47 protein-coding genes (2 of these 47 running past the window's edge) are annotated in these 57,511 nt (G+C 62.7%); 30 read left to right on the top strand and 17 right to left on the bottom strand.

Going from position 1 to position 57,511, the window contains the following annotated elements:
• A protein-coding gene (locus tag HQR01_RS12145; protein ID WP_173215114.1) for a glycerol kinase crosses the window boundary here: on the bottom strand, positions 1-1,324 show its 5' portion. It extends 140 nt beyond the left edge of the window; only the first 1,324 of its 1,464 coding nucleotides appear in the window; its start codon is at positions 1,322-1,324; its stop codon lies off the left edge, out of view.
• A 62-nt stretch (positions 1,325-1,386) separates the two neighbouring features.
• Between HQR01_RS12145 and HQR01_RS12150 the strand changes: the two genes are divergently transcribed.
• The 5 genes from HQR01_RS12150 to HQR01_RS12170 all read left to right on the top strand — a co-directional run bounded on the left by HQR01_RS12150 (position 1,387) and on the right by HQR01_RS12170 (position 7,794).
• Positions 1,387-2,262 (top strand): MBL fold metallo-hydrolase, encoded by an 876-nt coding sequence (locus HQR01_RS12150; protein WP_173215115.1) that lies wholly within the window; start codon positions 1,387-1,389, stop codon positions 2,260-2,262.
• Between the two features lie 151 nt (positions 2,263-2,413).
• Positions 2,414-3,196: a hypothetical protein gene (locus tag HQR01_RS12155; protein WP_173215116.1), complete on the top strand. Its 783-nt coding sequence runs from the start codon at positions 2,414-2,416 to the stop codon at positions 3,194-3,196.
• 89 nt (positions 3,197-3,285) lie between these two features.
• Positions 3,286-4,272 carry a quinolinate synthase NadA gene (gene nadA, locus HQR01_RS12160; RefSeq protein ID WP_173215117.1) on the top strand — a complete coding sequence of 329 codons (987 nt, stop codon included), beginning with the start codon at positions 3,286-3,288 and terminating at the stop codon, positions 4,270-4,272.
• A gap of 28 nt (positions 4,273-4,300) precedes the next feature.
• Entirely contained in the window at positions 4,301-6,418 is a 2,118-nt protein-coding gene (locus HQR01_RS12165) for a prolyl oligopeptidase family serine peptidase (protein ID WP_173215118.1), read from the top strand.
• A 59-nt stretch (positions 6,419-6,477) separates the two neighbouring features.
• Positions 6,478-7,794: a DUF2254 domain-containing protein gene (locus HQR01_RS12170; protein ID WP_173215119.1), complete on the top strand. Its 1,317-nt coding sequence runs from the start codon at positions 6,478-6,480 to the stop codon at positions 7,792-7,794.
• On the opposite strand, the gene HQR01_RS12175 is transcribed toward HQR01_RS12170, so the two are convergent.
• A complete protein-coding gene (locus HQR01_RS12175) occupies positions 7,791-8,708 on the bottom strand; it encodes a DMT family transporter (protein ID WP_173215120.1) in 918 nt (305 codons plus the stop codon). The genes HQR01_RS12170 and HQR01_RS12175 overlap by 4 nt on opposite strands.
• 53 nt (positions 8,709-8,761) lie before the next feature.
• On the opposite strand from HQR01_RS12175, the gene HQR01_RS12180 reads away from it, so the two are divergent.
• Positions 8,762-9,868, top strand: a complete 1,107-nt coding sequence (locus HQR01_RS12180) for an alkene reductase (RefSeq protein ID WP_173215121.1) — start codon at positions 8,762-8,764, stop codon at positions 9,866-9,868.
• Here the strand turns inward: HQR01_RS12180 and HQR01_RS12185 are convergent.
• Together HQR01_RS12185 and lipB are read right to left on the bottom strand one after the other, a co-directional pair.
• Positions 9,865-10,170, bottom strand: a complete 306-nt coding sequence (locus tag HQR01_RS12185) for a hypothetical protein (RefSeq protein ID WP_173211769.1) — start codon at positions 10,168-10,170, stop codon at positions 9,865-9,867. The genes HQR01_RS12180 and HQR01_RS12185 overlap by 4 nt on opposite strands.
• Entirely contained in the window at positions 10,167-10,838 is a 672-nt protein-coding gene (gene lipB, locus HQR01_RS12190) for a lipoyl(octanoyl) transferase LipB (protein WP_173215122.1), read from the bottom strand. The genes HQR01_RS12185 and lipB overlap by 4 nt, the downstream gene beginning before the upstream one ends.
• A 56-nt stretch (positions 10,839-10,894) precedes the next feature.
• Here lipB and HQR01_RS12195 point away from each other — a divergent pair, with 56 nt between their 5' ends.
• Positions 10,895-11,728 (top strand): glycerophosphoryl diester phosphodiesterase membrane domain-containing protein, encoded by an 834-nt coding sequence (locus tag HQR01_RS12195; protein ID WP_173215123.1) that lies wholly within the window; start codon positions 10,895-10,897, stop codon positions 11,726-11,728.
• On the opposite strand, the gene HQR01_RS12200 is transcribed toward HQR01_RS12195, so the two are convergent.
• On the bottom strand, positions 11,725-12,333 hold the full coding sequence (locus HQR01_RS12200) for a class I SAM-dependent methyltransferase (RefSeq protein ID WP_234030319.1): 609 nt from the start codon (positions 12,331-12,333) through the stop codon (positions 11,725-11,727). The genes HQR01_RS12195 and HQR01_RS12200 overlap by 4 nt on opposite strands.
• Positions 12,334-12,457: 124 nt before the next feature.
• Between HQR01_RS12200 and HQR01_RS12205 the strand changes: the two genes are divergently transcribed.
• Positions 12,458-13,831: an MFS transporter gene (locus HQR01_RS12205; protein WP_173215125.1), complete on the top strand. Its 1,374-nt coding sequence runs from the start codon at positions 12,458-12,460 to the stop codon at positions 13,829-13,831.
• Between the two features lie 62 nt (positions 13,832-13,893).
• Here HQR01_RS12205 and HQR01_RS12210 read toward each other — a convergent pair whose 3' ends face one another.
• Positions 13,894-14,238, bottom strand: a complete 345-nt coding sequence (locus tag HQR01_RS12210) for an arsenate reductase family protein (RefSeq protein ID WP_173215126.1) — start codon at positions 14,236-14,238, stop codon at positions 13,894-13,896.
• A 169-nt stretch (positions 14,239-14,407) separates the two neighbouring features.
• Between HQR01_RS12210 and HQR01_RS12215 the strand changes: the two genes are divergently transcribed.
• Positions 14,408-16,531 carry a TonB-dependent receptor gene (locus HQR01_RS12215; RefSeq protein ID WP_173215127.1) on the top strand — a complete coding sequence of 708 codons (2,124 nt, stop codon included), beginning with the start codon at positions 14,408-14,410 and terminating at the stop codon, positions 16,529-16,531.
• Here the strand turns inward: HQR01_RS12215 and HQR01_RS12220 are convergent.
• Together HQR01_RS12220 and HQR01_RS12225 are read right to left on the bottom strand one after the other, a co-directional pair.
• Positions 16,528-17,079, bottom strand: a complete 552-nt coding sequence (locus HQR01_RS12220) for a (2Fe-2S)-binding protein (protein WP_173215128.1) — start codon at positions 17,077-17,079, stop codon at positions 16,528-16,530. The two genes, HQR01_RS12215 and HQR01_RS12220, sit on opposite strands and share 4 nt — an antisense overlap.
• A 23-nt stretch (positions 17,080-17,102) precedes the next feature.
• Positions 17,103-17,870, bottom strand: coding sequence for a class II aldolase/adducin family protein (locus tag HQR01_RS12225; protein WP_173215129.1), 768 nt, complete (start codon positions 17,868-17,870; stop codon positions 17,103-17,105).
• Between the two features lie 122 nt (positions 17,871-17,992).
• Here HQR01_RS12225 and HQR01_RS12230 point away from each other — a divergent pair, with 122 nt between their 5' ends.
• From HQR01_RS12230 to HQR01_RS12270, 9 genes are all read left to right on the top strand, one after another.
• A complete protein-coding gene (locus HQR01_RS12230) occupies positions 17,993-19,360 on the top strand; it encodes an MATE family efflux transporter (protein WP_173215130.1) in 1,368 nt (455 codons plus the stop codon).
• A 46-nt stretch (positions 19,361-19,406) separates the two neighbouring features.
• The gene (locus HQR01_RS12235; RefSeq protein ID WP_173215131.1) at positions 19,407-21,821 is read left to right on the top strand and encodes a chemotaxis protein CheA; all 2,415 of its coding nucleotides are present in this window, start codon (positions 19,407-19,409) and stop codon (positions 21,819-21,821) included.
• A complete protein-coding gene (locus tag HQR01_RS12240; RefSeq protein ID WP_173215132.1) occupies positions 21,818-22,252 on the top strand; it encodes a chemotaxis protein CheW in 435 nt (144 codons plus the stop codon). The genes HQR01_RS12235 and HQR01_RS12240 overlap by 4 nt, the downstream gene beginning before the upstream one ends.
• A gap of 55 nt (positions 22,253-22,307) precedes the next feature.
• Positions 22,308-22,673: a response regulator gene (locus HQR01_RS12245; RefSeq protein WP_173215133.1), complete on the top strand. Its 366-nt coding sequence runs from the start codon at positions 22,308-22,310 to the stop codon at positions 22,671-22,673.
• Between the two features lie 11 nt (positions 22,674-22,684).
• The gene (gene cheB, locus HQR01_RS12250; protein ID WP_173215134.1) at positions 22,685-23,773 is read left to right on the top strand and encodes a chemotaxis-specific protein-glutamate methyltransferase CheB; all 1,089 of its coding nucleotides are present in this window, start codon (positions 22,685-22,687) and stop codon (positions 23,771-23,773) included.
• A complete protein-coding gene (locus tag HQR01_RS12255; protein ID WP_173215135.1) occupies positions 23,764-24,627 on the top strand; it encodes a CheR family methyltransferase in 864 nt (287 codons plus the stop codon). Before cheB ends, HQR01_RS12255 begins: the two co-directional genes overlap by 10 nt.
• Positions 24,628-24,742: 115 nt before the next feature.
• The gene (locus HQR01_RS12260) at positions 24,743-26,275 is read left to right on the top strand and encodes a putative bifunctional diguanylate cyclase/phosphodiesterase (RefSeq protein ID WP_234030157.1); all 1,533 of its coding nucleotides are present in this window, start codon (positions 24,743-24,745) and stop codon (positions 26,273-26,275) included.
• The gene (locus HQR01_RS12265) at positions 26,272-28,074 is read left to right on the top strand and encodes a methyl-accepting chemotaxis protein (RefSeq protein WP_234030158.1); all 1,803 of its coding nucleotides are present in this window, start codon (positions 26,272-26,274) and stop codon (positions 28,072-28,074) included. Before HQR01_RS12260 ends, HQR01_RS12265 begins: the two co-directional genes overlap by 4 nt.
• A 76-nt stretch (positions 28,075-28,150) precedes the next feature.
• Positions 28,151-29,497 (top strand): methyl-accepting chemotaxis protein, encoded by a 1,347-nt coding sequence (locus tag HQR01_RS12270; protein ID WP_173215136.1) that lies wholly within the window; start codon positions 28,151-28,153, stop codon positions 29,495-29,497.
• Positions 29,498-29,555: 58 nt separating this feature from the next.
• Here the strand turns inward: HQR01_RS12270 and HQR01_RS12275 are convergent, their stop codons facing one another.
• Both HQR01_RS12275 and HQR01_RS12280 read right to left on the bottom strand, forming a co-directional pair.
• Positions 29,556-32,876, bottom strand: a complete 3,321-nt coding sequence (locus tag HQR01_RS12275) for an amidohydrolase family protein (protein ID WP_173215137.1) — start codon at positions 32,874-32,876, stop codon at positions 29,556-29,558.
• A gap of 85 nt (positions 32,877-32,961) precedes the next feature.
• Complete coding sequence (locus tag HQR01_RS12280) at positions 32,962-33,990, bottom strand: LacI family DNA-binding transcriptional regulator (RefSeq protein WP_173215138.1); 1,029 nt, start codon at positions 33,988-33,990, stop codon at positions 32,962-32,964.
• Positions 33,991-34,114: 124 nt separating this feature from the next.
• On the opposite strand from HQR01_RS12280, the gene HQR01_RS12285 reads away from it, so the two are divergent.
• The 6 genes from HQR01_RS12285 (at position 34,115) to HQR01_RS12310 (ending at position 42,973) form a co-directional block, all read left to right on the top strand.
• Positions 34,115-34,423, top strand: coding sequence for a hypothetical protein (locus tag HQR01_RS12285; protein WP_173215139.1), 309 nt, complete (start codon positions 34,115-34,117; stop codon positions 34,421-34,423).
• 52 nt (positions 34,424-34,475) lie between these two features.
• Positions 34,476-35,804 carry a polysaccharide biosynthesis protein gene (locus tag HQR01_RS12290; protein ID WP_173215140.1) on the top strand — a complete coding sequence of 443 codons (1,329 nt, stop codon included), beginning with the start codon at positions 34,476-34,478 and terminating at the stop codon, positions 35,802-35,804.
• 42 nt (positions 35,805-35,846) lie between these two features.
• Positions 35,847-37,232 (top strand): O-antigen polymerase, encoded by a 1,386-nt coding sequence (locus HQR01_RS12295; protein ID WP_173215141.1) that lies wholly within the window; start codon positions 35,847-35,849, stop codon positions 37,230-37,232.
• A gap of 467 nt (positions 37,233-37,699) precedes the next feature.
• Positions 37,700-39,202, top strand: a complete 1,503-nt coding sequence (locus HQR01_RS12300) for a flavin-containing monooxygenase (protein WP_173215142.1) — start codon at positions 37,700-37,702, stop codon at positions 39,200-39,202.
• A gap of 33 nt (positions 39,203-39,235) precedes the next feature.
• Complete coding sequence (locus HQR01_RS12305) at positions 39,236-39,994, top strand: competence/damage-inducible protein A (RefSeq protein ID WP_173215143.1); 759 nt, start codon at positions 39,236-39,238, stop codon at positions 39,992-39,994.
• A gap of 57 nt (positions 39,995-40,051) precedes the next feature.
• Entirely contained in the window at positions 40,052-42,973 is a 2,922-nt protein-coding gene (locus HQR01_RS12310; protein WP_173215144.1) for a DUF2339 domain-containing protein, read from the top strand.
• Positions 42,974-43,098: 125 nt separating this feature from the next.
• Here the strand turns inward: HQR01_RS12310 and rplA are convergent, their stop codons facing one another.
• A complete protein-coding gene (gene rplA / locus HQR01_RS12315; protein ID WP_173215145.1) occupies positions 43,099-43,791 on the bottom strand; it encodes a 50S ribosomal protein L1 in 693 nt (230 codons plus the stop codon).
• A 4-nt stretch (positions 43,792-43,795) separates the two neighbouring features.
• The gene (rplK, locus tag HQR01_RS12320) at positions 43,796-44,227 is read right to left on the bottom strand and encodes a 50S ribosomal protein L11 (RefSeq protein ID WP_173215146.1); all 432 of its coding nucleotides are present in this window, start codon (positions 44,225-44,227) and stop codon (positions 43,796-43,798) included.
• Between the two features lie 476 nt (positions 44,228-44,703).
• Between rplK and HQR01_RS12325 the strand changes: the two genes are divergently transcribed.
• From HQR01_RS12325 to HQR01_RS12340, 4 genes are all read left to right on the top strand, one after another.
• Positions 44,704-45,360: a PspA/IM30 family protein gene (locus tag HQR01_RS12325; protein ID WP_173215147.1), complete on the top strand. Its 657-nt coding sequence runs from the start codon at positions 44,704-44,706 to the stop codon at positions 45,358-45,360.
• Between the two features lie 52 nt (positions 45,361-45,412).
• Positions 45,413-45,787: a hypothetical protein gene (locus HQR01_RS12330; RefSeq protein ID WP_173215148.1), complete on the top strand. Its 375-nt coding sequence runs from the start codon at positions 45,413-45,415 to the stop codon at positions 45,785-45,787.
• A gap of 64 nt (positions 45,788-45,851) precedes the next feature.
• Positions 45,852-46,946 (top strand): transporter, encoded by a 1,095-nt coding sequence (locus HQR01_RS12335; RefSeq protein WP_173215149.1) that lies wholly within the window; start codon positions 45,852-45,854, stop codon positions 46,944-46,946.
• A gap of 123 nt (positions 46,947-47,069) precedes the next feature.
• Positions 47,070-48,107 carry a retroviral-like aspartic protease family protein gene (locus tag HQR01_RS12340; RefSeq protein ID WP_173215150.1) on the top strand — a complete coding sequence of 346 codons (1,038 nt, stop codon included), beginning with the start codon at positions 47,070-47,072 and terminating at the stop codon, positions 48,105-48,107.
• A gap of 24 nt (positions 48,108-48,131) precedes the next feature.
• Here the strand turns inward: HQR01_RS12340 and nusG are convergent, their stop codons facing one another.
• The 5 genes from nusG to HQR01_RS12365 all read right to left on the bottom strand — a co-directional run bounded on the left by nusG (position 48,132) and on the right by HQR01_RS12365 (position 54,223).
• On the bottom strand, positions 48,132-48,668 hold the full coding sequence (nusG, locus tag HQR01_RS12345; protein WP_173215151.1) for a transcription termination/antitermination protein NusG: 537 nt from the start codon (positions 48,666-48,668) through the stop codon (positions 48,132-48,134).
• A 40-nt stretch (positions 48,669-48,708) separates the two neighbouring features.
• Positions 48,709-48,918: a preprotein translocase subunit SecE gene (secE, locus tag HQR01_RS12350; protein WP_173215152.1), complete on the bottom strand. Its 210-nt coding sequence runs from the start codon at positions 48,916-48,918 to the stop codon at positions 48,709-48,711.
• A gap of 442 nt (positions 48,919-49,360) precedes the next feature.
• The gene (locus tag HQR01_RS12355) at positions 49,361-50,911 is read right to left on the bottom strand and encodes a flavin-containing monooxygenase (protein WP_173215153.1); all 1,551 of its coding nucleotides are present in this window, start codon (positions 50,909-50,911) and stop codon (positions 49,361-49,363) included.
• 107 nt (positions 50,912-51,018) lie between these two features.
• A complete protein-coding gene (locus tag HQR01_RS12360; protein WP_173215154.1) occupies positions 51,019-52,848 on the bottom strand; it encodes a DUF885 domain-containing protein in 1,830 nt (609 codons plus the stop codon).
• Positions 52,849-52,951: 103 nt separating this feature from the next.
• Complete coding sequence (locus HQR01_RS12365) at positions 52,952-54,223, bottom strand: metal-dependent hydrolase family protein (RefSeq protein WP_173215155.1); 1,272 nt, start codon at positions 54,221-54,223, stop codon at positions 52,952-52,954.
• A 119-nt stretch (positions 54,224-54,342) separates the two neighbouring features.
• On the opposite strand from HQR01_RS12365, the gene HQR01_RS12370 reads away from it, so the two are divergent.
• Together HQR01_RS12370 and crtY are read left to right on the top strand one after the other, a co-directional pair.
• Positions 54,343-56,433 carry a S9 family peptidase gene (locus HQR01_RS12370; RefSeq protein ID WP_173215156.1) on the top strand — a complete coding sequence of 697 codons (2,091 nt, stop codon included), beginning with the start codon at positions 54,343-54,345 and terminating at the stop codon, positions 56,431-56,433.
• A 12-nt stretch (positions 56,434-56,445) separates the two neighbouring features.
• Positions 56,446-57,511 carry the 5' portion of a lycopene beta-cyclase CrtY gene (gene crtY / locus HQR01_RS12375; RefSeq protein WP_173215157.1) on the top strand. Its footprint extends 122 nt past the window's final position, so 1,066 of the gene's 1,188 nt are visible here — the first part of the coding sequence; the start codon lies at positions 56,446-56,448; its stop codon lies beyond the right edge, outside the window.

A 57,511-nucleotide genomic window follows, 5' to 3' on the forward strand; every position in this document is an offset into this window, starting at 1 on the left:
CAGACGCCAGCATCGCGGCTCCCAGCGCGGTGGTCTCGACAAAATCGGGCCGTTCGACCTCGAGGTCGAGGATGTCGGCAAGATCCTGGGCCATCCAGTCATTGGCGCTCATCCCCCCATCGATCCTCAGACGGGACCATGGTGCGCCATCCGCGGCGAATGCCGTTGCGAGGTCGTGGGTCTGGTGCGCCATTGCCTCAAGCGCGGCCCGCGCAATCTGTGCCTTTCCGCTGGCGAAACTGAGCCCGGCGATGACACCGCGCGCTTCGGGCTGCCAATGCGGGGCTCCGAGGCCCGCCAGGGCAGGCACAATGATCACCTCCCCACTATCAGGGATCGAACGGGCAAGCTCTTCGGTTTCGGCAGCGGTCCCGATCAGGCCCAACTGGTCGCGGAGGTACTGGACGAGGCTTCCGGCAACGAAGCAGGAACCCTCGATCGCATAAGTCCGCACGCCATTTTCCTGGTAGAGCACCGTACCCAGCAGGCGATTGTCCGAATGCGGGATGTCCTGACCCTTGTTGGTCAGCACGAAGGATCCGGTCCCATATGTCGCCTTGGTCTCGCCGAAGGACAGGCAGCCCTGCCCGATGGTCGCCGACTGCTGGTCACCCACGAGCCCGCAGATCGGGACCTCCGCTCCAAACCAGTCCGCCTGGGCCACCGCCAGCATGCCGTGCGTGTCGACCACCTCGGGCAACACTGCGCGAGGAACGCCGATGAGTTCGCAGAGACCTTCGTCAAACTGCGCCCCGTCGAGCGCGAGCAGGAGCGTGCGGCTGGCGTTGCTCGCATCGGTGATGTGGGTCCCGCCAGAGAGCTTCCACACCAGCCAGCTTTCAACCGTGCCCATTGCCAGCGTACCCGCGTCGGCGGCGGCGCGAACATCCGCGCTTTTATCGAGCAACCAGCGCATCTTGGTCCCTGAAAAATAGGGATCAAGCAGCAGGCCGGTTTTGCGTTGCACCTCAGCTTCGTGGCCGAATTCCTTCAACCCGGCACAAAAATCCGCAGTGCGGCGATCCTGCCAAACGATCGCGCGAGCCAAGGGCCTGCCGGATTCGCGATTCCAGGCAACCACGGTCTCGCGCTGGTTGGTAATGCCGATCGCGGCAATGCTCTGTCCTGCAGCACCCACCGCCTGCCGAGCACAGGAGAGGGTCTTTTCCCAAATCTCCGAGGCGTCGTGTTCGACCCAGCCTGGCTCGGGATAATGCTGGGTGATCTCTTCCTGCGCGACTCGTTCAAGCGTTCCGTCGGGGGCAAAGATCATTGCCCTGGTGGAAGTAGTCCCTGCGTCCAGCACGAGGATACGGTTGGCCATGGTTTCTCCCTGTCATCCAGCGGCGCGTGACATGGGCCACTCGGTACCCCATATGCAAGTCTATGGCAGGCGCTCCCCCCAAACCTTGGCCTACCGGCCAGGCGATGCAACTCGAACCGCTGGTGCGGCGCGTACTCGCGCCCAACCCCTCCCCCTACACCTACACCGGGACGCAGACCTACATCGTCGGCCTGGGCGATGGTTGCGCGGTGATCGATCCCGGTCCCGACGATCCCGATCACTTGCTGGCTCTCGATGCAGCAATCGACGGAGAGCATGTCTGCGCCATCATGTGCACCCACACGCACCGCGACCATTCACCCGCGGCGAAGACGCTTGCCGCGCGGACCGGCGCACCGGTGGTCGGATGCGCGCGCCTGGTCCTCGACGACAGCGGCCCACGAGCCGATGCCGCGTTCGATCGCAGCTACGAACCCGACCGGGTGATGGAGGACGGCGAACAAATGACGGGTCCAGGCTGGACACTGACCGCGGTCGCGACGCCAGGCCATGTTTCGAACCACCTCTGCTTTGCGCTGGAGGAAAGTGGCGCACTGTTCACCGGCGATCACGTGATGGGCTGGTCGACCAGCGTGGTGATCCCGCCAGACGGAGACATGCGCGCCTATATGCAGAGCCTCGAGAAGCTCCAGGCGCGCGAGCAGGACCGCGTCTACTACCCCGCGCACGGCGAAGCGGTCGAGAAGCCGCACCAGCTCGTCCGCGGGATGATCGGCCACCGCCGCCAGCGCGAGAACCAAATCCTCCGCTTCCTCGGTGAAGGTCCGCATGCTGCCGCCGATTTCGTGCCGAAGATGTACAAGGGGCTCGACCCCAAGCTGCACAAGGCTGCGGAGATGTCGGTCACTGCGCATCTGATCGATCTCGAGCGACGCGGGTTGGCCCTGCAGTCGGACGATATCTGGCGAACGATCTGACAAAAGCAGCCAATCCTTCCGAATAAGTCGTTCGTCGTTTCGACAGGCAGGCGATTCCAGGCCGCCGAACGCCACTTCCCCTGATCCTCGCAGAGGCGTATTGGCACGACATTTCACGAATGACGTGGGTCGCGCACAACCGGAGGGATTTATGGCAACGTTAGCCGGCGCCCCCACGCGCCCTGCACACGATATCGCCGAGCGGCGGTTCTTCTTCATCATGGCACTGGTGATGGCGACAGTCATCGTCGCCGGGTTCTCGTTGAACCTCGCGATGGGTCGTTCGACCTTCGACGTGCCGATAATCTATCACGTCCATGCCGGCGTATTTTTCAGCTGGGTGGCCATCTACGTCGCACAGAACGGCCTGATCGCGTCCAACAACGTGGCATTGCACCGGCGGCTCGGCATCATCGCCTTTCTATGGGTCCCACTGATGGTCGTGCTTGGCTTTGCCATCATGATCACCAGCCTGCGCCGCACCGGCGGACCGTTCTTCTTCGACCAGAACGAATTCCTGATCAGCAACTCGCTGCAACTGGTGCTGTTCGCAACACTCGCATTCTCCGCCTTGCGCGCCCGTCGCTACACCGGCTGGCATCGCCGCCTGATGTTTTGCGCCATGGCAATCCTGACCGGTCCGGGCATCGGCCGGCTCCTGCCTATGCCATTGCTGATACCCAACGCCTGGCGAGCGGTTATCTTCATCCCGCTGATTTTCCCGATCATTACCATGGTGGTCGAAAAGCGGCGCACGGGCAGCATCCACCGCGCGTGGTATTGGGGCGTAGGCTCGGTGATCGTGGTACAGATCGTCTCAGACATCATTGCCTACAGCACACTGGGCGTTTCGCTGACCGAGCAGGTTCTGGCCGGATCGCCTGGCGCAGAGCGCCCGATGGAGGCCTTCCTGCCGCCCGGCTTTACCATGTGAGAAGTGCGCAACGGCGCTTGACCGGAACGCACTCGCCTTCGCATCCGTTGTGGCTATAAGCGCCGCAAACGCATTGCACGGGAAAGAGAATGACCGACCAGACCAAGCCGCTTACCGGGCAGGACCTGCTCGACGAGATCAATCGACTGCGGAAGGAAAAGAACGCGGTCATTCTCGCGCACTATTACCAGACAGCGGATATCCAGGACCTTGCGGATTTCGTCGGCGACAGCCTAGAACTGAGCCGCAAGGCAGCGGAAACCGATGCCGATGTGATCGTGTTCTGCGGGGTCAAGTTCATGGCCGATACCGCCAAGATCCTCTCGCCGGAGAAGATCGTGGTACTGCCCGATATGGACGCCGGGTGCAGCCTCGAGGATTCCTGCCCTCCGGAGAAGTTCAAGGCATTCCGCGAAGCCCACCCCGATCACATTGCGCTGACCTATATCAACTGTTCGACCGAGGTGAAGGCGCTGTCCGACGTGATCGTGACCAGTTCTTCAGCCGAGACGATCCTGAGCCAGATCCCCGAGGACCAGAAGATCATCTTCGGACCGGACCGGCACCTGGGTGGCTATCTGTCGCGCAAGTTCGGGCGTGAGATGCTGTTGTGGCCGGGCGTGTGCATCGTCCACGAGGCCTTTAGCGAGACCGAATTGATGAAGCTCAAGGAACAGTATCCGGACGCACCGGTTGCTGCCCACCCCGAATGCCCGCCGGTGATCATCGATCACGCCGATTACGTCGGCTCGACCAGCGGCATCCTGCAATTCGCCAAGACCTTCGAAGGCGACACACTGATCGTCGCGACCGAACCGCACATCATCCACCAGATGGAAAAGGCGCTGCCCGAAAAGACCTTCATCGGTGCGCCGGGCGCGGACGGGAATTGCAGCTGCAATATCTGCCCCTACATGGCGCTCAACACCATGGAGAAGATCTACGCCTGCCTGCGCGACCTCGAGCCACGCATCGAGATCGAGGAAGGCCTGCGCCTCAAGGCCAAGCAGAGCCTCGACCGCATGCTGGAAATGGCCAGCGGCACGATCGGCAAGGGTGATCTAGGTAGGGTCTGACAAATAGAAGTCCGGGAGAAAGAAAGAGATGGTCGCACGCCTGGCGCTCGCCGCCGCGCTCGTATTTGCTGCTAACCCAATCCTCGCGCAGGATACCGACGCAGAAGACCCGTACATCTGGCTCGAGGAGATCAAGGGCGAGCGGGCGCTCGAACAGGTCGATGCGTGGAATGCGGCAACCGAAGAGCTACTGACCAAGTCTCCCGAATATCCCGTCGCCCGCGCCTGGGCGAAACAGATCCTCGACGACGATCGCCAGATCGCCATGCCCACGGCGATCCTTGGCAATCAGGTCGTCAACCTGTGGCGCGACGCCGCCAACCCGCGCGGGCTGTGGCGGATCGCATCGCTCGACACCTACCTTGAAGGCAGTCCGCAATGGCGGGTGCTGATCGATGTCGATCAGCTGGGCAAGGAAGAAGGGCAAAGCTGGGTCTGGCACGGCGCAAACTGCCTCGCGCCGGAGTATCGCCGCTGTCTCGTCTCGCTGAGCCCGGGCGGGACCGACGCCGATGTTGTGCGCGAGTTCGACCTTGCGACAGGCCAGTTCATTGAAGGCGGTTTCACCCTCCCCGAGGCGAAGTCGAACGTCGACTGGTTCGACGAAGATACGCTGTTCGTCGGCACCGACGAGGGTGCGGGCAGCCTCACCGAATCGGGTTACCCTCGCCTCGTGAGGCTCTGGAAGCGTGGCACCGATTTCGCGCAGGCGGAGCTGGTCACCGAAGGGGAAGTGAGCGACATCAGCCTCAACGGTTTCTCGGTACTCGATGGCGATACGCGTTGGCGCTTCATTCGCCGGGGCGTGACCTTCTGGACCGACCGCTTCTCAATGGTACGCGATGACGGATCGACCACTGCCCTGCCGTTACCCGAAGATGCCGAATACGAGGCGGTGCTGGCTGGCCAGGTGATCGCCAAGCTCAATTCCCCGCTCGCACTGCCCGAAGGGCAAGTCGAAGCCGGAGCGCTGGTTGCATGGTCGCTGGGCGATATCGCCGCCGGTCGCGAGGCGACACCGGAGGTGGTCTTCCGACCAACCCCAGCGCAGGCAATCGAGGAAGTCGACAACTCGGAAAGCAAGCTGTGGGTCAAGGTGCTCGACGATGTCTCAGGCAAGCTGCTTGAGCTGACCCCCGGCCCCGATGGCTGGACCAGCCGCGCGAAGGACCTGCCAACCAACAGCACGATCCAGCTGGTCACAACCACCGGCAAGGGCGACACCACGTTCGTCACCGTCGAGAGCATGCTGACCCCGCCGACCCTCTACGCGGTCTCTTCCGAAGCAGAGGCGCGCGTCGTCGCCAGCCAGCCCGCACAGTTCGATGCCTCGAAGTTCGCGGTCGAGCAGCGTTTTGCCACCTCGAAAGATGGCACCCGCGTCCCCTATTACATCGTTCGGCCTGAGGGTGCGGAAGGTCCGTTGCCGACGCTGATCCACGCCTATGGCGGGTTCCGCAGCGCGCAGACGCCCAAGTACCTCACCGCCGAACCCTATCGCAGCGGTCCGTTGGCGCTATTCTGGTTGGAAAGTGGCAATGCCTACGTCCTCGCCAACATTCGTGGGGGCGGCGAATACGGGCCACGCTGGCACGAAGACGCGCTGCGCGAAAAGCGCATCAATGCCTTCGACGATTTCAATGCGGTGGCCGATGACCTTGTGAAGGAACGACTCGCCGAACCGGGCCGTATCGCTGCATCGGGTCGCTCGAACGGAGGCGTCCTGGTCGGCGCGGTCGCGAACCTGCGACCGGACCTTTATGGCGCGGTCATCTCGGGCAGCCCGCTCGACGACATGCGTCGCTACAACAAGCTGCTCGCCGGCGCTTCGTGGGTGGCCGAGTATGGCGATCCCGACGTGCCTGGGGATTGGGCTTTCATGCGTGCCTGGTCGCCCTACCAGAACCTCAGGGCGGTGAAGGACTACCCGACCGTGTTCTATTACCTCTCGACGCTCGACGACCGGGTCCATCCCGGCCACGCCCGCAAGATGGCCGCGAAGCACGAAGCGCTGGGCCAAACGGTCTATTACCACGAGTACAAGGAAGGCGGACACTCGGTCGGCGCCGACCATACGGAGGATGCCAAGCGGGCTGCACTGCTGCTCGCCTTTCTCAACCGCGAGATCGGAGGCGGGAGGGAATAAGGCACCGTTTGGCTGCTGAAGCGTAGTATCTCCGAACGCAACCGTCCGGGGGAAAACGCTTGCCCGCCAATCTTCGCTGGTTCTGGGCCCAGATCAATTCCAATTACTGGTTCTGGCCAGCATTGTTCTCGCTGGTAGGGATCGTGCTCGCCTTCGGCCTTGTCTGGCTCGACCGCAATGGCGCTGCCGAATGGTTCAGCGGGATCGATTGGCTGGTGCCTGCTCGCCCCAAAGGCGCCTCGAACATGCTCACCGTGATCGCGGGATCGATGATCGCGGTCGCCTCAACCGTGTTCTCGATCACAATCGCTGCCGTGGCCTATGCGAGCGGTACTTACGGCCCACGACTGCTGACGAATTTCATGGAAGACAAGGGCAACCAGCTAAGTCTGGCGACATTCATCGGCACCTTCGTCTACGCCATTACCGTGCTGCGCGCCGTTCGCGCCGAGGACGAGGTTGCAGCCAACTTGAGAGATGCGGTGGAGAGCGGCCTCCCGGGATTCGTGCCGCAATTGTCGTTGCTTGTCGCCTATGGGCTGATGGTGCTGTCAGTCGCAGTCCTGGTATATTTCCTCAACCACGTACCTTCGAGCATCCGGATCAACTCGGTACTCAAGGGCATCGGCCGGCGCCTGCTCGACGATATCCGTGACAACTACCCTGTTGATCCGTCGGGAGCGGAGCTGCCCCAGGCGCCTGAAGGAACACCCATACCCACCGAGCGGACCGGGTATGTCCAGATCGTCGACTTCGACGCGTTGCGCGATATCGCGGAAGAGTTCGACATCAAGATCGCGCTCGAGGTCAGGACTGGCGACTTCGTCCACCCCGGAATGGCGTTGGTGCGCGTCACCGACGGTGATGCGGATGAAGCTTTGGCAGGCAGGATTGCTGAGGCGGTTTCGATCGGCTCGACCCGCACCCCGACACAAGACCCGCAGTTCCTCATCGATGAGCTGGTTGAGATTGGTCTGCGGGCCCTGAGCCCAGGTATCAACGACCCTTTCACCGCGATCACAGCAACGCATTGGCTTGGCGCTGCGATTGCCGAACTGGGTCGGCGCGACTTGCGCCGCCGGCAAGAAGATCATCCCGGGGATGAGAGCGTTTGGCCTCTGTCCGATACATTCGCCCATTTCGTCAACCGCGGATTCGGCGTGATGCGCAGCGCGGTGGCGACCAGCCTTCCCGCGACCTTGGTGACGTTCGACACGTTACGTGCGGCTGTGGCACCCATCGAAGATGAAGGCCGGATTGCGCTTTTGCGGGAGCAGGGCGAAAAGCTGATCAAGCAAGCGCGCTTGTCGCTTGGCGGCCCTGACCTCGACGAGACGGAAGCGCGCTACGCCTCATTCCTCAAGGCATTTCGCTAGCGGCGTCGCGGGGCGGCTGCGCGCGGTTCCGCAAGCTTTGCAATCAGCAGGGCCGCGGCCACCAGCCCCATGCCGAGGAAGTCCGCCGGGGCAAGCGTTTCGCGGAATGCCAGCCAGCCGACCAGCGCGGCAAGCGCGGGTTGGGTCAGCAGGGCGAGACCGATGATGAGCGGCGGGAAGTGTCGTAGCGAATAGACGATCAGCGCCTGGCCGACGAGTTGCCCGGTCGTAGCCATGGCGACAACGGGCAGCCAGCCCGCCGCACCGGGCAGGACCGGCTCCCCCGCAGCCAGTGCGATTGCGAGCAGCACAGGTGCACCGGCGATGCTAACCAGTGACAGGACGGTCCACTGCCCAAGTCCTTGTCGCGCCCTCTGCGCGGGAATCAGGTAGAGCACGTAGAATGCCCCGGCCGTGAGACACAGCAGGTCCCCCACCAGCGTCTCAGGCGAAATCTCGAAGCTGCGACCCAGCAGGATCGCGCCTCCGGCAAGCGCAGCAACAATCGCCGCCGCCTCATTTGCGTGGGGCGCCCGCCGCAATTGGAAAAGGCCCCAGATCATCAGGAACAGGCTGCCGGAATTGGCCAAAAGAACCGAGTTCCCGAGCCGCGTCAGGTGGATTCCGATGTGCCAGGCGACGAGATCAAGCGCAAAGGCGATCCCGGCAAAGGCGATCCACATTGCACGCCTGCGATCGAGGCGCTGCCCGCTCGACTCACGCCGCGCCAGCAACAGCAGGATCGGCAGCGGCAGCAGCAGGCGCCAGAAGCCCAGCGATACCGGGCCGGTGTCGGCCAGTCGCACGAACCACGGCCCGATCGCCAATGCGGCGTTGCCACCCAGCAGCGCGGCAAAGTGCCATGCGCCGGGCTGAAAGTCATTCTTGTCCATCGCCCCGGTTGCGCTGCCCATGACAGGCACCTAGCTCAATGCACCAGACGCGCCAGCAAAAAGGATTTGCCCGCATGTACGACCCACTATTCGAGCCTTTGAAAATGGGTGCCCTCGAGGCGAAGAACCGGATCTTCATGGCTCCGCTCACGCGCGGCCGTTCGGACCAGCCCGGTTCGATCCCCAACGAGATGATGGCCACATACTACCGCCAACGCGCCAGTGCCGGGCTGATCATCTCCGAGGCGACCGGCATCAGCGTAGAAGGTTCGGGTTGGCCAGCGGCCCCGGGCATCTGGAGCGAGGAGCAGGTTGAAGGGTGGAAGCTGACTACCGACGCAGTCCATGCCGAAGGCGGGCTGATCGTCATGCAGCTCTGGCACATGGGCCGTCTCGTCCATCCGATCTTTCTGGGTGGACAGCCGCCCGTTTCCGCCAGCGCGACCACTGCTCCGGACCATGCGCATACCCCTGAAGGGCGTAAGCCCTACGAACAGGCTCGCGAGCTGTCGGTCGAGGAAATCGCCCGCGTGGTCGAAGACTATCGCCACGCCGCAGAGAACGCGAAGAAGGCAGGCTTCGATGGCGTGCAATTGCACGGCGCCAACGGCTACCTCGTCGACCAGTTCCTTCGCGACAAGACCAACTTGCGCACCGACGAATACGGCGGCTCGCCCGAGAACCGCACGCGTTTCCTGCGCGAGGTGCTCACTGCGCTGGTCGACGTCTGGGGCGCGGATCGGGTCGGCGTGCGCCTGTCGCCCAACGGTGAGACACAGGGCTGCGACGACAGCGACCCAGCGGCGACTTTCGGCGCGGCGACTCGCGTGGTCGAAGACCTTGGCATCGCCTTCCTCGAACTACGCGAACCGGGACCGGAAGGGACCTTCGGCCGCACCGATGTACCCAAGCAGAGCCCGATGATCCGCAGCATCTATTCGGGCGCGCTGGTGCTGAACAGCGATTACACTCCGGAAAGTGCGGTCGCCGATATCGAGGCGGGGCGGGCTGACGCAGTGAGCTGGGGCCGCGACTTCATCTCGAATCCCGACCTGCCCGAACGCTTCGCCAAGGGCGCACCCATTGCGCCGAACCTTGGCGTACCGCACACTTGGTACGGCAAGGGACCCGAAGGCTATATCGATTACCCGAGCTTCGAAGAGGTCGAGGCTGTCGCCTAATTCTCTGAAGGTTCTTCGGCGGGAGCGGCCTCGGTCGCTTCCGCCGGTTCCGAAACGACATCTTCCACAGCTTCATCCGACGTTTCGGCATCGCTGCTGGCGGCCGGCCTGGGCTCGATCTTCAGCGGTGGCGATTTCGATTCAAGCGTATCGAGCGGGATCATCGCATCACTGATCGACCCGCCCAAGACCTCGCCACGCGCCTTGCGCTGGTCATCCTCACCCGAAGCGGGCGCCGATTGATCCCCACAGGCAGACAGCAACAATGCCAGCATGGCAGCGGTCAGGCAGGGTCGGATCATGGTAGCGCGCAGACCTTTCCGTTGAGGGCGGCGAGGAAATCGCCAAAGCGCGCCTGCAATGCCTCATCGAAGGCCTTCGGCGCAAGGTCGATCCCCAATCGCGCAAGACTGGTGACCCCGAATTCCTCGATCCCGCAGGGCACGATCCCCGTGAAATGGCTGAGATCGGGTGCCAGATTGACCGAAAAGCCGTGCATCGTGACCCAGCGCCGGACCCGTACGCCGATCGCCCCAATCTTGGCTTCACCTCCGTCGATGTCGCGGGTCCAGATCCCGATGCGACCTTCGGAGCGCCAGCATTCGACGCCAATATCCCCCAGCGTGGCAATGACCCAGCCTTCGAGAGAATGGACGAAGCAGCGTACATCCCGGCCACGCTCCTTGAGGTCGAGCAGGACGTAGCCCACCCGTTGGCCCGGTCCATGATAGGTATATCGCCCGCCGCGCCCGGCCTCGACTACTTCGAATCGCGGGTCGAGCAGTTCCGCCCCGTCAGCACTGGTCCCGGCGGTGTAGACCGGCGGGTGCTCGAGCAGCCACACCATTTCAGGAGCTACGCCTTCGGATATCGCGCGGTTACGCTCTTCCATCGCGGCGAGCGCATCGCGATAGCCAATCTGGCCGGCCTCGGCACGCCATTCGATGGTTTCGGGGGGCGGAATGGACATCGGCGATTGCGTGGCGACTGCCGCCCCGCTTATCAAGGGGCAAGGAAGGTGCAGGCATGAAATTTGATCTCGATACGGCGTGGCGGGAAACCACGCGACTTGCCAGCGACAACGCCGGGCTGCTTTCGGCCATCGCAGGGATCTTCGTCTTCTTGCCCTACGCCACGCTGCTGCTGGTGCTACCGTCAATCGCGACGTTGCCCGAACTGCCCAAGGGCGCGAGCTTCGAAACCGCGATGAAAGCGATTGAGGCCTTTTACGCTGAAACCTGGTGGGCCTTTGTCGCGGCCGGGATCATCGTCACAATCGGCCTCCTGTCGATGGTGGCACTGCTGGGCCGGCGCGAACGACCAACCGTTGGCGAGGCCATCGGGATCGGGCTCAAATCCATTATTCCAGCCTGGTTGACCTTGTTCCTGCAGAACATGGCGATCAATATCGTGGCCTTGCTTATTATCGCGATCGCCAGTGCCACCGGCCTTGCTGCATTGATCTTTGTCGCGAGTGTCGGGGCGATAGCCGTAGCATTCTATCTCGCCACCCGCCTCTCGCTGGCCACGCCGATCATTGCTGTCGATGGTGAACTCAATCCGTTTCGTGTGATCGCGGCATCCTGGGCGCTGACGCGAGGATACGGCAGCCGCCTGTTGCTGTTCTATGTCCTGCTGGCGCTCGCAGGTTTCGTGGTCATTGCTGTGGTGATGCTGGTAACCGGCGTCATCCTCGCACTGGGCGGGCCGGCTTTCGAGGAAGCGGGCGGAGCCCTGGTATCGGCTGCGGTCATCACCGGGGCGATGCTGCTGGTCTCCGCCGTCATGGCGGCCGTTCACCGCCAGCTGCGTCGATTGGAACAGGGCGGCGCGAGCGTTCCTCGCGCCGGTGGCTCCTAGGACGTCGGTTCCTTCCAGCCCCAGAACAGCTGGCAGGGCAGGACGTTGAGCAGTTCGAAGCCGCTATCAATCCGCTCGAAATGCTTGGCCATGAAATCGCGGGCCTTGGCCGAGAACTGGTAGACCAGGAATGCGCCACCGGGCCTGATGATGCGGTGGGTGGCAGCGGCAATCGCCGGGCCCACACCCTGTGGCAGGGTGGAGAATGGGAGGCCGGACAGCACGTAGTCGGCATGATCCTTGCCGTGGGCGCGGACGATTTCCTCGACATCGGCGGCCGAACCGTGAACGGCGTGAAACCGGCTGTCGGTAAAATGCTTACGCAGATACTCGATATAAAGCGGGTTGGTATCGATCACGATCAGCATACCATCACGCCGCATGCGATCGAGCACCGGCTGGCAGAAGGTGCCAACGCCGGGACCGTATTCGACAAAAACTTCGCAAGTCGACCAGTCGACCGGTGCAAGCATCTTATCAATTGTGAAGCGGGACGACGGAATGATCGACCCGACCATGCGCGGCTCTTCCAGAAAGCCGCGGAAAAACACGCCCCATTGACCAAAAAAACGCGCGGCTTTCTGCCTGAAGTTTCGGCGTTCGATTACGCCGACACCTTGTTCGAAAGACAAATTGACCCCCCATAACGACCCAAGCGTGATCGCCCGCGGTGTGACAGGCGAGCGATGCCATTGCAAGCGCGCAGCGGCGAGCGTAGCGAATCTCGCGATGGCTGACCTCGAACCTTCCGCTCCCCTTTCCGCACAAATGCCAGCGCCGCCTACTGCGCCGGCAAAGCCGATCTCGCGCGAACGCATGGTTCTGCTTTTCGCCGTAATGCTGACCACCGCGGCGGGAAACACCGCGATGCAATCGGTCATGCCTTCTATCGGCACGGCCCTGAAGATCGACGACGTTTGGATCAGCCTTGCCTATTCATGGTCGGCCTTGCTGTGGGTGATCTGCGCGCCGATCTGGGCCGAGCGGTCGGATCGTCGCGGACGCAAGGCAATGATGGCGCTCGGCCTGGTTGGCTTCATCGTCAGCTTCTCGCTGTGCGGGCTGATGCTCTGGTTTGGCCTGTCGGGCTATCTCACTGCATTTTGGGCACTGATCCTGTTTGCGGCCTCGCGCAGCCTCTACGGCGGGTTCGGGAGTGCAGCGCCGCCAGCGGTCCAGGCCTATGTCGCCAGCCGGACGCCACGTTCGGAACGCACGCAGGCACTCTCGCTCATTGCCTCCAGTTTCGGACTGGGCACCGTGATCGGCCCCGCCCTCGCCCCACTCATGGTCCTGCCTGGAGTCGGGCTGACCGGCCCGTTCCTGATTTTCGCGCTGATCGGCATCATCACGCTTATTGCACTGCGACTGCGCCTGCCCAACGACGAGCCCCAATTTCCGGCCAAGGGCAAGGCCTACGACCCGTCCTATTCTGGTAGCCCGACGGCCGATCTGTCCGGCCAGTCAGCCGAGGATGAGGGTGACGAAGACCAAGTCGAGCCGCGCAAGCTGCGCTGGTTCGAACCGCGTTTGCGGCCATGGGTCGTCGTCGGATTGCTGGGCGGGCACGCGCAGGCAATGATTCTGGGTATCGCGGGCTTCCTGGTGCTCGACCGACTTGGGTTGCGAGCTACCCCGTCGGAGGGGACAGGTCCTGTCGGGCTGGTCCTGATGGCGGGTGCGATCGCCACGCTGCTGGCGCAATGGGGCCTGATCCCGCGGTTCGACCTTGGTCCGCGCTCGGCAACGCTGTCGGGGATCGCGGTTGCGGCAATCGGCGTCGCCATGCTTTCGGTGGCGGACGATATCCACCTCATCGCACTCAGCTTCGCAATCGCCTCGCTCGGTTTCGGCCTGTTCCGTCCCGGGTCAACCTCGGGCACGTCGCTCGCGGTGACGCGCGCGGAGCAAGGCCAGGCTTCGGGCATCACGGCGTCGGTCGCCGGAGCGAGCTATATCTACGCCCCGGCGCTGGGCGTTTGGCTCTACGGCCATTCCGACTGGTACGGCTTTGGCCTCATCATCGCGCTATGCGCCATCGTCTTCCTCTACGGGTGGCGCACCCTGCAGGCCGACAGCCAGTTGGTGCGCGACCGGCGCTAGAATGCCGGGCGTGACGGCAGGAACCGACCCATCGCGACCACATAGCGATCGCGAAGCTAGCCTTAGAGGATTTCGAGTACCCGGTCCTGTGGACGGCAAAGGCGCACGCCTTTCTCCGTTTCCACCAGCGGACGTTCGATCAGAATCGGGTCCGTCGCCATCGCGGCAAGTACGGTCTCCGCATCGGCATCGGGCAACCCGCGCTCCTCGGCATCCGTCCCGCGTTTGCGCAGCGCATCGTTCGGCGTGAGTCCGGCATCGCGGTAGAGCTGCGCCAGCTTTTCGGCTGTCGGTGGATCCTTGAGATACTCGATCACGGTCACCTCGACCTGTGAAAGGTTCTCGAGAATCGCCAGCGTCTTGCGCGAAGTGCCGCAGTTCGGGTTGTGCCAGATGGTCGCCTTCATCGGGGGAACTCTCCTTGTATCGACCGCGGACTAAGCGACTGGCGCGATCAGTGGAAGCGGCTCATCCAAATTTTTCTTCGAAGAATGTCGGATTTGGGCTTGAATGTGCGAATGGTTCGCAATAGCAGCCTCCGTGCAGTTGATAATCATTCGCAATAGAAAGTCATTCATGTTCACCACCAGCCTTCGCACCACCCTTCTCATGGGCGCCGCCTGCATGACACTGACCAGTCCGGCTTCGGCGGAAAGCGATCAGCCTGACCGCGACTATCTGCCTAGCGATATTGTGGTGACCGGTGTGCGCAATGGCTATGGCAATGAGGACGGCTCGACTGCCACCAAGACGCCGACTCCGCTGATCGATGTCCCGCAATCGGTTACCGCCATCACTCGCGATCAACTCGACGACCAGAATGTAACCGCCCTCAACGAGGCGCTGCGCTTCGTTCCAGGCGTCTCGATCGAAACCGGCGAAGGACATCGTGACGAGGTTTTCATCCGTGGCCAGCGGACGACAGCCGACTTCTATCTCGACGGTCTTCGCGATGACGCCCAGTACTATCGCCCGCTCTACAATGTTGAGCGTGTCGAAGTGCTCAAGGGCGCAAACGCACTGATCTTTGGCCGGGGTGCAGGTGGTGGCGCGATCAATCGCGTCAGCAAGGTGGCCCAGCTTGGCAAACTACTGCTCGCAGGCTCGGCAAGCGTCGACACCTACGGCGCCTTCAGTCTGGCAGGCGATGTCTCCGCTCCGGCTGGCAATCAGGTGGCGCTGCGCCTCAATGCAACCTACGAAGAATTCAAGAACCACCGGGACGCCTACGAAGGCCGCTTCATCGGGGTCAGCCCAACCGCAACGTTCGGACTCGGTGAAGCCACCGAACTCGTACTTAGCTACACTTATGACGACGACGAGCGCGTGACCGATCGCGGCATTCCTTCCTATCGCGCTGCGGGTGAAGCCGTGGGTGGGCCGCTCCGCGGCGTGTACAATACCTTCTTCGGCGATCGCGACTTCAACTTCAGCGAAGTGGAGACACATATTCTACGCAGCCGCCTGACCCACGAGTTCGCCGGCGGCCTCTCAGCCAATGCAACCCTACAATATGCCAACTACGACAAGTATTACGCCAACATCGTCCCGGGAGCGGCGAGTGACAGCGACAGTGACGGATTGGCCGACCGGGTCAGCCTGTCAGGCTATGACAGCGGCACAGCACGCGAGAACCTGATCGGCCAAGCCAATCTGGTGTGGCAAGGCAGCACTGGGACCATCGGCCATACGCTGCTGCTCGGCATTGAAGCCATCCGGCAAGATACCGATGCGGTGCGCAACCAGGCGCGGTTCGGGGGTGCGACGTCGGTTACCGTGCCAATCGCAGAGCGAATTGCCGTTCCGGCGTTCACGTTGGTTCCGCAACGCGCCTCAACCTCCGAACTGTCGACACTCTCGTTCTACATCCAGGACCAGATCGACCTCACCGACTGGCTGCAGGTTATCATCGGGGCGCGCTATGACGAATTCGATCTCGACAGCAACGACATTGCCGGCGGCTTCATCGCCTCGCGCAAGGACGATAAGGTAAGCCCGCGCTTCGGCCTGGTGGTGAAGCCGCAGGAAAACCTGTCCCTTTATGCCAGCTATTCGGAGAGCTTCCTGCCCGCCTCCGGCGATCAGTTCACCGTACTCAACGCGACCAGCGCAATCATCGATCCCGAGGAATTCGAGACACTTGAGGCGGGTATCAAATACGCACCCCGCAACGACCTGCTGCTTACGGCCGCAGTGTTTCGGCTCGAACGGTCAAATACGCCAGTAACCGATCCGACAACCCTGCTGACAGTGTTGACCGGCAAGAGCCGCGTTCAGGGCTTCGAAGCCGGCCTGGCGGGATCGCTGACCGACCGACTGCATGTGAACCTGGGCTACACCTATCTCGACGGAAAAGTGATCGAGGGCAGCAACACCATCGCGCTGGGTCAGGAACTGCAGCAACTGCCGCAGCACCAGATTGGCGCATGGGCGCGCTATGATTTTACCGATGCGTTCGGCGCCGGCGTCGGCCTGGTGCACCAGTCGAGCCAATTCGCAAGCGTCAGCAACCTGGTCGAACTGCCGTCATACACCCGCGTCGACGCGGCGGCTTATTACACGCTAAACGACCGCGTCAGCCTGCAGCTCAACGTCGAGAACCTGTTCGACGAAGACTATTACGCAAGCGCGCATGGCGACAACAACATCCAGCCGGGCAAGCCGTTGACGGCCAAGTTCGGTGTGCGCTTCGCGCTCTAATTATCGGGATTGCCGGGGGCGCTGATGGCGGGAACTTCCCGCGCGGCGTCCTCGGCACTGATGCCGGGTGACGGGGCAGCGCTGATCCGTTCGCGCCGCCGCTTCACCCGCCCCGCCCGTTCAACAGCGCGAACCAGCCTAGGATAGACCCCGCAGCGGCACAGGTTGGGGATAGCTGCCTTGATCTCGGCCTCACTCGGCGCCGGGTTCTTGTCCAGCAGCGCGGCCGCCGCCATCACGATCCCCGGCGTGCAGAACCCGCACTGGATCGCCTGTTCGGCCACCATCGCCTGTTGCACCGGATGCGAGCGATCGCGGCTCAACCCCTCGATCGTGGTGATATACCGACCCTCGGCCTCGGCGATGGTGATCAGGCAGCTACGCAGCGCCTCGCCATCGACGTGAACCATGCAGGCGCCACAATCCCCCTCGCCACAACCGTATTTGGTGCCTGTCAGGTTTGCCGCATCGCGCAAGGCCCACAGCAGCGGGGTGTCGGGATCCATCCGAAAGCGGACGGGCCGCCCGTTTACGGTCATGCTGGTCATGCAGCGGGCCTATCCCGGGCGGATCAGTATTTCCAGCTGTCGTCGATCTTCGAAACGCGGCGCTTCCACGCTTCGAAGTCGAAAATGCCCGCACCACCTTGCGAAGCCATCACCGAAAGATCGCGCTGGTGCACGTCCACCACCTCTTTCGAGATGATATTGGCTTCGCCCTGCGACAGCGTGGCAACCTGAATTTCGCAGGCACGTTGCAGGGCCCACATCTTCACAAACATGCCGGGAATGGTGCGATCCATGACCACCGGGCCGTGGTTGCGCAGCATCAGGATCGAATGATCGCCAAGATTTTCGACCAGCCGTTCGCCTTCTTCCGGGCGCACAGTCACGCCTTCGAAATCGTGGTAGCCGATCTGGCCCTGGAAATTGCAGGCATAGAAATTGGTCGGCAGCAGTCCGCCCTTGTGGCTGCACACCGCCATCGTCGCGGTGGTGTGCACGTGGCAGATGGCGTTCGCCTTCGCCCCCAGGTGCTTGTGAAAATAGGCGTGCTGGGTGAAGCCGGCCTTGTTGACCATGTATTGCGAAGGACCGACGTTGTTGCCCTCTACGTCGATCTTGACGAGGTTCGAGGCGGTCACTTCGTCATAGAGCAGGCCGAACGGGTTGATCAGGAAGGTATCATCCTCGCCCGGCACCGCGACCGAAATGTGGTTGTAGATGCTCTCACCCCAGCCAAGGTGATCGAAGATGCGATAGCACGCCGCGAGATCCTGACGCGCCTGCCATTCGGCGTCGCTGCATTCAAAATCGCGGGCTTTGATCTGGGTGGCCACGGTCGCTCTCCTCGAAGGTTTTGTTTCAAGACCCGTATCGCACGCGGCTGGCAGTATAGGCAAGCAACGAGAGCCAACTCGGCTCTAGGCAAGCCCGGTCCGGCCCGCTAGGCGCAGCGCGAATGAGTGAGACGGCCAGACTTTCCCGGGGTAGCATTCGTGGCCATCTCGTAACCCAAACGGTTCCGATGATGATCGGCGTGGCCGCATCCTCATCCGTTGGCCTGATCGATGCCTATTTCATCGGTCGACTCGGCCCAAGTGAACTCGCCGCGGTCAGCTTCATCTTCCCAATCACTATCGCCATCCTGAGCCTTGGCGTTGGCGTCATGGTCGGGATCAACTCGGTTATCGCCCGCGCGCTGGGCGAAGGCGACCGCGACCGGGCCGAGCGGCGCGCCAACTTCGGCGCCATCTTCGCACTGGCAATCGGTCTTGTCTTCGGCGTGTCGCTGCACTTGCTACTCGAACCGCTGTTCCGGTTGATGCAGGCGCCAGCCAGCCTGCTGCCGCTGATCCGTGACTACATGGAACCCTTCGCACTCGGCATGCCGCTGCTTCTCCTGCAGATGGCGATGACCGGCATTCTGCGCGGCCAGGGAGAGGCGCGCTATACGAGCTACATTTCGCTGACTTATGCGATCGCCAACTGGATCCTCGACCCACTGTTGATCACCGGCGTCGGTGCCTATGAAGGATTTGGTGTCGCGGGCGCAGCCTATGCCACGCTGGCGGGTTGGGCGCTGGGCATCGCGGTGGCACTGGTCCTTGTTCGCCGTACCTTGCTGCAGATTCATCCGACCTTGGTGCTCAAGTGCCGGATGCGGGAATCGGCGGCGGCAATCATGCGAGTCGCCGGACCGGCAGCTTTCTCCAATGCGATCAACCCCATCGGCTTGTCAGTGCTGACCGCTTTGCTTGCCAGCCAGGGCGAAGCGGCGGTTGCAGGATTCGGCGCTGCAGGACGCCTGCAAAGCTTCGCCGTGGTTCCCCTGCTGGCCCTGTCGGGATCGATCGGGTCGATCGTCGGGCAGAACTGGGGCGCCAACCAGCCCGACCGTGCGCGCCTGGCCATGCTCGAGGCGGCGCTCTTCTGCATCGTCTACGGTCTTGCCGTCGCGGTCTTGCTCTTTGCCTTTGGCGACTGGTTCGCTGATTTTTTCACCGATGATTCGGCTGTCATCGAACAGTTCTCCTCCTACCTTGCGATTTCGGTCTGGGGTTACGCTGGATTTGGCGTGCTGATCGTCGCCAACGGGGCGCTGAATGCCGTCGACCAGGCACGCTATGCCTTGCTGCAAAGTTTCGCTCGCGTGTTTCTGGTCATGTTGCCGATGGGCTGGTTGTTGCGGCCATTCTGGGGTGCACAGGCCATTTACGCAGCTGAGCTTGCAGCCAACCTGATCGGCGGCGGATTGGCCGCATTTGTCGCCTGGCTCGTCCTTCAAGCACCGTCGCGAAAGGACGTCGTTCCACGAACCAATCGTTAACCATCTTACTGCATAGCCGCCTCAATACGTATCAAGGGCGAATGCTATGGATGACCTGCTGGCCGACTTTGTCGCCGAAACCCGTGAAATGCTGGAGGCCAGCGGCGGCGAAATCGTCGCCTGGGAGAATGACCCGTCCGACCGGTCGCGGCTCGATACGATTTTCCGGTTCGTCCACACGGTGAAGGGCAACTGCGGCTTCTTCGATTTTCCGCGACTCGAGAAACTGAGTCACGCGGCCGAGGACGCCCTGGCAGAATGCCGTGCGGGCCGCCGGGAAGCCGATAGGGCGCTGGTTTCCGCCGTTCTCGCCATCATCGACCGCATCCGCGACATGACCGACGCTATCGAAGCCGGCGAAGAATTCGCTGAAGGTGGCGACGAGGTCCTGATTGCCGCACTGCAGCCCAGCGAGGAAATCGAGCTTGGTGGCGCGACGGTAATCGAGGAAACTGGTGCAGCGACCCCTGCCATGGCCGCCAATGACGACCTGGAAGCCGAAAAGAACGCCGATGGCGCGCAGAAAGCTCCACGCGCCGGGGTCCAGCGATCGATTCGCCTCCCAGTCGACCTGCTCGACGAGGTCATGAAGGGCGTTTCGGACATGGTCCTGGCTCGCAACGACCTTGCCCGTCGCCTGCGCGAAGTCGGCGAGCAACCCACCATCGATGGGCCTTTCGAACGTCTTTCCGCGATCCTCGCCGACGTGCGCGATTCGATCACCCGCATGCGCATGCAACGCCTCGAACATCTGTTCAGTTCGCTGCCCCGCCTCGTCCGCGATCTGTCGAACGAGCTCGGCAAGCAGGTAATGGTCGATTTTGAAGGTGGCGAAGTCGAACTCGATCGCGAGATGATCGAAATGGTCCGCGATCCGCTGACCCACATCATCCGTAACGCCATCGATCACGGCATCGAAGGACCGGGCGAACGCCTGAAGAAGGGCAAGCGCGAAATCGGCCTGCTGCGATTCGCAGCGCGCCAGTCTGGCAACCAGATCAGTATCGTCATTTCCGACGATGGCCGCGGGATCGATTGTGACCGCCTAGCCGCGAAAGCGGTTGCGGCGGGTCTCTATTCGCAGGCCGAAGTCGAACAAATGTCCGAGCGGCGCAAGCAGCATCTCATCTTCGAACCGGGATTGTCGACCGCCGAAAAGGTCAGTTCCGTGTCGGGTCGCGGCGTCGGCATGGATGTGGTGCGCGCGAACATCGAACGCGTCGGCGGGTCGATCGATCTGGTCAGCAAGCCCGGCGAAGGGACCAGCTTCCACCTCAAGCTGCCACTGACCCTGAGCATCATTGCGGCACTTACCGTGGGTTCGGGCGGCCAACGCTACGCCATTCCGCGCAGCTATGTCGAAGAGATCGTATTCGGCTCCAGCTCGAACGTGGAGTTTGCCGAAGCCGGTGAACGCCGCCTCGTCACCTTCCGCGACAAGCGGGTCCCCTGCCTCTCGTTAGGCGACATCCTCGGCACGGAAAGCAATGAGGACGTCATTTGGGAGGAAAAAACGCTGGTCCTCGTACGGCTCGCGAGCGACGACGTCTTCGCCCTCGCCGTCGACCGGGTGTACGACCATGAGGACGTTGTGGTGAAACCCATCGCTCCTGCGGTCATGGACACGCGGCTCTACGCCGGCACCACCCTGCTCGATGATGGACGCCCGATGATGCTACTCGACATGCCGAGTATTGCCGTCTTGCGCTCGCTTGTCAGCGAAGCGCGGAGCAACTCTCAAGTGATCGACGAAGAAAGAACGGTTACGCGCCGCAAGGCCGCGCAGGTCATGTTGTTCCTTGGTCTCGACGGTCGCTGCCGGGCGGCCCGCCTCGAAATGGTGCGTCGCATCGACACGGTCTCGCGCGATGCAATCGACATAGACGGCAACCGCATCCAGGCGGTGATCGACGGGTCGATCTTCTCGCTCGTCGGCCTCGAGTACGGCGATCTGCCCGACGACAAGTGCCGCCTCCTGCGTCTTTCGGATGGTGAGAACGAGGTAGTCTACGCCGTATCCGAAGTGCTCGATGCGACCGAGATCACGAGCGAGATCGTTCCATTGCTCGACGATCCGTCGATCGAGGGGGTCACGCTGATCGAGGGACGGCCAATCCCGGTCATCGACGGCCACGCCCTGTTCGCCCGCCACTGCGCCGCCAAGCGCGACGAACATCCGCTGTCCTGCCGCATCCCCGCATCGAGCGATTGGGCGCGAACCATCCTCGAGCCGCTGATCGAAGCGGCCGGCTACCGGGTCATTTCGGACGAATCGGAAGAAGCTGACGTCGCCATCGTGCTGGCCGAACAGGAAGATCTGCCTGCCGGGACCGCGCGCAACACCATTCGCCTGTGCCAGGACCCGGAAGATGCGGCGGCAGGGCAAGACGCCATCTACCGCTATGATCGCGACGGGTTGCTCGCCGCACTCAAGCAAGTTCGCCAGGAGAGAACGGCATGACCGAACTGCTACTCATGTGCATGATCGCCGGACGTCGTGCCGCCCTGACGGCCGTCCGCGTCCAGTCGGTAATCGAGATCGACGAGATTACGCCGATACCGGGCACGCCCGATTTCATACTCGGGCTCACCGCACTGCGCAGCCAGGCACTGACGGTCATCGATTCGGCACGCGCGCTGGGTCTCGAAGGACGAGGCGACGTGCGCGATCAACGTGCGGCCGTGGTCGAAGTCGACGGCCATCCCTACGCGCTGCTCGTCGACGACGCCTATGACGTGGGCGAAGCGCTGGGTGACCCGGTCGCCGTGCCGGGCGGCTTCGGCCCCGGGTGGCAACGTGCCGCCCGCGGCATGGTCGAGACCGAGGCCGGTCCGACGCTGCTGGTCGATATCGAAGCTCTCGTTGCCGGTCCGGTCGCCAAGGCCGCTTAAGCGAATAGTTACCCAAGGCCGCTATGCCGGAGCAACAGCTTGTGAGGTCACATATATGAAAACCTGCCTTATCGTCGACGACTCGCGCGTCATCCGGAAAGTTTCGCGGCATATCCTCGAAACGCTCGGCTTTGCCGTGGAAGAGGCGGAGAACGGCCAGGAAGGGCTCAACAAGTGCCTTGAGTCGATGCCCGACGTGGTCCTGCTCGACTGGAACATGCCGGTCATGACCGGCATCGAATTCATCACGCACCTGCGCCAGCGCGACGGTGGCGACAAGCCGAAGGTCGTGTTCTGCACCACCGAAAACGACGTCGCACATATCCGCGAAGCGATCAGCGCCGGTGCAGACGAATATGTAATGAAGCCGTTCGATCACGAGACTCTGCAGATCAAGCTCCAGCTTGTTGGCATGGCCTGAGGAGGCCGGGCATGGGCGCGGTCCTACGCACTGAACGGGTCGACACCGTCGCCACCGGCAAGAAGGTGGTGCGCGTTCTCATTGTCGACGATTCTTTGACCGTTCGCACGGTCTTCACGCGCATGTTGCAGCGCGAGACCGACATCCGCATCGTCGCCACCGCTAATACTGCCGAACGTGGACTCGACGAACTCGCCGCGCATGAAGTCGATGTCGTCATGCTCGACCTCGAGATGCCTGGCATGGGCGGAATCGAGGCGCTGCCGATGATCCAGAAGGCCGCGCCAAAGGCGCAGGTCCTGGTCATTTCCTCGCTGACTGCAGACGGTGCCGAACATACGGTCCAGGCCTTGTCGCTGGGCGCAGCCGATACCATGCTCAAGCCGCGCCCGGGCGGCTTCAACGATGACTATCGTAGCACGCTGCTCGGCAAGATCCGCGCACTCGCCGGTATCGACACCTTGGCGCCTGCTGCGCCAAGCCGGATCGCCGCGACGCCGCGCCGCTCGCTCAAGCGCGCGCAGGTCGTCGCAATCGGGGCTTCGACGGGTGGAATCCATGCGCTGAACCTGTTCTTGCGCCAGGTTCCGAAGAGCTTCGATCTGCCCATCCTGATCACTCAGCACCTGCCGGACAGCTTCATACCGGTGTTCGCCAAGCAGATGGAAATGGCCGCCAATCGACCGGCAATCCTGGCTGACGAAGGGGTGGAGATCCGTCGTGGCCACATCATCATCGCGCCCGGCCACGGGCACATGGTGGTGCGCAAGTCCGGCGGTCGCCACGTGACCGGTCTCGCCTATCACCCGGTCAAGAGCGGATGCATGCCGTCGGTAGATCCGATGTTCGAGACTCTTGCCGAGGCCTATGATGGACAAGTCGCGGCTGTCCTGCTCTCGGGCATGGGTCGTGACGGCACGGACGGGGCGCAGGCAATCGCAGCAGCTGGCGGACCGATCTTCGCTCAGAGTGCCGATACCTGCGCAGTATGGGGCATGCCTCGTGCGGTAACCGAGATGGGCCTTGCTGTCGCCGTGCTTCCACCCGAAGAACTTGCCGAGAAAGTGCTCGCCAGCGCTGGGGCAGGCGCATGGGCGTGAATGACGCATCGCACAAGATCATCTCGGACCTGCTCGAGCAGCGGACCGGCCAGCAGTTGACAGAAAGCCGTCGGTGGCGTGTCTCGACCGCGTTGGCCGGCCTGTTTCGCGAATTCGGGATCGATAACGTCGAACAGTTGGCCTGCCTGCTGGAGCGTCCAGGCGAGCACCACCTAGCCACCAAGGTGGTCGAGGCTCTGCTCAACAACGAAACCTACTTCTTCCGCGACCATGTGTATTTCACCACGCTCGCGAACCAAGTCCTGCCCGACCTGGCGCGCAAGCGGCAGGGTACGAAGAAGCTCTCCATCTGGTCGGCAGGATGCTCGACTGGCCAGGAGGCGCTGAGCATCGCCATGTTGTTTTGCGAACAGCCGGGCCGCTGGCAGGACTGGCACATCGACATCGTCGGTACCGATGTCTCGGGCAAGGCGATATCGACCGCAAAATCAGGCTGCTACACCCAGTTCGAGATCCAGCGCGGAATCTCTGTCGCGCAGATGCTGAACTTTTTCACGGAAACTCCGCGCGGGTGGCAGGCAAGCGATCGAATTTGCTCGATGACCCGCTTCCAGCAGCAGAGCATCCTGGACTTCCCTCCTTTGCCGGGGCGCTTCGACCTCGTGCTGTGCCGCAATGTGCTGCTCTATTTCGACCCTGACACACGGCGAATGGCCTTCGACCGGCTGGCGGGTGCAACAGCACCCGACGGCTATCTGATGCTGGGCGCGGGCGAAACCGTGGTCGGCCAAACCGATCGCTTCGAGTCTTCCGAATGGGGGTCATCGATCTACCGGCCGGCATCGATCATTGCACGCGTGGGCGATCCTCCGAAAGTGGTGGCCGGACGCTGAGACAGGCGGGCCAACCTGCTACCAAAGAGGGTAAACCGGCAGTTTACATTTCCTTAGCCAAACAACGCTAGGCTCAAGGACGAAATAAGTTTCAAGGTCGCAAACGGGGGCATAGGTGGTAAGCAGGTTCGATCAGGTACAGGACGACGAGAAAGCCGTCGTACTCGGCCCGATCGTCGTGCTCGCGACGATCTTCCTCGCCAGCGCTGCGCTTTCGCTCGGAAGCAGGCTGAGCGGTGTTGGACGCCCGGCTTACATTCTGGCCACTGGCTCCATACTCTTTGCAGCTGCCGTCGCCGTGCTGGCGGTGCGCGGCCTTCGCCACCTTCGCGATGTCAACCTCATCAGCCGAAGCGACAGCCTGACGCAGCTGCCCAATCGCAGGGCCTTGCATCTCGATATCCAGCGGGAAGAGAAAAGGGGCGAAGAGGTTGCCCTCGCCTTGCTCGACCTGGACGGATTCAAATTGGTCAATGACCACTATGGGCATTTCGTCGGCGATGCGGCCATCCGCGAATGCGGCCGGATCTTCGAGGAAATCACCGATGGCGAGGCAGTAGTCTATCGCCTGGGCGGCGACGAATTCGCCTTGATGATGGCAGGGCCACTTGCCGCCACGCTGCTCGAAGGGATTTGTCGCCGCATCGTCGAACGGCTGGCCAAGCCGGTCAAGGTTGACGACCGTAGGCTGACACTGGGGGCAAGCATCGGCCTTGCCCGGTCTACACCGCCGGATTTCCAGCCATCTTCCGAACTGCTGCGCCGTGCCGACGTCGCGATGTATGCGTCGAAGCGCGGTGGCAAGATGCGCTGTACATGGTTTACCGCCGCATTCGACCAGAGCCGCGAGCAGCTCAAGGAAATGGACGACGAGTTGCGTGCCGCCCTTGCCAACGGTGAGTTCCGCCTTGCCTACCAACCCTTGGTAGACAGCACCACACGAATGGTCGTCGCAGTCGAATGCCTGCTGCGCTGGGAACGCCCCGACGGAAAGCCCGTCGGCCCGCACATCTTCATCCCAGTTGCGGAAGAAAGCGGCCTGATCAATGCGATTGGCCTTTGGGTCCTTCGCCAGGCGTGCTGCGATGCGCTGGTGTGGCCGGACATTACGCTGTCGGTGAACATTTCCGCGGCCCAGCTGCGCAATCCTGAGTTCCCGATCCAGCTTGGTCATATCCTCGAGGAAACCGGCTTCGACCCGGAGCGACTTGAACTGGAAATCACGGAGACCTGCCTGGTGCTCGACCCGATCGTCGCCGAGCGCAGCCTCTCTGTTATCCGCGGCTTCGGGGTCAAGATCTCGCTCGACGATTTCGGCACAGGCTATGCCTCCATCGGATTCCTGCGCCAGTTCCGCTTCGAGAAGCTAAAACTCGACCGCAGTCTCGTCGTGCAGGCAGGCGAGGACGATGGCAGCCGGGCAATGATGCTGTCGTCGATCACTGTCGCCCGGGCGATGAAGATGGGCGTAACCGCCGAAGGCGTCGAAACCCAGGAACAAGCTGACATGGTCCGCGCCGCCGGCTGCGACCAGATCCAGGGTTGGCTCTACTTCAAAGCCATGCCCGCAGAAGAGATTCCGCAACATCTAGGCCACCCCGTGGGGGTCGCCACCGTTACGCCTGCAAAGGATTCAAAGGCCGCATGAGTTCCCTGTCCGAAATGGTCGACGGCCTCGTCGCCGAACAAGAGATCGCGTCCGTCGAGGCCGAGCCACACCTCTATGACGATTCGTCCTTCGAACAGATTCGGACCGTCGAAGAAGACGAGGTTCCCGGAGGATTCAAGGGCTGGATCTATTCCATGTCAGTCGGCCAGAAACTGCGCTCGATCGCCATGGCCAATGTCGGTGCCGTGGCGTTGAGCGTTCTCGCCACCATCGTTGGTGGATATGTTGCCCTCGATCTCAAGCACGAACGCATGGTCCTATCGGATGCCGCCGTTCGCGCGGCTCAGTTGGTGTCCTATTCGGCCGAAGGCCGCATGTTCATCCAGCATTATGCGGTAGCGGGAGATCGCGGAGACCTGATCGCAGCGCAAGACGCTTTTCGGCAAGCAGATCGCCTGCTGACAAGGATTCAAGCCGATGCACGCGAGTTCGCGCCCGAAGCTCTGCCTGGGCTCAAAGACCTCAATTCGAGCCTCGCCAGTATGACGTCGCGGGTCGCCGCAGCGCAGCGCTCACGCGGGACACAGGAACAATGGCAGGCCTTCTCCGACAGTTTCTATGTCGAAGGCGGTAAGTTCATCGAACAGGCGCGGACCCAACGCGAACAACTCGAGCAGATCGGCGTCGAAGCCGATGCACGCGCAGAAGTCGCGATCTCGTGGCTCTTTGCCTTCTTCTGCCTGGTCGCGGCCGTTGGTGTGCTGACTATCCTGCTCAGCACGCGCTTCCTTGCGCGGGACGTCACCGGGACGCTGCGCCGCATGACTGCCGTCGCCAGCCAGCTCGCTGCCGGCGAAAAGGATCTGCATATCCCTGCGACACGTCGCCAGGACGAGCTTGGGGAACTGGCCAGAGCGCTGGAAGTCTTCCTCCAGGCTGCCTGGCAGTTCGAGAAGATGTCGCAGGAACGCGCAGCATTGCGTGCGGAACGCGGCAAGGAAATGGTCCTGATTGCCGAAAGCTTCGAACGCACGGTGGGAGAGGTCGTCAGCGGCGTGGCCGCCGCCTCCAGCCAGTTGCAGATCACGGCGAGTTCGATGGCAGATGCCGCCGAACATGCCACCGGGCAGACCGCAGTCGTTTCCAGCTCTATGGAACAGGCCTTCGCCGGCGCTACTGCAGCGGCCGCCGCATCCGATGAATTCGCGATGTCGATCAGCGAGATCAGCCGTCAAGCTTCGCATTCCGCCGAACTGGCCCGGAAGGCGACCCAGACGGCGACCGATGCGGACCAGACGATCTCCACGCTCGCCACCTCAGCCGACCAGGTCGGCCAGATCGTCGAACTGATTCAGTCGATCGCCAAACGCACCAACCTGCTCGCCCTCAATGCCTCGATCGAGGCGGCGCGCGGCGGAGAGGCGGGACGCGGCTTCGCGGTCGTAGCTAGCGAGGTCAAGGAGCTGGCCGCACAGACCAGCCGCGCGACTGAGGAAGTCGCCGAACAAATCCGCGCGATGCAGAATTCGACCGGTGCCAGTGTCGGTGCCCTGAGATCGATTGCCGATCAGATCCGCGAACTGGAAACCACCGCAGTTTCGATTGCTAGTGCAGTCGATCAGCAATCGGTTGCTGGTCAGGATCTCGCACGCAGCATCGATCTCGCAGCTCGATCGACCGACGAGGTTTCCGGCAGTATCGTCAAGGTGCGCGAAACTTCACTAGCGACCGGCGCAGCGGCGCACCAGGTGCTGACTTCCGCCAACGAGCTGGAAGCACAGGCCGGCACACTCCAGTCGCAGGTTGTTACCTTCTTGCGTCAGGTACGAGCGGCTTAACTGCTTCTCAAACTTTCCTTCTTACGGTTGATGATGGCTTAATGGGAAAAGCCGAAACTGGGGGAAGAACAAGGCGATGAATGCTCCGAGCAGTGTAGTTGCGGACGATCTCATCCGCGAGATCGCAACGGTGAATGTAGGCCACGTTGGTACGACAGAGGAGAGTCGCACGGCACTGGGCCGTTGGTTCATGTCGTTGACCATTGACCAGAAGGCCACCTACGCAACCGGCTTCGGCATGGTTAGCCAGGTCCTGTTGGCTGTTCTCGCCTTCTGGGGTTTTGCCGATCCCGCAAACGTCCAGTACGCGATGATCGGGATAGCGCTGCTCACGGCAAACGGCCTGCTGGGCGGCGTGTTCAGCCTGTCCTTCATCCGCAACAAGGTGATCACGCCGTTCATGCACATCGCCAACGAGATGCATCGGCTGGCGTCGGGCGCTCGTGATATCGAAGTGACCGGAACCGATCGTACCGATGAGATCGGCGATCTTGCCCGCGCGTTGGAAGTCTTCACCAAATCGGGTTTCAAACTCGACGAGCTGTTCGCCGGTCGCAAGGAAGCGGCTGAGCGGCGCAAGGCCGAGCTGCGCAAGATGGCCGATGACTTCGATTCCGGCGTAGGTGAAGTGGTCGGCAATGTCGCGGCAGCCTCCAGCCAATTGCGGTCGACCGCTTCGAGCATGGCCTCCACCGCACAGCAGGCATCGCAGCAAGCGGACCATGTGATCTCGTCGATGGAGCGTGCGTCGGAGGGTACCACCGCTGCAGCAGCCGCTTCTGACGAGTTTGCCATGTCGATCGGCGAGATCAGCCGCCAAGCTTCGCATTCGGCGGAACTGGCCCGCAAGGCCACTGAAACCGCCGCTGGCGCGGACAAGACCATCTCCACCCTCGCCACTTCGGCGGATCAGGTCGGACAGATTGTCGAGATGATCCAGTCGATCGCCCAACGTACCAACCTGCTCGCATTGAATGCTTCGATCGAGGCTGCGCGTGGTGGCGAGGCGGGGCGTGGTTTCGCCGTGGTCGCCAGCGAGGTCAAGGAACTGGCCGCGCAGACCAGCCGCGCGACCGAGGAAGTCGCCGAGCAGATCCGTGCAATGCAGGAATCGACCGGAGCCAGCGTGGGTGCGCTACGCTCCATCGCCGACCAGATCCGCGAGCTGGAAACCACCGCCGTTTCGATTGCCAGCGCGGTCGACCAGCAATCGGTCGCAGGTCAGGACCTGGCGCGCAGCATCGATCTCGCCGCCCGCTCGACCGAGGAAGTGTCGGGTAGCATCGTCGAAGTTCGCGAAACCTCGCTCGCTACCGGTTCTGCTGCCAGCCAGGTGCTGAGCTCGGCCGAAGCACTTGAAATGCAGGCGGATGCGCTACGCGGCAAGGTCCAGGCCTTCCTTTCGGAAGTTCGTTCCGGCTAGACTGCCGGATGAACGGGGGGGTGCGGCGGTTCGCGAGCTGCGAGCCGCCGCCTTCCGTTCACTCCCACCAATAGGGCTGGCGGCGACTTGTGCCGGTTTCGACCTCATTCATGGTCCGGGCATCGTAAAGACGACCACCCAGCATCACCCGTTCGATCTTGTCCGAATTGCGAATATCGGCACTTGGATCCTCGGACAGCACCAGAAGATCGGCGAGCTTCCCCACCTCCAGGCTGCCGATATCGCGCGCCATGCCCAGTGACTGGGCGGAGACGATAGTACCCGCGCGCAGGGCTTCGACCGGCGTCATGCCACCACGTACGAAGCTCCACAGCTCCCAGTGCGATCCGATGCCCGCCTGCTGGCCATGCGCGCCGATGCTGATCTTGACCCCGCGCTGGCTGAGCTTCTTCGCCTCACGCGCTGCATCGTCATCGACGAAGGCCCATTGCGGCGCCTTCACCCGCCGCGCGGTGTCCGCGATCAGCTGGCGCGGCGGCGTGTGTGCCATCAGCGGGTTGGCGAAGACATCGGTCGCCTGACGCCAGTAGGGGTCACCCGCGAGCCCGCCGTAGGTGACCACCAGCGTCGGCGTGTTGTTGGTCTGCGAACCGCCCCAGAACTGCAGCACATCCTCGTAGAAATGCTCGACCGGGACATTGTGCTCAACCGTCGAGTTGCCGTCGGCGATCAGGTTCATGTCCATCCCGAACAGTGAGCCGCCTTCGGCAACGACCAGCATGTCTTCGGCTCGCGCCGCGGCGACCACCTGCTGGCGCTGCTCGCGACGAGGCTGGTTGTAGTTCTTTACCGAAACTCCGCCTTGCGCCTTGATCCGCCGGACATGGGCCAGTGCATCATCATAGCTGTCGATGCGCGCATAGACGCCTGGAGCCTTGGCCCCGTAGATCACCTCGCCGGTCGAGAAAATGCGCGGTGCCAGCAGCGACCCGGCCCGTTGGCGCTCCGACGCTGCAAATATCATGCTGGCGCTCGACGACGGATCGTGGATCGTCGTGGTCCCCAGCGCGAGGTTCTGGACCAGCGACCAGTTTTGCTGCGGGACAAGATCGCCCTGCCCCTGCGCGCCATGCGCATGCGCATCGACCAGGCCCGGCATGATCACCTTGCCACTGGCATCGATCACCTTTGCCCCGGCGGGGACGGCAATTTCCGATGCCGGGCCGACCGCGGCGATCCGATCGCCTTCGATCACGATTACGCCGTTCTCGATGGCTCCGGCCTCGTCACCCGTCATGGTGAGGATCCGCGCACCGGTTAGGACCACGGTACCGCTCGGCTTGTCTGCCGCGATGGTCCGCGCCAGAGAGACGCCGCTTACGGGCGGTTCGAACTTGGGGGCATCCTTGCCCTGCGGTGCGTTGGCGAACATCGCAGAGGTGGTCGCGCGGAACAGCGTCGGCCCCATTGACCAGGTCAGCGTGCTGCCGCCATCGGTCCAGCCGATGTAATCCGCCCCGCCCTTGCTGGCGCGGACAACGGGCAGAGCACTGGCCTTCTCGCCCAGGGTCACGGCCTGTCCGCCGGGTAGGAGCTGGGTGACGAAGACTTCGTAATTCTCGCGGAAGGCCAGCATGTCGCCACGCGGACTAACGCTATAGCCGCTGACGAGTTCACCTTCGGCATGAACCTGGCGCTTGTCGCCGTCGAGCTCGGCAGACAGCAACTGCAACTTGCCGCCCGAGCGGCCGAGCATGAAGACGCGATCGCTTTCGGCGCCGAACTGCGGCTCTGACGTATCGCGCGCGATGAGCTGCGGCGTGCCGCCAGTGCTGGGGACGGCATAAATGCCTTCGTTCTCGGAGTATTCGGGCGAAGTGAGGTAGCCGCCCGAGCGCTTTTCAAACACGATGGTCCGGCCGTCGGGCGAGAATTGCGGAACGGCATAGTGTCCGCGCATGTCGGTCACCGCGCGGGCACTGCGCCCGGCGGCATCCGCAACCATCACTTGCCCCAAACCACCATCGGTCCAGCGGACGAAGGTGATGCGCTTGCCGTCTCGCGACCAGCTCGGCCACAGCTCGAGTGCATCGCCACCATCAGCGAACAGCCTGCGCGGCTCGCCCCCATTCACCGGCTTGCTGTAGAGTTTGCCAAGGCTTTCAAAGACTACCGTACGGCCATCCGGCGACACGGAAGCGAAGCGGGGAATCTTTGCGGTAAAGCTTGCCTCACCCACCGCAATCACCGGGTGCGGCGCATCGGCCACGCCACGCGTGTCGTCGACGCGGAAGGGGATCACGGTCGCACCGCTGCCATCGGCGGAGATGCGCTGAATCTTGCCCCCAGCCCAGGCAACGATGCTGGCGCCGTCAGGCGTCCAGTCCATCAGCGGATAGAAGCCGTAGACCGCCCAGGTTTCCTGCATATCCAGCTCGAGGTCGCCGTAGATCATACGCTCTACGCCCGTGGCAAGGTCCTTGACCCACAGTTCGGTCTGGTCCTTGTCCCGGCGAATGAAGGCCAGCTTCTTGCCATCGGGCGAAGGCGAAGGACGCACGGCGCCGCCGAAGCCGCTGGCGACCGTGGTGACCTCGGTCGTCGCCAGGTCATAGCGCTCGATGGCAAAGGTGCCCTGCGTCGAATCCTGGGCGTATTCGAAGATCGGTCCGCTGGTGACGTTGCGGGTATAGTACACCGCATCTCCCGACGGGGCGTAGGTCGGTTCACCGAGTTCCTTCTGCAGCGCCTCGCTGGCCCGGGCGACCAGCTTGACGCCGCCACCGCCGGAAACATGGTAGAGCCATATCTCGCCCGTCCCCGCGCTGCGCTGGGTCGTGAAATGCTTCTTCGCAACGATGTAATTGCCATCGGGCGACCAGCTGGGCTGGTTGAGCAGGCGAAATTCTTCCTTGGTAACCTGGCGCTTGTCGGTACCGTCCGCGTTCATCACCCAGATATTGTCGCCGCCTGCACGGTCAGAGGTGAAGGCGATGCGCTTGCCGTCGGGCGAGAAGCGTGGCTGGACTTCCCAGGCGAGCCCATCGGCAACTCGCGTTGGCGTACCGCCGGTGATCGGCATGGTGTAAATGTCACCCAGCAGCGAAAAGGCCAGCTTCGAGCCGTCCGGTGAGACGTCGACATCCATCCACGTCCCTTCGTCGGTGCGGATCGGAACCTGCCGGATGGTGGCACCGCGCGGTGCAAGCACGTCCCACTTGTCGTCTTCCTTCGCCACTCCGGTCGCGGTCGCCGGGGCCGCCTGCACGACCATACCCGATCCATCCTTGGGCCCTTCGCCCTGCGATGCGCCCACTTCCTGTTCTTCGACAGGATTTGGGCTAGGTTCGGCGTTCTGCGCGAAGGCAGCCTGGCTCGCGAACAGGACCGCGAGGACGGAAGCGATACTCGATTTCATGCTGGTTTCCCCAAAAACTCGCCGCATCTCATAGGCGGAGCGGCGCCCGGGGCAAATGTCGTTCGTCGAACCAGATCAGCCGTTCTCAGCCAACGCTGGCGCGCTCAACCAGCCTTACTGGCACACGGCGTTCAGGCTTTTCACCTTCCCCGGCCAGCGCCGTGTCGACCAACAGCTTCCCCGCCAACGCAAAGTCTGGCTCCAGCGTGGTCAACGGTGGCGAGCTGAATTCGCCCGAACCGAGGCCGTCGAACCCGATGACCCCGACCTTGCCCGGAACCGATATCCCGCGTGCAGACAGTTCTTCGAGTGCGCCCAGGGCCATCGCATCGCAGGCGAAGAACAGGCCATCGAAAGCCGTCCCGCCTTCAACCAACGAAGCGATCGCGTTGCGACCTTGCGAAACGCGGTCCTCGCCTTCGCTCACCATCGGATCGCGCGGCGCAAGGCCCGCAGCCTCCATCGCGGTGCGATATCCTTCGTAGCGTTCGGAGAACTGGCGCTGCGAAGATGCAGTATCGCCAACGAAGACGATGTCTTTCGCCCCACCCTTGACCAGCCGCTCTACAGCGAGCTGACCGCCCTGTTGGTTGTCCGAACGAACCCAGACTGCGTCGTCGAACGGCGACCCCCAGAAGGCAATCGCGTCCGTTTCCTGCGCGCACTGGCGGAAGTATTCCCACGCCGCCGCATTGGTCGCGGTGCCGATAACCACCACGCCATCGGCCTGCCGCCGCGCGACATAGTGGCCGAAGAAGTCTTCCGGTTGCGCCTGGAACGAGACCAGCGCTTCGTAACCCCGCTCTGCAGCAGCCGCGCAGGTACTCCCCAGCATGCTGTAGTAAAAAGGGTTGATGCTGGCAGCCCCCTCGCCCGAGCGACCGATCACCACAACCGCTATGGTGCCCGTTTCACCCTTTCGCAGGCCTGCAGCGCGCGCATTGACGAAATAGCCCAGCTCGGCAGCAGCCTGCTCTACCCGCCGCCTCGTGGCTTCGGTTATCGTTTCGGATCCCGAGAGCGCCCGGCTGACCGTCGACTGGCTCACTCCGGCGCGTTCGGCGACATCGATCGATGTGACCCGACGCAATTTCGCCTTGTCGTTGTTCGGCATTCCTCGCCCCATTGTTCTTCAGCGCTGCCCTAAACCAGTGCGTTGAGGAATGCGATAGGCTCATCCAACGCTTGCACCGGCCGCGGATAGCGGAGCATAAGAGGAAACGTTGCAGGAAAGAGCTATGTCACGGGATAACCGAAGGGAGGAGCGGTTCGTCGTCGAAGTGGCGGGCCGCTATCGTGCTCGCCACGGCGCATCGCGTGACATCTGGATCAAGGATATCTCGGAATACGGTTGCCGTTTCTTCGACAAGTTCTCGATACTTGAGATCGACAGCGAAATACTGATCAAGGTCGGCAATATCGGACCGATCCCGACCGAAGTAAAATGGCGCGACGGCAGTACGGTGGGGGGCGAGTTCGAGCGCCCGCTTCATCCGAGCGTGCTTGACCATATTCGTCGAGAGATGGATCGCAGAGACAGCCTCTGACATGCAGGGCCCCGCCCAGCGCCGCCTTGTCCAGGCGCTACTTTCCTATCTGATGGGTATCGCAACGCGGGTGATCGTGCAGATCGCCGCCCTGCCGATCCTGTTTGCACACTGGACCGCCGAACGCGTCGGCACCTGGATGCTGGTCTACGCCCTGCCCTCCTATTTCGTAGTGGCTGGCAGCGCTTTTGCCAGCGCGGGGGGAAACCTGGCACTCGCTGCCTCCCGTGAAGAGCGTTGGCCGGAGGCACGGGCTGCATTTCGTGCAAGCTGGGTTTGGGCGGCGGCGTCCGGCTTAGCTATTGCGGGACTGTTCTATGCCGCTGCAACGCTGATCCAAGACAGCACTGCCCAGCGGCTTGGCCTGCTGGGCGCCGACGAACTGCGCGCCTGCGCACTGTGGCTGGGGGTCTATTTCGTCGCCGTTGCCCAAGCTTCGGTGATGCTCGTCCCGATGCGGGTCGGCGAACGTTACCCGCAGTTCTACACGGTGCAGAACCTTGCCAGCCTTGCCGAAGTCGCGGTGCTCGTCATCTGCGTGCCGCAGAGCACCTCTTACGAGCTGCTGGCTTTCGGACTGGCGATGCTTCGGACCGTCGTTGCCATTGTCCTAACTCTGCTGGCGTGGCGCGCGAGCCCGATGCTCTTTCGCGGCGCGGCCACGGCACTAGACCGCAGCCTGCGGGCGATGGCCCTCCCCTCTGCCGCTTTCATGGTCCTGCCGATGGTCTACGTGTTGAACCTGCAGGGATACACGCTGGTGGTTGGCGCAACCTTTGGGGCAGCGACGGTCGCCGGTTTCGTGGCCACCCGCGTGATCGTCCGCGCGATAGATGTCGTCATGTCGGTCATCTACGCCTCGCAATTCAACGAGGCCGGCTATCTTGGCGCCGGCAAGCGCGACATCCAGCGCCGCCAGCTGGCGACGATGACCATGGTAACGCTGGCCGGTGTTCTGACCTTCTCGGCGGCGCTGGCGTTCGTGGGTCCATGGCTTCAACAGCTGCTCAGTTCCGGCAAGAGCACGTTCGATCCGTTGGTCGCTTTGGTCTTGCTCGCATCGGGCCTGATCCGCGCGCTGGCGACCACACCGCAGGCCTTGATCGCCGCCGAAAACATGCATGCGAAGCTGGCGACGAGCTATCTCGCCGTATCGCTTGCCTGTCTGCCTGTGGCCGCAGGGCTGGCGCTTGCGGGACTGCCGCTGGCAATCGTGCTGCTGGTGCTGATACCCGCCGAACTGGGTCAGGCCATTCCCGCCTTTCGCATCATCCTGCGTCACCTGGAGTGGGGCAAACGCGACCTTCTGGCAGCACTGTTCCATCGCGACAGGATCGGCGACATGCTCCAGCTCATGCGTTTTCTCGTGCATCGCCGCTAGCGTCGGCTTGCCCGCGCGACCTTACCCCTTAAAGGTCACAGCATGTACGACGTGCTGCTCATCGCATCCTGCGTCCTGTTCCTGGGCGTGTGCCTTGCCTATGCCAGGCATGAAGCGGCGAGCCTGTTCCATCCGGCGACGATCTACCTGGGATTTCACGGTTTCATCTTTGTGATCCGGCCGCTGTTCGCGCGCTGGTATCACTTCGATCTGGTCTATCGGGTCTATGATTTCCAGCCCTCGATGGCGAACAAGATCACAGTGATCCTGGGAGCCAACTTGGCCATGCTAGTCTTCACCGGCGTCTCCCTAATGATCGCCAACCGGCCAGTTTTACCCGTCCCGTCGCGGGAGGAATTCGATCGCCTGCGCCGCTCCTTGGCCGGACCGATCATTGCAGCTTTGATCCTGCTCGCGCCGCTCGCAATCGCCTCGCAGCTGGAAGCGTGGTCGCGCCGTGCCGATCCTTATGCCTCGATGGCCCGCGACGCCGGCACCGGCATCATGGTCAACGTGAGTGCCAACGGATGGTTCAACGAGGCCGCGCTGATGCTGGCCCCGCTGACCGTCCTTGCCGTGTGGCTGCTGCGGTTTCGCGCTTCGGCGTGGATCGTATTCGGCCTGTCCAGCCTGCTGATGCTGGGCTCGGGAGGTCGGGGAAGCTTCGTCTTCACCGCGATTGCACTGGCAATGCTGTATCTGCTGGAAAGGCGCCGCAGCTGGTTCGACTGGAAGATCGCCGGGCTCGCGCTGGTCAGCCTCGTATCGTTCAACCTGATCGTGATCGACCGCGGTGCGGCGGTCCGCGAATTGTTCGGCGCAGACAGCGGCGAAACCTACACCTCCGCGCGCGAGCTCGCACCGCTCGAACATATGGACTTCGCCAACCTCGAGTACTTCGAGTTCATAACCTATGCGATCCCGGAGCGGACGGGCAGTTGGGACTATTTCGCGCATAATCTGCAGATCTTCACGGAGCCTGTCCCCCGAACCCTGTGGAAGGACAAGCCCATCGGCTCACCCGTCAAGTTCTTCGAATTGTGGGATTATGGCACGCCCATCGGGATGACCAATTCACTGCCAGGCGCAGGTTGGATGTCACTCGGCTATCTCGGGATTGTAGTACAGGCGGCCTTCTTCGCGCTCGTCTACGGGCTGGTCTACTCCCGCCTGCTCACACGCTCGCAAGAGCCGTTGCCGCGGCTCGCCTATGTGCTGTTGGCAGCTACCTCACTCGTCGTGTTCCGCGACGGCATCCTGCTGACCCTTTTGCGCCAGCTGCCCTTCTATTTCGGGCCCTTCCTGCTTGTACTCGCCTTCATGCGGCTCAAATCGCGCCCCACATCGCAATGGGCCCCAGCTCCGTCGCATGTCGAACCGCCGACCAGCCCCGCAGAGCGGCGTCGCGAACTGGCACGGCGTGCCTGACACGACGTTAGCTCACAGGCGGGGCGCGTAGCTGCGCTTGCCGCCAAGCAGCCGCGTGTTAAATGCCGTCGACCAGCGCGGCACGATGCACCCCTTCAAATAATGGCGATAGGATCGGGAAAGTTCCTCTCGTTCGAATGCACCGACGGGATGGTTGGTCAGGAGCGGCTTACAGGCGGGCAGGTGCAGGACCACGCTCGTTTCGATTGTGCAGAAGGGAGGAAACGCCTGCGTAATGCACGCCGACCGTCAGCGTGCGATTGTACCCAGTCGCCCTCCATCTTCAACCGTCGCGACACCTTCACAAAAAGCCTGTGGCGAGCGGCGCCACCAGCAATCCATGAAAACGAGGGGTCATCACACCAGCGTTAGTCGTTCCTGCGGGAGAGGCCAAGAAGTTGCACTTCAAAACCGACTGGCGCTTCCCGCCAGACTAGGTTACGTTTACGTCAACTGGGAGATTATGGATGAATCAACAGGTGAACGATTTCGACGTTCTTATTGTCGGTGCGGGCATATCGGGCATCGGTATGGCGGCACATATGCGCGAGAAGGCGCCGGGGCATAGTTTCGCCATCGTCGAGCGGCGCGACAATCTGGGTGGTACCTGGGACCTGTTCCGTTACCCTGGCATCCGTTCCGACAGTGATATGCATACGCTCGGCTTCGATTTCGAACCGTGGAAGCACGAAAAGTCGATCGCAGACGGCCCCGCCATTCTCGAATACCTCGACCGGATCGTCGACGAGCGCGACATTCGCCGCCACATTCGCTTTGGTCAAAAGGTGGTCGCGGCCGACTGGCACGAAAGCGACGCGCGCTGGCACGTCACGCTGGAGACCAGCGAAGGCGAAAAGAAGCATGTCAGCGCCAATTGGCTTTACCTCGGCTCCGGCTACTACGACTATGACGAGCCCTATGACCCGGGCTTCGATTTCGGCGAATTCGACGGTCAGGTAATCCACCCGCAATTCTGGCCCAAGGACCTCGACTACGCGGGCAAGAATGTCGTGGTTATCGGATCGGGTGCGACCGCGGTGACGATCGTGCCATCGATGTCGGACAAGGCGGCCAAGGTCACCATGCTCCAGCGCACCCCGACCTGGATGTTCAGCCGACCGGCGAAAGACGCCTTTGCCAATACGCTGCGCAAGATCCTGCCCGAGAAACTGGCCTATCGGATCACTCGCTGGAAGAACATCACGCTTCAGGACATCAGCTTCAAACGTGCCCGCACGCGGCCGGAAAAGGTCGCTGACTTCCTGCACACGAAGATCCGCAAGATCATGGGCAAGGACTTCGATCTCACGCCCTTCACCCCGCCCTACAACCCGTGGGACCAGCGCCTGTGCCTGGTGCCCGACGACGACCTGTTCGCCGCCATCAAGAAGGGCAAGGCCGACGTCGTCACCGGCCACATCAAGGCATTCGAGAAGGGTGGCGTGCGGTTGAGCGACGATCGCTTCCTGCCCGCCGATATCGTTGTCACCGCGACTGGCCTCAAGCTTGCTGTTGCCGGCAAGATCGCGCTGTCGAAGGACGGTGCCCCGATCAACCTGGCGGATCACTTCTACTATAAGGGCTGCATGTTCTCGAACGTGCCGAACCTGGCTGTGGTATTCGGTTATCTCAACGCCAGCTGGACGCTGCGAGCGGATATCAACTCGGACTACATCTGCCGCGTGCTCAATCACCAGAAGGCCACCGGCACCGACGTCGCGGTCCCGGTGCTGCCGACGGACCACAAGCTGGAAGAAGACGACATCTTCGACTTCTCGAGCGGCTACATCCAGCGCGGCAAGCACATCATGTCAAAGAACGCGGTGGCCTATCCCTGGCGGCTCAACCAGGAATATGTAATCGACCGCAAGCGGATGAAGGCCGACCCAGTCGACGATGGAATACTGGGGCTTTATCAACATGGTGCCAATGCGCGCGAGCCTGAGGAACAGCTCGAAGCAGCGGAGTAGCATTCGCGCGCATTGCGCATTACGGCAGCTGGTATGAGCGAACGCATCTATACCGCCGGGCTCGTCGTGATCGGCGACGAGATCCTTTCCGGCCGCACGCATGACAAGAATATCGCGCAGGTGGCAAGCTGGCTGCAGGTGCAAGGCATCCGCTTGGCCGAAGTGCGAGTGGTGCCCGACGTCGTCGAGCGAATCGTCGAGGCGGTCAACGCGCTGCGCGAACAGAACGATTACCTGTTCACCACCGGCGGGATCGGCCCAACCCATGACGACATCACCGTCGACGCCGTGGCCGAAGCGCTGGGGGTTGGGGTTATGGTTCATCCGGAAGCGCGGGCGATGCTCGAACGCTACTACGGTGGCCGTGGCCTGGAACTGACCGAAGCGCGGCTGCGCATGGCGCGCGTGCCGGAAGGTGCCGACCTTATCCCCAATCGCATGTCCGGCGCGCCGGGTATCAAGATCGGCAATCTCCACCTGATGGCTGGGGTTCCGCACATCACGGCGGGTATGCTCGATGCGTTGACGGGCACGCTCGAAGGCGGGGCGCCGCTACTAACCGAGACGATCGGTTGCTGGACGCCCGAGAGCGAAGTTGCCGACATCCTGCGCCAAGTGGAAAAGGCGCATGAGAGCTGTCAGATCGGCAGCTATCCTTTTTTCCGCGAAGGCCGCGTCGGAGCAAACTTTGTCGTCCGCTCGACCGATGCGGATGAGTTGAAGAGCTGCGTCGACAGCCTGTGCGACGGGCTGGCCACCGCCGGGTTCGACTTTACCCCCGGGGGAATCTGAACCGCCCTTCCCAGCCTGCCAAGGCCGCGATAATCCCCTGTTAGAGGGGATAGGTGTATGGAATGGCTATTCATCTTCGGCCTAGCTGGCCTCGTCGCCATGCTGTGGAGCCGGCTCGACAAGCTCGAACGCCGCCTCACCGCGCTCGATGAGCTGCAGGATGTAGCAATCGGGCAACTCCGCGATTTGCACCGTCGCGGCATTGCCCCTCCAAGGCCTCCGGAAGAAGACAGGCCGCTGGCGACCGAACCGGCACCGGAAGTTGCCCCGGAACCGGCACCAGCTCCAAAGAGGGTCACGGTGCCCTCAGTCTCCCTTCGGCGCAGCGACGGGGAAAGCATCAGAATCGAGCCGCCAGTGCCGGAACCATCCGCGCCCGAGACAGAGCCCGAGCCTGCATCTGCGCCGTTGCGCGAGCGCTTCCAGTTCGACTTCGAAGAAATCTTCGGCCGCCGCCTCCCGATTTGGGCCGGCGGGGTGACGCTGGCTGTCGCCGGCGTGTTCCTCGTGAAATATTCGATCGAGCGCGGACTGATCACACCCTTGCTGCGCGTGATCATGGCCTTCGTCTTCGGCGGCGGACTCATTGCCGGTGCCGAGGCCGCCTATCGCTATCGCGACCGCGTGGCGGACCCACGCGTGGCGCAGGCATTGGCAGGGGCCGGTCTCGCAACGCTCTATGCCGGTTTCTACCTGGCAGGCACGCAATACGGGTTGATCGGGCAAGGCTTCGCCTTTCTCGGCCTGGCCGCGGTTACCGCGGGCGCGATTGCCCTGTCGTTCCGCTTTGGCCTGCCAAGCGCCGTGCTGGGGCTGGTCGGAGGTTTCGCCGCCCCCGCGCTGGTTGGTGGCGAGGAAGCGAACATTCCGCTGCTCGCACTCTACCTCGGCCTCGTCACCGGCGGCCTGACATTTGCCGGACGCGAACAGCGGCGTGAATGGATGGGCATAGCTGCCCTGATCGGCGGCCTTGGCTGGGGCGCGATCCTCCTGCTGGCCGGCGACCCGGGCGTGTCCGAAATCATTGCGCTTGGCCTCTATTTCACGGTGCTCGGGGTGCTGGTGCCCGCCTTCGCCGCATCCGAGCGTTTTGAAGTGCCGATTCGCCTTGCGGCGGCCTTGGTAGCCAGCGTCCAGCTCGCCCTGCTTGTCGATCAGGGCGGATATTCGATGCTTGCCTGGGGGCTTTACCTCCTGCTCGGCGCGACACTGGCCTTTTTCGGCTGGAAACAACCGCAGATGCGTGAGGGCAATGCGGTCGCAGCCACCGTCGCCTTGCTGCTGGTGGGAATGTGGCCAGTACAGAATGGCCTCGAATACTTCGCTGTCACCGCGGCGCTGACAGGTGTCTTCGCGCTCGCACCGCTGGTGCATGTCTGGCGCAACGAAGAGCGCACTATCGACCTATTGCAGGTTGCGCTCGTCCCGGCCGCCATGGCTGCCTTGGCCTATGGCGAGTTCGGGGACTTCTTCGCCGATCGTATCGAGGTCACACTTGCTGCGGTGACGCTTGCCCTCGGCGCAATCCCGGCTGTTGCCGCATGGCGAATATGGCAGCGTGGCAAGGACGCCACCCTCGCCATCGAGCTTTGCGTTGCGGCGCTGCTAGCGATGTGTGCCATATGGATGGTTTCGCCGGCATGGCTTGCACCGCTGGCTGCCGGGCTCGTCTTTGCTGCCCTGTTCGTCCTCCTGCGCGACCGCAGCGAACTTGAACTGCGTGCATTGGTTTGGGGAAGCGCTGTTCTGACTGCGCTCGCCCTGTTCGGCCTGGATGCGCTGGATATCGAAATCGCCCGACTGGCTGGCGATCCTGACCCTTCGCTCGCCCTGCGCAGCATGCTGCGCTGGGCGGCACCGGCTGCGGCTTTCGTGGTCCTTGCCTGGCACGAAGGCGAGAAGGTCGGACGGCAATTGGCGGAGGGCACGGCAACTGTCTTCGTCTACGGCGCCCTGGCCCAAGTCCTCCCCGGCGACGCGCTGGCATGGACTGCGGCGGCACTTGCTGGGGGATCGGCCTTCGGCCTGCCAGACAGGCCAGTGGCGCGATACGTCTCCATCGCAATCGCGCTGCTGTGGTCGGTCGACCCTGCGACACGGTGGATCGGCACTGGCGTGGTCTCGCTGTTCGGAGAGCCGGTCTACGTCGATGCCCTGCCCTCTTTGCGCCAGACCGCGCTCTATATCATCCCGGCCATTGCCGGGCTGGCTGTGCTGCGCGGGCAGGCGCGCGAATGGCAAGGGATTGCCTGGCGTGGCGAGTGGCTGGCTGCATTGCCTGCGCTGGTTGCCCTCCACATCGGCTTCAAGCAGCTCTTCGCCATCGAGACGGTGAGCGCCTTCGTGGAGCAAGGCATGGCCGAGCGTACCCTTTGGGAAAGCCTCCTGCTTGCAGCAGGCTGGATCCTCTCGACACGCTTCGCATGGGCTGGGCGGCTGCTCATCGCGGCGGCCCTCGCGCACTTCCTGCTCTACAGCGGGCTATTGCACAATCCGCTCTGGGACCGGCAGGCGGTGGGCGCGACGCCGATAGCAAACCTCATCCTCGCCGCTTACGCCATCGCCGTCGCCGCCTCCCTGCTGTTGCACGGTGCCTTCCCGGATCGCTTGCGCCCCTGGCTCGACGGGCTGGTCGTCACGCTCGTCAGCTTCGGCGCGCTAACCCTGCTGAGGCAGGCCTTTGCCGGGAACATCCCGATGGAGGCCGCAATGACCCAGACAGAAGACCTGCTGCGCTCCCTGCTCGGCATCCTCCTCGCAATCGGCTTCCTGCTGCTCGGCAGCCGCCGTGTTGAGCGTAGCTGGCGGGTCGGTTCGCTGGTCTTGATGGTGCTCGCCGTGGCCAAGGTATTCATCGTCGATGCCGCCGGGCTTGAGGGGCTATTGCGGATTGCCAGCTTCATGGCGCTGGGCTTCAGCCTGATCGGCATCGGCTGGCTCTATTCGCGCCAGCTTCGTGCCACGCCGACAGGGGTATAACCAAGAGCGGTGGCCCGAGAAATCAGGGCCGAGGCGCTGGTGCGGCGCGCTTAGGGCATGAGAAAGGGCCGGAAGGTTCGCACCCGCCGGCCCTTTCGCATGTTCGGTTCCGAGTAGGAAAGAGCTTAGGCTCCTTCCACCTCCGCCAGGTCGACCTTGAGGCCAGGACCCATCGAGCTGGTCAGCGTGACCTTGCGGACATACTTGCCCTTGGCACCCGACGGCTTGGCCTTGACCACTGCGTCGGTCAGCGCCTTGAAGTTGGCGATCAGCGCGTCGTCCGAGAACGACAGCTTGCCGAGACCCGAGTGGATGATGCCCAGCTTTTCGACGCGGAACTCGACCTGGCCGGCCTTGGCGTCCTTGACCGCCTGCTCAACGTTCGGGGTCACGGTGCCGAGCTTCGGGTTCGGCATCAGGCCCTTGGGGCCGAGGACCTTACCGAGACGGCCGACGACGCCCATCATGTCCGGCGTGGCGATCACGCGGTCATAGTTGAGGTTGCCGTTCTGCATGTCTTCCATGAGGTCTTCCGCACCGACCTTGTCGGCACCGGCGGCCAGCGCCTTCTCGGCGTTGTCGCCACGGGCGAAGACGGCAACCTTGACGTCCTTGCCGGTACCCGAGGGCAGCGACACCATGCCGCGGACCATCTGGTCGGCGTGGCGCGGGTCGACACCGAGGTTCATCGCAACTTCGACGGTCTCGTCGAACTTGCTCTTGTGCTCGCGCAGCGTGGCGAGTGCCTCGGTGACGGTGTAAAGCTTCTCGCCGTCGAGCGCGGCGCGGATCTTCTGCTTCTTGGTCTGCTTGGCCATGATCTTAGCCCTCCACCACTTCGAGGCCCATCGAACGGGCCGAGCCCTCGATGATGCGGGTCGCCATTTCGATATCGTTCGCGTTGAGATCGGCCATCTTGGTCTGGGCGATCTCGGCAAGCTGCGAGCGCTTAATGGTGCCAGCCTTGACCTTGCCCGGCTCCTTCGAACCCGACTTCAGCTTGGCGGCCTTCTTGATCAGGAAGGTTGCCGGCGGGGTCTTGGTGACGAAAGTGAACGAACGGTCGGCATAGACGGTGATAATCGTCGGGATCGGCATGCCCTTTTCAAGGCTGTCGGTCGCAGCGTTGAACGCCTTGCAGAATTCCATGATGTTGACGCCGCGCTGACCCAGCGCAGGGCCGATCGGGGGCGACGGGTTGGCGGTGCCGGCGGGCACCTGCAACTTGATATAGCCGTCGATCTTCTTGGCCATGAGAGGCCTCCTTTCTCACTGTTGCCGCGCTCTTTCGAGTTACGGCTCATGGTAAGCGGTCAAACGGCCTGCCGAGGCAGGCCTCCCGCACGGTTTCCCATGCCTGTCGCTTGGGAAGGCGCGCACATAGCGTCTTCGGCCACGAATGCAAGCGATTCGCCGAGGCTACAAAGGGCTGGCCGGTGTTGGAGCGCACCTCCGCCAGCCCTGCTGGATGGAACACATGGAACACTGTCCTAGCAAATGACCTGCCCGCACCCCAGCACACCCTTGAGACCCTTGGGTACCAGAAGAATTGCGGGCCTGTGCGTTGCCATGCATCTATCGCCGCATCGCGATATAGGAAAAACACAATGATGGAAAACAGCACTTGCGGGATAAGTTTGATTTCCAAACAACAAATGTAATGTTCGATATCAATTCTTAATAAAGTCAAGTCACATCAAATGGAGCTGATCGGTTCAAGGAACTTCCAGATGATCCATATTGCCGTGCGCGCGCGCGAACTAATCTCGAGCAACGTCGATGCCCTGATTGAAAAGGCCGGCAATCCGGTGAAAATGTTGCAGCTGCTGCGCACGGAGATCGAGGAAAGCCTGATCACGCTAAATGGCGATCTGGGCAAGGCGCGGCGGCGCCACGAACGGCTGCTGAGTCAGGCGCAGGCTACCGCGGATGCTGCCGAGGGATGGACCGCCAAGGCCAAATTGGCGATGGACCACAAGCGCGAAGACCTTGCCCGTTCTGCCCTGCTGGCCCGCGAAGATGGTCGCATGAAGGCAGAGGCTCTGCGCAAGGAGGCCTTGGATCTTGAATCTGAGATCGCCGAACTTGCCGAGGCCTCAGAGAAGTTGGAGACCAAGCGAGCCGAAGCAATGGCGCGCATTGCGGCCGTACCCACCTCAGACCAAGCTGGAGACACGCGTGCGAGCGGCGACACTAAGGCCGAACGCCATCTCGACCGCATCGAACGCATGGAGCGTCGCGTCGATTTCAAGGTCGAGGTTCGCGCCGAACCGACGCCGGCGACTGTCGAGGAGGAAATCGCCGCACTCCAACGCGATGCCGATCTCGCAGCAGAACTTGCGGCGATGAAGACGACGACTAAGCCAGGCAAGCGCAAAGTCGGCTGACCGACCACCGCACTACTTGCCCGACCCGCAGTCACTGGGTACGGGCGCCCCGATGGCTCGCACCGCGACACCAAGTACGCTATGGATGCTGCTGGCGGCGACGCTTTTCCTGCGCGCGCTCGTTCCCGTTGGCTGGATGCCCGATACCGGGCGGACCGACGTCATCGTCGCTAAGGTCTGCAACGCCGACTATGTCCTGCGCATTCCGCTAAATCGCGATACCAAGCCAGAGGACACGGCGGGGCACCAAGACGGTCACTGCCTGTTCGCCGGATTCTCGGGCGATGCCCCGCTTGCATCAACCGCCGTCCTGCTGGCCTTGCCCCCGCCTGTGGCCGAGCTGCGCATTGTCAGCTTCGCGCGACTCAACCTGGGCCGCATCGCCTACCTCCTGCCGCCGGGCCGCGGGCCACCTGCCACCGCCTGATCGGCGCTTCCCATCATGTTGGGGAGCGCCTCGAGGTGCATTCCCAATGTGACAGGATATTTCAATGAACACGCATTTTGCGCGCGCCTTGTGCGCGCTCGTTCCGCTTGCCCTTGCCCAATCCGCGCTTGCCGAAGGGGCAGCAGGTGAGGCTGTTGCCCCCTCCGGTGATCTCATCGTGGTTACCCCTGTATCGCTTCATCCGGCCGCCGGCCTGATGAATGAACACACCCATGACGGCGGCGAATTCATGATCGGATTGCGCTACACCCGCAGTCGTCACTCAGGTGCTAACCTGTCGGGGACGGAGCCGATCGCCGACGCCGAAATCCTGGCCGCAGGCTACACGGTGCGAGCGCGGGAGATGACCATGGACATGGTCATGCTAGACCTGATGTACGCCCCCAACGACAAGCTCACGTTGATGGTCATGCCGCACTGGATGCGGCACGAAATGACCATGGTCGGGATCGATCCGATGAACGCCGGGGCGGGTGGCATGGATCAGGCGCACCACGGCCTCGCGTTCGGCCAGACCATGACCCATTCAACGCAGGGCTTCGGCGATACGCTGGTTTCGGCCAGCTACCGCATGGCCAATTCGCCGACCTTCAAGGCGCACGCGACGCTGGGTCTTTGGCTTCCCACAGGCAATATCGATCGCAGAAACCCCGATGGGACCTTCGTCCACTACGGAATGCAATCGGGAGGCGGCACCTGGGATAGCGAACCCTCGGCAACCGTTTCCGGACAGCTGGGCGCGGTCGGCTATGGTGTACAGGCGAGCTATCGCTGGCGCTGCGAGAGCAGGAACGCCAGCGGCTTCGCCTTTGGCGACCGGGCCAGTGCGTCCGGATGGTTGAGCTATCTTGTCGACAACGGCTTCAGCCTCACCAGCCGCCTGACCTGGGAACATGAAGGACAAATCCTGGGTGAATACAGCGGGCCGCACAAGAACGCCTCCCCTTCCGATGGGCAGGAGAACTATGGAGGCTCCCGTGTGATTGCAGGCCTGGGAGCCAACATCGCCCTACCCTTCGGCGGGCGTGACCGGCCGCAGATCGGGGTCGAGTTCGGCGTGCCACTTTTTCAGGACCTAAACGGCGTCCAGCTGCCGGAGGATTGGCGGGCTTCGGTCGCCCTGACCAAGACCTTCTAATGCTCACGGGGTCGGTTTCGGCCGACCCCGTAATCCCATGATCACGGGTGCCTCGTCGTTCCGGATACGCCCCCTGTCGAGCTCTGCTGGTGCATTGCGGGTGACAGGCGTACCAGTCGATCTATGGGGAAGGTTCTAAAACTCGCTGTGCTGGCACTGTTGGGCGCATCTGCTCCCGCGCTTGCACAAGACGACGGCGAGCGCTCGCCAGAGGTGTCTGCCGCGCGCTCGCCCGTTCTGCCGCCTGCCGAATTCGACGAAGCCCTGGCGATCGGTGGCGAACAAATCGATGCGCGCAAGCTGCGCAGTCGCATGACGGTGGACGTGCTGATCAACGGGAAGGGGCCATACAAGTTCGTCGTCGACAGCGGAGCCGACACTTCGGTGATAGGCGAAGGGCTGGCTGGGCGGCTCGCGCTTGAGCCGGGAACGCCGACTCTGCTCCACGGGGTTACCGAAAGCGCGATCGTCGACCGTGTCATGGTCGATGAGCTTCAGCTTGGCCCGACCATTTCGACCGCACTTGAGCTTCCCGTCCTGGAAGAACGCGATCTGGGTGGTGACGGCATGGTCGGGCTCGACGCACTGGTCGAACAGCGCTTGATGATGGATTTCGAAAAACGCCTGATCACAGTCGACGATGGACGCGTGCCCGAACCGCTGCGCGATGGAGTGATCGTGGTTACGGGTCGTCTCCAGCGCGGCCAGCTTATCCTGACCAAGGTCAAGGCCGGCAAACATCGCGTCGATGCGGTGGTCGACACGGGGAGCGAGATAACGATCGGTAACATCGCCCTGCGCGACAAGCTGCTGCGCCGCGGCAAAACCGATTTTCAGAAGATCACCGTCTATGGCGTAACCGGGGCTGCGATCGATCTGGATTTCGCGTTCATCAAGGAGCTCAAGCTGGGGCCGATCAAGCTGACCAACGTGCCGATCGCCTTCGCTGACATCCCACCCTTCGAGGTTTTCGGGATCGACAAAGAGCCGTCACTACTGCTTGGCACCGATCTGATGGAGAACTTCCGCCGCGTTTCGCTGGATTTTCATGATCGCAAGGTACGCTTCCAGCTCCGCAAGTGCGAAGCCCGGCTGGTCGTGCGGACCGTCACATCGGCGTCGCGATTGCGGGCGGAAGAGCGCAGCGCCTGCCAGGAATAGCCCGAGCAGCGCGCTTGAGCGCCCTTACTTGACCAGTTCGACCTGCTCGAAGTCCAGCTCGACCGGGGTCGCACGACCGAAGATCGAGACCGAAACCTTGACCTTCTGCTTGTCGAAGTCGAGTTCCTCGACGAGGCCGTTGAAGCTCGCGAAGGGGCCGTCGAGCACCTTGACCTGGTCGCCGATTTCGTAATCGACGCTGACCTGGGTCTTCGGAGCCGCCTTGGCCTCTTCCACACCGCCGAAATAGCGCGCAGCTTCCTTATCAGAAATCGGCTGCGGCTTGTTGTTGGTACCGAGGAAACCGGTCACCTTGGGGGTGTTCTTGACGAGGTGGTAGACATCGTCGGTCATGTTCAGTTTTGCGAGCACATAGCCCGGCATGAACTTGCGCTCGACCTGCACCTTCTTGCCACGCTTGACCTCGGTGACGGTCTCGGTCGGTACCTCGACCGCTTCAACGCCTTCGGAAAGGCCCAGGCGCTCGGCCTCGGATATGATCGAGTCGCGAACCTTGTTCTCGAAGCCGGAGTAGGCGTGGATGATGTACCAGCGTGCCATGTGCGTCAGTTACCCTGTCGGAAGTTGTATCAGGCGTCGATCAAGCCAGCGTCAGCAGCCACTGCATGACGGCGCTGAACAGCGAGTCGACACCTAGGAAGAAGAAGCCGAGAATCAGCATCATGATGAACACGAAGATCGCGGTACGGACCGTTTCCTCGCGGCTCGGCCATACGACCTTGCGCGCTTCAGCGCGCACCTGATTCACGAATTCCGCAGGGGAAGTCTTGGTATTCTGCTGCTCTGCCATGACTGAATTCGATTCTCGCGTAAAATTCGTCGCGTCTTCCGCAACCGGGTCCCTTTCAGGTAGGGTTCGTCGCCGCCCCGGTTCAAGTCCGGGAGGGGCTTTTTTGCGATCCCAATGTCGGAAGACGGCTGCGATTTAGGCCGTGTATCGCAAAAACGCAAGCGTGCGGGAGTGCGTTTCGGGTTGCGCCGGCCGGAAAAGTGAGGGGCCGGGCGCTTGTCCAGGGAACCCGACCCCTCATCCACGGGAATGAAGGCATTCCCTGTGCCGCAAGCCGCCCCAAGGCGGGGTTACGAAAGACCTAGGGAAAATCCCTAGAACCGCCCCTCGTCCACACCAGGACCAACAAAACCAGCGCCGCCAAGGGCATCAGATCGATTCCCATCGGCAAACCCGCTGCCCGCGTCGCATCAATCAGCCGAGGAGCTAGACTATCCCCGCGTCAGGCGGCGACCACCTCTGCATCGTCCCGCGCTTCGCCGATCGGATGATCGCCCGAGTAGACGAATTCGGGACCATCGAGATCGATGAGTGGGAAGGCATCGCGCTCGGCCCAGTAATCCTGGTTGTGGCGCCATTCGAGCTTGGCCCCGCGCCGCGGCATCTTGTCCAGATCGCGCATGAGGTAGCCCGGATTGAAATTCTCGCTCTCGATCCAGGGCAGGATTTCCATGTCTTCGTCTTCGGGCGGGAACGCGACCTCGACTTCGGATACGCCCTTCTCGCGCATGTGGTTGAGCAATCCGCAGACGAAATCGCCCATCATGTCGACGCGCAAGGTCCAGCTGGCGCGCCAATAGCCCATCACCCAGGCCGAGTTGGGCACGCCCGTGTGAAGCACCCCGCGATAGGTCACGGTCTCAGCCCAATCGATTGGCTGGCCATCGACAGAGAAAGGAATGCCACCCATCACCAGCAGTCTGAAGCCGGTGCAGGCGACGATCAGGTCGGCCTCGATTTCCTCGCCCGACGAAACTCGGACGCCCTTTTCGGTAAAGCGATCGATCGTGTCCGTCACCACTGTCAGCTTCCCCGACACTGCGGCCTTGAATACGTCACCTTCAGGGCAGAACGCCAGGCGTTGCTGCCACACGCGGTATTTCGGGGTGAAGTGTGGTTCGAACTCGAAATCGGGCTTGCCGGTGAACTGCCGTACCGCTTCCTTGAGTTCCTCGAACACTACGTCGGGTTCTTCCAGGCATCGCTTGGTCATCTGGGCCTGATCGAAATTGATCTGCTGGCGCACAACGCGATGCACCGTCGGTTCGTCGATTCCGACTTCGCGCAGGCGATCGGCCAGCTCGTTCTTGTTCTCGTTGCAGAAGAAGTAGGTCGGCGAGCGCTGCAGCATGATCACATGCCCGGCTTTCTCGGCAAAGGCAGGCACCACGGTGGCGGCAGTCGCGCCCGAACCTATCACCAGCACCCGCTTGCCGGCATAGTCGTAATCCGGGTCCCACTGCATCGCGTGGACGAAATCGCCCTTGTAGTCTGCCAACCCCTTCTCGCTCCATTCGGGCGGAATGTAGGGCTTCTCGTGATCGTAGTAGCCCTGGCACATCCACAGGAAGTTGCAGGTGAAGCGCAGCTCTGCGCCATCCTCCAGCCGGGTCGCCTCGACCGTCCACAGATCGTCGTCGCGCGAATAGGAGCAGGCGGTGATCCGGTGGCCGTAGAAGATATGGTCCCCAATCCCGTTCTCTTCGATCACCTCGCCCATGTATTTGAGGATTTCATCGCCACTGGCGATCGGCGCGCCGATCCACGGTTTGAAACGATAGCCGAAGGTATAGAGATCGGAGTCGGACCGGACGCCGGGGTATTTGTGGGTTTCCCAGGTACCGCCAAACGTGTCCTTCATTTCAAGGATCGCATAGCTGGCCCAAGGGCACTGTTCCTGCAGGTGATAGGCCGAACCGACCCCCGAAATCCCCGCACCCACGATCAGGACGTCGAAATGCGCTGCCGGCGCTTTGCCCGATTGCTCAACCATGCCTCTCTCCTCACTCTACCCCGTAGCCATTGCACTCCTATGCGAAGCGCCCGTCAATAGGTCTTTGATTGAAATCAATCGGGGCAGAGCGAGGGAAAAGTGGGAGGTCAGCCGCCGCCGCGAGCGATCCAACGGTCGATCTTGGCTTCCAGCACGGGCAGCGGGAGCGAGCCCGAGCCGAGCACTTCGCGGTGAAAATCGCGGATGCTGAACTTCTTGCCCAGCTTGTCCTCCGCCCGCTTGCGCAGTTCCTGGATCTTGAGCGCACCCACCTTGTAGGCGAGCGCCTGGCTGGGAATGGCGATGTAGCGTTCGACCTCGGCCACAACCTCAGTGCGGGTCATGCCCGAATTTTCCAGCATGAAGTCGATCGCCTGTTCGCGCGTCCAGCCCTTGGCGTGGATGCCGGTGTCGACCACCAGCCGCATCGCACGCAGCTGTTCGTCCTGCAGCGTGCCGTAGCGGTTCCACGGATCCTTGTAGAAGCCCATCTCGTAGCCGAGCGTTTCGGCATAGAGTGCCCAGCCTTCGATATAGGCGGTGTTGCCGCCAAAGCGCATGAAGGCGGGCAGCGCCTCATTCTCCTGCGCCAGGCTGATCTGGAAGTGGTGCCCCGGCGCCCCTTCGTGGAGGTAGAGTGTGACGTTGCCGGTCGTGAGGCGGCTCGGCAAGTCATAGGCATTGAAATAGAAAGTGCCGGGCCGCGAGGCATCAGGCGTCCCCTGTTCATACGAACCACCTGCCTGGAACTGCTCGATCGACGGATCGTAAGGCTTGATCTCGAGCGGGGTCCTGGGGAGCACGCTGAAGTAATCGCCGATCTTCGCGTCGACCTGCTTGCCGATGTCGTAATAGCTCTGGGTCAGTGCTTCGCGGCTCTTCGGCTTGAACTTCGCGTCTGTGCGTACGTAGTCGAAGAATTCGCCCAGCGTACCCTCGAAGCCAACCTCGCCTTTGATCTGCTCCATCCCCTGCTTGATCCGGGCGACTTCGCTGAGCCCCAGATCGTGCAGGTAGTCGGCGGTGAGCGGCAGTGTGGTCGAGTTGCGGATCATGTTGGCGTAGAGAGCTTCGCCGCCCTTCATCTGGCTCATACCCACGCTGTCGCGGGCCGCGGCCAGGTATTCGTCGCGCAAGAAGTCGCGCAGGCGCGCATGCACGGCGTAGATTTCTTTCGTTTTCGCCTCGTAGGCCGCCGACATGCGTGCCTTGTCGGCATCGGAGAAATCCGCCGGGAAGTTCTTGACCGGCATCATGAACTGCGAATCCGCAACCGGGATCGCCAGCATGGTATCAAGCTGCTGGATCACGATACCGATGGTCAACTTGGTTTCGACCACCCCCGACTTCATGCCTTCGCGGAATTTGGCGATCGCCCGGTCGTGGATAGCGACGTAGTCGTCGTGGCGCGACAGGTTGTCTTCATAGTTTGCCAGCGTCTTGAACGGCGCCGCGCCCTGCCCACTGGCAAAATTTGGATAGAAGGTGTGGAAGCCCGAGAAATGGTTGACCGGGCGGACTTCGGTCAGCGCCCGGATCTCATCGCTCTGCCCGCGCAGCGTGGTTTCCTGATCGTATTGGAAAACATCGTAAGCGAGCTGGTCGGTCTCGTTGAGCTGGCTGCGGTCGATCTGGGCCAGCAGGGCGAGGTTGAGCTTGGTGTCGAGGCGGGCGGCGTAGAAAGCGCTGTCAGTGAGAAAATCGCCGACCCGACCGGCATTGCTGTCATCCCCGCGGAACAACCGACCGAGCGGGTTGAGTTCCAGCGCGCGCGCATCCGATTCGGCAAACAGGGTGTGGAGCTTGTCATGTTCGGTCTGCGCCGCGGCTTGCGCTGCGACCTCTCCGGCACTGTGATGGTCGGCCAGTGCCGGCGTCGCGAAGGCGGCGAGCGAAAGCGCGGAGGCGCCCAGGAGGGCGGTACGAAGTGCAGTCATGAATTACCCCTGGTTGTGTATTGCCCCGCTATGACAGCTCGACGCAGGGGGCAAGCTGCGCACCGGACGACCGGCGCCCAGCCTTCGATGAACGGCGAGCGCCCTATTCGATCACCCGACCGCGGACCATCACCCAATCGACCTTTTCGAGGACGGTCACATCCTTGGTCGGATCTCCGTCCACCGCAATGATGTCAGCCGAGTAGCCTGGGGCAAGACGCCCGATCTGGTTTTCCATGCCCAGCACGGTGGCAGCAACCGTCGTGGCGCTGGCAAGCGCCTGCCGGTCGCTCATGCCCTGCGCTCGCATCAGGCCGAATTCTTCCGCATTGCGCCCGTGCAGGAACACGCCGGCATCGGTCCCGAAGGCAATCGGCACACCCCATTTGAGCGCCTTGCCCATGAAGCTGCGCGCCACTTCGGCCACCGCTTCGATCTTCGCTTCGACCACGGGGGTGTAGATGCCCTTGCCGAGCCGTTCGGTCACACCCTTGAACGCCATCAGCGTGGGCACCAGCACGGTGCCCCGTTCGCGCATGGCCTTTGCCGAGGCTTCATCGATATAGGTCCCGTGCTCGATCGTATCGATGCCCGCCCGCGATGCTGCCTCGATACCACGCGCGCCATGCGCGTGGGCCATGACCTTGAGCCCCAGCGAATGCGCTGTATCGGCGATGCTCTTCATCTCCGCGTCGGTGAAATGCGCCTCCAGCCCACGGCCCTGCTGGCTCAGCACGCCGCCGGTGGCGGTGATCTTGATCACGTCGGAGCCGTTCTGGCTGGCCTGTCGCACCTTCTCTGCACATTCGACCGCCCCGGTGCAGGTAAAGCCGGTGTCGAGCACTTCATTGACCTCGGGGCGGAAGCCGCTGACGTCACCATGCCCGCCGACGATCGACAGCGGTACGCCAGCGGCGATGATACGCGGGCCGGGGATGAAGCCCTGCGCCGTGCCCCGACGCAGCGCGAGGCCGTTTTCGGGCCCACTGCCCGCCTCGCGCACGGTGGTGAAGCCTGCCAGTGCAGTGACTCGCGCGTTCTTGGCACCGACCACTACACCCCATTCGTCGGGCTCGACCGCTTCCTTCCAGAAATCGCCGCCCGGATCGCCCGTCAGGTGGACGTGCAGGTCGATCAGGCCCGGGACCACGGTTTTGCCCGCCAGATGTACCATGACCGCGCCTTCGGGCACGGCCTGCCAGCCATCAACGATGCTGACGATGCGCCCGTCGGTCACCGTGATGGTCGCCTGTCCGCTCGGCTCGCTCACTGCGTCGGCCAGAACATGTTCGGCATGAATCACCGTGGTCTGCGCCACGGCTGGCATGGCAGTGCCGGCCAGCAGAACGGCAAGTCCGAGCGCAACTGTCTTCATCGAATCCTCTCCTTTTTCGCGCGACGGTGTGCCCGCTCGGCCTGCTGCCCACAAGCCTCGCTTTGCCCCTGCCGCCGCGCTCGCTATGTCGGTCGGGAAAGAAAGGTTGAAGATCCCCGATGTCGTTCCGCTTATTCCTGTCTGGCTGGTTGCTGCTGGCTCTGGCGGTTCCCGCGATTGCAGCACCGACCCGCCCGATGACTGCGGATGACGTCTTGCGGCTGGAAACGGTCAGCTCGGTCGAAATCTCTCCCGACGGCTCCACGGTCATAGTGACGACTGCGCGGATGCCCGATGTCCTGCGTGGTGAGCCAAACGGGCCCTTCAAACGTCGGCTCCGCCACGCTGCCGGCCCCGATGATCTGCGCGACCTCCTGCCGCCGGGCATGAGCGTGACGAGCCTGGGCTTTTCCCCCGACGGGCAGGTCATCAGCTTCCTGTGGGCGGCAGAGGGCGAGCGATTGGCCGTCTGGGGAGTTCCCCGCGCTGGAGGCACGTATCGCAAGCTCGCCGAGATCGGCGACGGAAATGTTCTAGCCTATGCCTGGGCCGCAGACGGCAGCACCTTGTGGCTGATCGCCAGTGCTGCGGTGGACAGGCAGCGCGAGCTGCTCAACCAAGTCGGGTTCGATGCTGTGGTCCATGAGGAAGAACCGCAGCTGAATCGCCTCTTCTCGGTGCGGGTGGGCGATACGCCCGACCCTGCGCCGCGCGAAGTTGCCGTGCCCGGGTATATCAGCGCGTTGAAGCTTCTGCCCGATGGCCGGACAGCAATCTTGCTTAGCGCGCCCTCCCCACTGGTGGACGATAGCTACACCAGCCGCAGGGCGCTTGTGATCGACCTCGCCAGCGGAGAGATCCTGCGCGAATTGCCTACGCCGACCAAGCTCGGCGATGTGGAGCTTTCGCCGGATGGTCGGCAGCTGGCGATGATCGGCGGGATCGATTCCAGCGACCCCGATGCGACGACGTTGCAACTGGCCGACGTCTCGACCGGCACGCTCGTGGCGCTCAATGCCGGCGCGGCCGAGGCGGCCATCGACAGCGAATGGCTCGAGGACGGGCGATTGGCGGTCATCATTCACGAGGGTGTGCATTCGGTGCTGCGGATTTATGACGGCACTCGCGCCGCACGTGAGATCGATGGCGGCGATCTGGTGCTCGCCGAGATCAAGACGGGCGGTGGCCGGATCTTCGTCGAAGGCAGCAATGCCCACCATCCCAACGAGATGTTCGAACTGCGGGATGGCAAATTCCTGCGTTGGACACACCACAACGCCTGGCTCGACGAGTTGGCCTTCGGGCGCCAGCGCGTGTTCCGCTACAAGGCGCGCGACGGCCAGAAAATCGAAGGGATCCTGATCGAGCCGGTCGGCGGAATACCCGCGGGCGGTGCACCGCTCATCATCGACGTGCATGGCGGACCCGAGCAGCACGAAACCGGAGGCTGGAACACCGGATACAGCGCTCCGGGACAGGTCGCCGCCGGACGCGGGTATGCAGTCTTCCTTCCCAACTATCGCGGTTCGACCGGATACGGCATCGATTTCGCGCGCCAACACCAGGGTCGTTATACCGACCCCGAGTTCACTGACCTGGTGGACGCCAAGCGCGCGCTGGTCGCGGCCGGCATCGCCGACCCCCAGCGGGTCGGCATGACCGGGGGTTCCTACGGCGGCTATGCCACCGCCTGGGCCGCGACCGCACAATCGGAGGAGTTCGTCGCTGGGGTCATGTTCGTCGGCATTTCCAACCAGGTCTCCAAATTCGGGACCACCGACATTCCGCATGAAATGCGCAACGTACACGCGCTCGCCTGGCCCTGGGACGACTGGCAGGGAATGCTCGAAATCAGCCCGATCTATTACACCGACCGCGCCAAGACGCCGCTGCTGATCATGCACGGGACCGAGGATGAACGGGTCCCGCCTGGGCAGGCCCTGGAACTCTATCGCGCCATAAAGGTGCGCCAGCCCGAAACCCCGCTGCGGCTGGTATTCTATCCGGGCGAAGGGCACGGCAATAGCAGGGCCGCCGCGCGCTACGACTACAATCTCAGGATGATCCAGTGGTTCGACGCCTATCTGAAGACCGGAGATCGCAAGGCGCCCTTGCCATCGCCGAGCCTCGGCCTGGTCGCTACACCGGCAGCACGGCCGAATGAGCCTGCGCAGCCCCAAGCGATTGCCGATGACACCCAGCTTCCCTAAGCCCCAAACGGGATGAACGGGCGCATGATCGATATGGCCATCGTTGGGGGCGGGCTGGCCGGGGGGCTGGTCGCGCTGGCGGTGCACCGCGCGCACCCCGAATTGCGCCTCGGCCTGTTCGAGGCCGGCGAAGACTTCGGCGGCAACCATCGCTGGAGCTGGTTCGCCAGCGATATCGAGCCCGACGGGGACGCATTGCTGGTCGATTTCCGCAAGACGGAATGGGACCTGGGTTACGAGGTGCGGTTTCCCGCGCACGCACGCACCCTGGCCTCCCCCTATCGTTCGCTCGGCAGTCGCGATTTCGACGCGGCGCTGCGTCGCCTGCTTCCCCAAGAGACGATCCGCCTGCGCTCGCAGATTGCCGAACTCGCGACCGATGGCGTGACGCTCGACAGCGGGGAACGGGTGCCCGCACGCGTGGTGATCGACTGCCGCGATGCCGCTCCCTCACCCCATCTCAACGGCGGATGGCAGGTGTTCATGGGGCGTCATTTGCGAACGCATCGGCCGCATGGCCTCTCGCGCCCGATCGTCATGGATGCGAGCATCGCGCAGCATGGCGCCTATCGCTTCGTCTACACCCTGCCACTAGGGGCTCACGACCTCTTCGTCGAAGACACCTATTACGCAGACAGCCCTGTGCTCGATCGCAGCGCACTGTCACGGCGGATCGACGAATATTGCGTCGCCATGGGCTGGGAAGGCGACATCGTCGGCGGCGAAACCGGAGTATTGCCGGTCATCACCGGAGGGGACTTCGCGGCCTATCGGCGCGATCTCGGCCCGTCCGGCGTGGTGCGGATCGGAGCGCGGGGCGGCTTCGTCCATCCGCTGACCAGCTACACCCTGCCCTTCGCCGTCGCTAATGCCCTGACGGTAGCGCGCGAAGCGACGCTGCCGGGCGAGCAACTCGCCGCCTTGTTCGAAACGCGTGCCCGCGCACATTGGCGGGACACCGGTTTCTACCGTATGCTTGGCCGGATGCTGTTCGACGGTGCGATACCCGAGGAACGCTATCGCGTGTTCGAACATTTCTACCGGCTACCCGAACCGCTCATCGAACGGTTTTACGCCG

It is taken from the genome of Erythrobacter mangrovi (genome assembly GCF_013260645.1).
Classification (GTDB): Bacteria; Pseudomonadota; Alphaproteobacteria; order Sphingomonadales; family Sphingomonadaceae; genus Qipengyuania; species Qipengyuania mangrovi.

What these genes read in the sequence shown, in the direction of transcription:
- HQR01_RS12150 (WP_173215115.1), top strand. Translation starts at nt 1,387, where the DNA reads ATGGCAGGCGCTCCCCCCAAACCTTGGCCTACCGGCCAGGCGATGCAA.
- HQR01_RS12155 (WP_173215116.1), top strand. Translation starts at nt 2,414, where the DNA reads ATGGCAACGTTAGCCGGCGCCCCCACGCGCCCTGCACACGATATCGCC.
- nadA (WP_173215117.1), top strand. Translation starts at nt 3,286, where the DNA reads ATGACCGACCAGACCAAGCCGCTTACCGGGCAGGACCTGCTCGACGAG.
- HQR01_RS12165 (WP_173215118.1), top strand. Translation starts at nt 4,301, where the DNA reads ATGGTCGCACGCCTGGCGCTCGCCGCCGCGCTCGTATTTGCTGCTAAC.
- HQR01_RS12175 (WP_173215120.1), bottom strand. Translation starts at nt 8,708, where the DNA reads ATGGGCAGCGCAACCGGGGCGATGGACAAGAATGACTTTCAGCCCGGC.
- HQR01_RS12180 (WP_173215121.1), top strand. Translation starts at nt 8,762, where the DNA reads ATGTACGACCCACTATTCGAGCCTTTGAAAATGGGTGCCCTCGAGGCG.
- HQR01_RS12185 (WP_173211769.1), bottom strand. Translation starts at nt 10,170, where the DNA reads ATGATCCGACCCTGCCTGACCGCTGCCATGCTGGCATTGTTGCTGTCT.
- lipB (WP_173215122.1), bottom strand. Translation starts at nt 10,838, where the DNA reads ATGTCCATTCCGCCCCCCGAAACCATCGAATGGCGTGCCGAGGCCGGC.
- HQR01_RS12195 (WP_173215123.1), top strand. Translation starts at nt 10,895, where the DNA reads ATGAAATTTGATCTCGATACGGCGTGGCGGGAAACCACGCGACTTGCC.
- HQR01_RS12205 (WP_173215125.1), top strand. Translation starts at nt 12,458, where the DNA reads ATGGCTGACCTCGAACCTTCCGCTCCCCTTTCCGCACAAATGCCAGCG.
- HQR01_RS12210 (WP_173215126.1), bottom strand. Translation starts at nt 14,238, where the DNA reads ATGAAGGCGACCATCTGGCACAACCCGAACTGCGGCACTTCGCGCAAG.
- HQR01_RS12215 (WP_173215127.1), top strand. Translation starts at nt 14,408, where the DNA reads ATGTTCACCACCAGCCTTCGCACCACCCTTCTCATGGGCGCCGCCTGC.
- HQR01_RS12220 (WP_173215128.1), bottom strand. Translation starts at nt 17,079, where the DNA reads ATGACCAGCATGACCGTAAACGGGCGGCCCGTCCGCTTTCGGATGGAT.
- HQR01_RS12230 (WP_173215130.1), top strand. Translation starts at nt 17,993, where the DNA reads ATGAGTGAGACGGCCAGACTTTCCCGGGGTAGCATTCGTGGCCATCTC.
- HQR01_RS12235 (WP_173215131.1), top strand. Translation starts at nt 19,407, where the DNA reads ATGGATGACCTGCTGGCCGACTTTGTCGCCGAAACCCGTGAAATGCTG.
- HQR01_RS12240 (WP_173215132.1), top strand. Translation starts at nt 21,818, where the DNA reads ATGACCGAACTGCTACTCATGTGCATGATCGCCGGACGTCGTGCCGCC.
- HQR01_RS12245 (WP_173215133.1), top strand. Translation starts at nt 22,308, where the DNA reads ATGAAAACCTGCCTTATCGTCGACGACTCGCGCGTCATCCGGAAAGTT.
- cheB (WP_173215134.1), top strand. Translation starts at nt 22,685, where the DNA reads ATGGGCGCGGTCCTACGCACTGAACGGGTCGACACCGTCGCCACCGGC.
- HQR01_RS12255 (WP_173215135.1), top strand. Translation starts at nt 23,764, where the DNA reads ATGGGCGTGAATGACGCATCGCACAAGATCATCTCGGACCTGCTCGAG.
- HQR01_RS12265 (WP_234030158.1), top strand. Translation starts at nt 26,272, where the DNA reads ATGAGTTCCCTGTCCGAAATGGTCGACGGCCTCGTCGCCGAACAAGAG.
- HQR01_RS12270 (WP_173215136.1), top strand. Translation starts at nt 28,151, where the DNA reads ATGAATGCTCCGAGCAGTGTAGTTGCGGACGATCTCATCCGCGAGATC.
- HQR01_RS12275 (WP_173215137.1), bottom strand. Translation starts at nt 32,876, where the DNA reads ATGAAATCGAGTATCGCTTCCGTCCTCGCGGTCCTGTTCGCGAGCCAG.
- HQR01_RS12280 (WP_173215138.1), bottom strand. Translation starts at nt 33,990, where the DNA reads ATGCCGAACAACGACAAGGCGAAATTGCGTCGGGTCACATCGATCGAT.
- HQR01_RS12285 (WP_173215139.1), top strand. Translation starts at nt 34,115, where the DNA reads ATGTCACGGGATAACCGAAGGGAGGAGCGGTTCGTCGTCGAAGTGGCG.
- HQR01_RS12290 (WP_173215140.1), top strand. Translation starts at nt 34,476, where the DNA reads ATGGGTATCGCAACGCGGGTGATCGTGCAGATCGCCGCCCTGCCGATC.
- HQR01_RS12295 (WP_173215141.1), top strand. Translation starts at nt 35,847, where the DNA reads ATGTACGACGTGCTGCTCATCGCATCCTGCGTCCTGTTCCTGGGCGTG.
- HQR01_RS12300 (WP_173215142.1), top strand. Translation starts at nt 37,700, where the DNA reads ATGAATCAACAGGTGAACGATTTCGACGTTCTTATTGTCGGTGCGGGC.
- HQR01_RS12305 (WP_173215143.1), top strand. Translation starts at nt 39,236, where the DNA reads ATGAGCGAACGCATCTATACCGCCGGGCTCGTCGTGATCGGCGACGAG.
- HQR01_RS12310 (WP_173215144.1), top strand. Translation starts at nt 40,052, where the DNA reads ATGGAATGGCTATTCATCTTCGGCCTAGCTGGCCTCGTCGCCATGCTG.
- rplA (WP_173215145.1), bottom strand. Translation starts at nt 43,791, where the DNA reads ATGGCCAAGCAGACCAAGAAGCAGAAGATCCGCGCCGCGCTCGACGGC.
- rplK (WP_173215146.1), bottom strand. Translation starts at nt 44,227, where the DNA reads ATGGCCAAGAAGATCGACGGCTATATCAAGTTGCAGGTGCCCGCCGGC.
- HQR01_RS12325 (WP_173215147.1), top strand. Translation starts at nt 44,704, where the DNA reads ATGATCCATATTGCCGTGCGCGCGCGCGAACTAATCTCGAGCAACGTC.
- HQR01_RS12330 (WP_173215148.1), top strand. Translation starts at nt 45,413, where the DNA reads ATGGCTCGCACCGCGACACCAAGTACGCTATGGATGCTGCTGGCGGCG.
- HQR01_RS12335 (WP_173215149.1), top strand. Translation starts at nt 45,852, where the DNA reads ATGAACACGCATTTTGCGCGCGCCTTGTGCGCGCTCGTTCCGCTTGCC.
- HQR01_RS12340 (WP_173215150.1), top strand. Translation starts at nt 47,070, where the DNA reads ATGGGGAAGGTTCTAAAACTCGCTGTGCTGGCACTGTTGGGCGCATCT.
- nusG (WP_173215151.1), bottom strand. Translation starts at nt 48,668, where the DNA reads ATGGCACGCTGGTACATCATCCACGCCTACTCCGGCTTCGAGAACAAG.
- secE (WP_173215152.1), bottom strand. Translation starts at nt 48,918, where the DNA reads ATGGCAGAGCAGCAGAATACCAAGACTTCCCCTGCGGAATTCGTGAAT.
- HQR01_RS12355 (WP_173215153.1), bottom strand. Translation starts at nt 50,911, where the DNA reads ATGGTTGAGCAATCGGGCAAAGCGCCGGCAGCGCATTTCGACGTCCTG.
- HQR01_RS12360 (WP_173215154.1), bottom strand. Translation starts at nt 52,848, where the DNA reads ATGACTGCACTTCGTACCGCCCTCCTGGGCGCCTCCGCGCTTTCGCTC.
- HQR01_RS12365 (WP_173215155.1), bottom strand. Translation starts at nt 54,223, where the DNA reads ATGAAGACAGTTGCGCTCGGACTTGCCGTTCTGCTGGCCGGCACTGCC.
- HQR01_RS12370 (WP_173215156.1), top strand. Translation starts at nt 54,343, where the DNA reads ATGTCGTTCCGCTTATTCCTGTCTGGCTGGTTGCTGCTGGCTCTGGCG.